We start from the raw sequence: 56,233 nt of genomic DNA, 5'->3' as shown, positions 1-56,233 counted from the left end.
CCACGGCAAGATGCACGCCTGCGGCCACGACGGCCACACGGCGATGCTGCTCGCAGCGGCCCAGCACCTGGCCAAGCACCGCAACTTCGACGGCACCGTCTACCTGATCTTCCAGCCGGCCGAAGAGGGCGGCGGCGGCGCGCGCGAGATGATCAAGGAGGGCCTGTTCGAGCAGTTCCCCATGGACGCCGTCTTCGGCATGCACAACTGGCCCGGCATGAAGGCCGGCCAGTTCGCCGTGAGCCCCGGCCCGGTGATGGCCTCGGGCAACAAGTTCCATGTCAACGTGGTCGGCAAGGGCGGCCACGCCGCGCTGCCGCAGACCGGCATCGACCCGGTGCCGATCGCCTGCGAGATCGTGCAGGCCTTCCAGACCATCCTCACGCGCAAGATGAAGCCGACCGATTCGGCGGTGATCTCGGTCACCACCATCCACGCCGGCGAAACCAACAACGTGATCCCCGACAACTGCGAGCTGTCGGGCACCGTGCGCACCTTCTCGCTCGAGGTGCTCGACATGATCGAGGCCAAGATGAAGCAGATCAGCGAGCACATCTGCGCCGCGCACGACGCCACCTGCGAGTTCCGCTTCGAGCGCTACTACCCGCCGACCATCAACACCGAGGCCGAGGCCGACTTCGCACGCCGCGTGATGGGCGGGATCGTCGGCCCCGAGAACGTGCTCAAGCAGGAGGCCGCCATGACCTCGGAAGACTTCGCCTTCATGCTGCAGGCCAAGCCCGGCGCCTACGCCTTCATCGGCAACGGCGACGGCTCGCACCGCGACGTGCACCACGGCGAAGGCCCGTGCACGCTGCACAACGCCAGCTACGACTTCAACGACGACCTCATTCCGCTGGGCGCCACCTGCTGGGTGCAGATCGCCGAGCAGTTCCTGAAGCCCGGCACCGGCGGCGCAGCGGCATGATCGGCATCGGCGAGGCCTTTTCGCCGCGCTACGCCCAGGCGCGCCAGAAGTTCCTGCAGGGCTGCGTCAGCGCCGGCCTCACGGTCGAGCCGCATGCGCACCCGCTCAAGGGCCGCGACGGCGAAGAGCTGTCGATGGACGTGGCGCTCGACGGCGACGCCAACGCCGAGCGGCTGCTCGTCGTCACCAGCGCCTGCCACGGCGTCGAAGGCCATTGCGGCAGCGGCGTGCAGGTGTTCGCGCTGCACGACGCCGAATGGCGCGAGAAGGCCAAGGCACAGGGCGTGGCGGTGCTGTACGTGCATGCGCTGAACCCGCACGGCTTTTCGTACGGCCGCCGCGTGACGCACGAGAACGTCGACCTGAACCGCAACTTCCTCGATTTCTCGAAGCCCGTGCCGGTGAACGAGCCCTACGCGAAGCTGCATCCGCTGCTGCTGCCCGACACCTGGCCGCCGACGCCGGACAACCAGGCCGCGATCGAGAAGTGGATCGAGAAGCACGGCGCCACCGCCTACCAGGCGGCCGTCACCAGCGGCCAGTACCAGTTCGACGACGGCCTGTTCTTCGGCGGCAAGGCGCCGACCTGGAGCAACAAGACGATCCGCAGCGTGTTGCGCCGCCATGCAGGCCACGCGAAGCGCCTGGCCTGGATCGACCTGCACACGGGGCTCGGCCCCAACGGCCTGGGCGAGCGCATCTTTGCCTGCCGCGACGACAAGGTGGCCTACGCCCGCGCCAACGCGTGGTGGGGCACGCCGGCGGCGCCCGTCACCTCGATCTACGACGGTTCCTCGACCTCGGCGCTGCTGCGCGGCCTGATGTGGGACGCCGTGTACGAAGAGTGCCCGCAGGCCGAGTACACCGGCATCGCGCTCGAATACGGCACGCTGCCGATGCTCGAAGTGACCGGCGCCCTGCGCGCCGACCACTGGCTGCACAAACACCCGGACGCACCGGCCGACCTGGCCGACGGCATCCGCGCGCGCATGGTGGAGGCGTTCTATACGGACTCCGACGCCTGGCGCGGCCAGATCGTGAGCCAGGCGCGGCAGGCGATGTTCCAGGCGGTGGACGGGCTCTCCGCCTGACCGCTTCCCAGCGCTGCATCCCGTGCCCAGGACACTGGGTGCTTCCCGCAGCGAAATTAAGGGGGAGGCCGCAGGCCGGAGGACATTCGCGGAGGGAAGTACCCGGTGGCCTGGGCACGCGCCCTGAACAAGAGCGCGAAAACAGGGCCTACGTCCGCACCCGCCCATCCGCCGTCAGCATCGACAGCTCGACAAACTTCGAAGCCACATGGCTCTTCGAAGAGAACGACACCTCGAAGCCGCCGAACTGCTGCCGCTCGATGCTTTCCAGCCCCGCGATCAGCCCGTCGCGCGTGCCCTTGCCGCCCGGTGCGCGGCGCAGCCCCTCGGTCAGCACCTTGGCGGCCAGGTAGCCTTCCATGCTCGAGAAATTGGCGCTCGCGCCGCCGCCCGCCTTGCGCACCGCTTCGGTGAACTCGCGGGCCAGCGCGTTGGCCTGGTTGTAGGGCGAGGGCACCACCTGCGTGACCATCACGCCCGCGGCCTCCTTGCCCAGTTCGTCCGCCAGCGCCTGCGTGCCCACGAACGAGAGGTTGAAGAACACACCGCCATAGCCCGCCTTGCGCATCTCGCGGATGAACGCCGCGCAGGCCTTGTAGGCGCCGACCTGGACCACCGCCGCCGGCTGGCTCGCCATGATCGTCTTCACGGCCGCGGCCACGTCGGCCGAGTTGCGCTCCACCGTGGCCAGCGCCACCGGCTTGAGTTCCTGCTGGGCCAGCGCCAGCGTCACGCCGTCCAGGCCGGCCTTGCCGTAGGCGTCGTTCTGGTAGAAGACCGCGATCTTCTTCATGCCCAGGTGGGTGAGCTGTTTCACCATCAATGCCGTCTCGTCGTTGTACGAAGCGCGCAGATGGAACACGTTGCGGTGAAAAGGCTCGCGCAGCGACATCGCGCCCGTGAACGGCGCGATGAACGGCACCTTGTCCTTCACCGCCAGCGGCAGCGCGGCCAGGCTGGTCGGCGTGCCGATGTAGCCGAACAGCGCGAACACGTCCTCGCCGATCAACTTCTGCGTGTTGGCCGCGCAGCGGTCGGGCTCGTAGCCGTCGTCCAGGTTCTTGATGACCACGTCGCGCTGGCCCGGCTGGGCGTTGTACTGGTCCAGGAACAGCTTGGCGCCCTGGTGGAACTGGATGCCCAGCTGCGCGGCCGGCCCGGTGAACGGCGCCGACTGGCCCAGCACCAGCGGCGTGTCGCCCTGCGCCCGGGCGATGCCGAAGCCGCCCAGCGTGGCGGCGGCCGCCGTGGCGATCGAAAAATGCCTGCGATTCAATTGCATCGTCATGGTGAAATCCTCCCTCTGCCCTGTGTGTTGATACTCAAATTAGACTTGTCCGATGGCCCACGCAACGGATTCCCTCCTCGACACGCCCGACGCCACCGCACCCTCCACGGTGCTGGGCGCCTGCCCGCACGATTGCCCCGACACCTGCGCGCTCGTCACCACCGTCAAGGACGGCGTGGCGGTGAAGCTGCAAGGCAACCCCGCCCACTCGCACACCGGCGGCGTGCTGTGCACCAAGGTGTCCCGGTACATCGAACGCAATGACCATGCCGAGCGGCTCGTGCACCCCCTGAAACGCGTCGGTCCCAAGGGCAGCGGCCGCTTCGAGCCCGTCTCGTGGGAGGCTGCATTGGACGATATCGCCGCGCATCTTCGGGGATTGCAGTCGGAACCGGAAGCAATTCTCCCCTACAGCTATGCGGGCACCATGGGCCTGGTGCAGGGCGAATCGATGGACCGGCGCTTCTTCCACAAGCTGGGCGCCTCGCTGCTGGACCGCACCATCTGCTCGATGGCGGGCGGCGAAGCCATGGTTTACACGCTGGGCGCCAAGGTCGGCATGCGCATCGAGTTCTTCGCCGAGGCCAAGCTCATCCTGATCTGGGGCAGCAACTCCATCGCCAGCAACCTGCATTTCTGGCGCCACGCCCAGGCCGCCAAGCGCGCCGGCGCGCGGCTGGTGTGCATCGACCCGCGCAAGACCGAAACCGCCGACAAGTGCGACGAGCACATCGCGCTCTTGCCCGGCACCGACGCCGCGCTGGCGCTGGCGCTCATGCACGAACTCATCGTGCACGACTGGCTCGACCACGACTACATCGCCAACCACACGCTGGGCTGGGAGCAGTTGCGCGAGCGCGCGCTGCAGTGGCCGCCGTCGCGCGCGGCCGAGGTCTGCGGCATTCCCGAGGCGCAGATCGTGGCGCTGGCCCAGGCCTACGGCACGACCAAGCCGGCCGCGATCCGCTTGAACTACGGCATGCAGCGCGTGCGCGGCGGCGGCAACGCGGCGCGCGCCATCGCCTGCCTGCCGGCGCTGGTCGGCGCCTGGCGCGACCGCGCGGGCGGCCTGCTGCTCAGCAGCTCGGGCCACTACCCGGTCGACCGCGCCGCACTGCAGCGCCCCGACCTGCTGGCCGGGCGCAAGCCGCGCACGATCAACATGAGCACCATCGGCGATGCGCTGCTCGACACCGCGAAGCCCGTGAAGGCCCTCGTGGTCTACAACAGCAACCCGGTCGCGGTCGCGCCCGAGTCGGCCAAAGTGGTGGCGGGCTTTGCGCGCGAAGACCTGTTCACCGTGGTGCTCGAGCAGTTCCGCACCGACACCGCCGACTACGCCGACTACCTGCTGCCCGCCACCACGCAGCTCGAGCACTGGGACATCCACTGCAGCTACGGCCACACCGACGTGCTGCTGAACCAGCCGGCCGTTGCGCCGCGCGGCGAGGCCCGCAGCAACGCGTGGGTGTTCCGCGAGCTGGCGCGCCGCATGGGCTTCGACGAGCCCTGCTTCTCGGAGACCGACGAGTCGCTGTGCCGCACCGCCTTTGCCGAGAAGGCGATCGACTTCGAGCAGCTGCGCGCCCAAGGCTTCACCAGCCTGAAGCTGGCCGAGGCGCCGTTCGCCGAAGGCACGTTCCCCACGCCTTCGGGCCGCTGCGAGTTCTTCAGCGAGCGCCTGCAGGCCATGGGCATGGACGGCCTGCCCGACCACGTGCCCAACTGGGAGCCGGCCGGCAGCTCGACCGAATTCCCGCTGGCCATGATCTCGCCGCCGGCGCGCAACTTCCTCAATTCGACTTTCGTCAACGTGACCAGCCTGCGCGCCATCGAGGTCGAGCCGCTGCTCGAGATCCACGCCGACGACGCCGCCGCGCGCGGCATCGAGGACGGCGCCACGGTGCGCGTGTTCAACCAGCGCGGCGAGCACCGCTGCCGCGCCGAGGTGTCGCGCCGCGCGCGCCAGGGCGTGGTGCACGGCATGGGCATCTGGTGGCGCAAGCTCGGCATGGACGGCACCAACGTCAACGAGCTGACCAGCCAGCGCCTCACCGACATCGGCCGCGGCCCGACCTTCTACGACTGCCTGGTGCAGGTCGAAAAGGCGTGATGCGGCAGTTGCGTGCGCCCGCGCTGGCACTGGCCGGCGCGCTTTTCTTGAGTGGCTGCGCCGACCTCGGCTACTACTGGCAATCGGCCAACGGCCACCTCGACATCCTGCGCGCGGCCAAGCCCGTGCCCGAATGGCTGGCCGATCCGGCCGTGGGCGCGCCGCTCAAGGCCAAGCTCGAGCTTGCCCAGCGCATCCGCCGTTTCGCGTCGAGCGAACTCGGCCTGCCCGACAACGCGAGCTACACCTCGTATGCCGACCTGCACCGCCCCGCCGCCGTGTGGAACGTGGTGGCCGCGCCGCCGTACTCGCTCACGCTCGAGAGCTGGTGCTTCCCGGTCGCGGGCTGCGTGGGCTACCGCGGCTACTACGACGAGGCCGCCGCGAAAACCGAGGCCGAGGCGCAGAAGACCAATGGACTCGAAGTGGCCGTGTACCCCGTGCCGGCCTACTCCACACTGGGCTGGATGAACTGGGCCGGCGGCGATCCGCTGCTGTCCACCTTCATCGGCTACCCCGAGGGCGAGCTGGCGCGCCTCGTGTTCCACGAGCTGGCGCACCAGGTGCTCTATGTGCCGGGCGATACGGTGTTCAACGAGTCGTACGCCACGGCCGTGGAGCGCATCGGCGGCGCGATGTGGCTGCAGCGCGAGGCCGGCGAGGCGGCGCGCGCCGAGTACGCGCAGTTCAATGCACAGCGGCAGGACTTCCGTGCGCTGGCGCTCAACACGCGCCGCGCGCTCACGCAGGTGTACGAGTCGCCCGAAGCCAAGGCGAAGGACTGGACGAAGGTCGAGGCGCAGAAGCAGGCCGCCATGGCCGACTTCCGCGAGCGCTATGCCGCGCTGAAGGCGGCGTGGACCGGCCCGCGCCAGAACGCCTACGACGGCTGGGTGGCGCGCGCCAACAACGCGGCCTTCGGTGCGCAGGGCGCCTACGACGACCTGGTGCCGGGCTTCGAAGCCCTGTTCGAACGCGAGGGCCGCGACTGGCCGCGCTTTTACACTGCGGTGCGGCGCATTGCCGCGCTGCCCACGACGGAAGAGCGCCGCAGCGCCCTGCAGGCCGCCACGGGTATCCTGCACACCCACGCGCGCCAAGGCCGCACACACGACGACAACGGAGACCACGGTGCCTGACATCCAAATCGAACGCAACCACACGCTGGGCATTGCCGGCGCCCGCGAAGTCGCGCGCCAATGGGTGCATCAGGTCGAGCAGGATTACGGTCTCGAATGCACCTACACCGAGGGCACCGACTGCGACCGGGCCCAGTTCAGCCGCGCGGGCATCGACGGCACGGTGGAGGTCACGGCCGACACCTTCCGGCTCGAAGCGACGCTGGGTTTCCTGTTCAGCAGCTTCAGCGACCAGATCGAGCAGAAGATCTCGCGCAACCTCGACGCGCTGCTCGACGCGCCGCAGGGCGGCACCCGCTTCGCCTGAGGCGGAGACTCTTCTTCAGGCGATGGTGTAGCCGCCATCGACCGGCAGCGCCACGCCGCTGACCATCGCCGCACCGTCGGACAGCAGGAACAGGATCGGCGCGACCACTTCGTCGACCTGTGCGAAACGTCCCAATGGAATGTTCTTGAGCGCCGCCGCGCTCTTGGCCGGGTCGGCCCATGCCTGCTCGGCCATGGGCGTGAGCGTGACGGTCGGATTCACGCTGTTCACGCGGATGCCGTGCGGCCCGAACTCGAGACACAGGGCGCGCGTGACGGCGTCCATCGCCGCCTTCGAGGCGCTGTAGCAAAGGTGCGCATCGAGCGCGACCAGCGAAGCCTGGCTCGACACGTTGACGATGCTGCCGCGCACGCCGGCCGCGATCATGGCTCGGCCGCAGCGCGCGGCCACGAGTGCGGCGGCGCGTGCGTTGACGGCCATCACGGCGTCGAAGCTCCCGGCCTGCAGGTCGATGGCGCGCTCGATGCGGGTGGTGCCAGCGCAGTTCACCACGAGGTCGAAGGCGGGCAAGGGGGTGAGCGCCTTTTCCAGTGCGGTGACGTCGGCCACGTCGAGTGCCAAGGGCAGGCAGCCGGACTCGGCCTGTAATGCTTCCAGCGCGTCGGCGTTGCGACCTACGGCTGTGACTTGTGCGCCTGAGTGGGCGAGCTGCGCTGCTACTGCGCGGCCGATGCCGCTGCTGGCGCCTGTCACGAGGGCGCGCTTGCCTGAGAAGTCGTAGATGGGTGTCATGGTGTTCTGCTCATCAAAGGTTGTGGTTCAGGGCGTGTGCACAGGCCACCGGGTACTTCCCTCCGCGAATGTCCCCCGGCCTGCGGCCTCCTCCTTGATTTCGCTGCGGGAAGCACCCAGTGTCCTGTGCACGGGACGTGCTGCTGGTGCTCGCCGATCAACAACCGCTGCTGACAACGATCACGCTGATGGGGTGCCTTGCGCAGCGAAATTAAGGAGGAGGGCGAAGCCCGGGGGACATTCACGGAGCAAGGTGCCCCGTCGGCGGGATCGTGCCCCGGACAGGTGCGTCATCCCAACCGATGCATCGCATCACGCAACGCCGGGTACAGCGAGGTGTAGATCTCGAAGCGCTCCCGGTAGACCGCCTGCGCCGCAGGCTCGGGCCGCGCGCGTTCCACCAGCGTGACCCAGCCGCGTTCGGCGGTGGCTGCATCGACCAGCCCGGCACCGAGCGCCGCGAGCATCGCCGCGCCGAGGGCGGCCTCGACCTCTTCCTCGATCGTGAACACGCGGTAGCCCGTGACGTCCGCCACGATCTGCATCCACAGGTCGGAATGCGTGGCGCCGCCGACCACGATCAGGCGGTCGTCCAGCGGCTGCCCGCTGCGCCGGCCGGCTTCGATGTTGTGCTGCAGCGCGAAGCTCACGCCTTCGAGCACGGCGCGGTACAGGTGGGCGCGGCTGTGCGCGAGCGAGAGGCCGAGGAAGGCGCCCTTGGCCTGCGCGTCCCAGATCGGGCTGCGCTCGCCCATCAGGTAGGGCAAGAAGACCAGGCCGTCGGCGCCGGGCGGCACGTCGACCGCGCGGCGTTCGATGAGGGCGTGCGCGTCTTCGCCGGTGCGCGCGGCCTCGGCCACTTCGGCCTGGCAGAAGGCTTCGCGGAACCAGGTGACGGCCGCGCCGGCCGTGATCGCGCCGCCGAATACGTAGCTGCGGTCCGCGCCGCGGTAGACGTGCGGCATCGTGATGAGCTGGTGGCGCGCGTCCACCGTCGGGCTCACGAAGCCCCAGCACATGCTGGTGCCGATCATCGCGACATGGTCGCCGCTGCCGGTGACGCCCGCACAGAAGGTGGCCACCGCCGCATCGACGCCGCCGGCCATCAGCGGCATGCCTTCGCGCAGGCCCAGCTGCGTGGCCCACTCGGCGCTCAGGTGGCCCACCACCTCGCTCGATTCGACGAGCCGCGGCGGCATCATGCGCGCCGGAATGCCGAGCATGTCGAGCGCCTGCGCCGACCAGCGCCGCCGCGCCGCGTCGTACACGCCGCCGATGTTGCCGGCCGAGCTGTGGTCGACCGCGAGCTGGCCCGTCAGCCGCCAGTTGATGTAGCTGTTGGGCGGCAGGAAGTGGTGCGTCTTCGCCCACACCTCGGGACGGTGCTCGCGCAGCCACAGCATCTTGGTGAAGCCGTAGTAGCTGTCGACGCCGTTGCCGGTGATGGCCTGCAGCCGCGCCACGTCGACTGTCGCGTTCACCGCATCGACCTCGGCGGTGGCGCGGCGGTCCATCCAGATGAGGCAGGGGTGCAGCGGGCGCATGGCCTCGTCGACCGGGATGCCCGCGCCGCCGTAGAGGCTGCTCACACACATCGCAGCGATGTCGGTGGCCGCGATGCCGCCTTGCGCCACGCAGGCGCGCACGCTCTCGCACACGGCGTCGAACCAGACCTCGCAGTCCTGCTGCGCCCACAGCGGCTTCGGCGTCTCGGGCTGGTAGGCCACGCTCGCCTGCGCGAGCACCTTGCCGTCGATGCCGACCAGCAGGCACTTGGTGCTCTGCGTGCCGATGTCGACGCCGACGACGTACTTCATGACACTGCGCGGGGCTGCGGCTTGAGCAGCACCTTGATCGAGTCGAGCGAGTTGGCCAGCGCGAAGGCGCGCTCCCATTCGGTCAGCGGAAAGTCGTGCGTCACGATGCCCTTCGAGGTGACGAGCCCGCGCGCCAGCAGGTCGATGGCGACCGGGTAGCAATACGGGCCCAGGTGCGCGCCGCGCACGTCGAGCTCCTTGCGGTCGCCGATGATCGACCAGTCGGCGCTCGTCTCCGAACCGAACACGCTGAACTCGACGAAGCGGCCGAGCTTGCGGATCATGTCCAGGCCCTGCGTCACGCCGATGGGCGCGCCGGTGGTCTCGATGTACACGTCGCAGCCGTAGCCTTCGGTGAGGCCCTTGACGATGGCATCGGCGTTCTCGGTCTTCGGGTTGATGACGACGTCGGCGCCGTACTGCTTCGCGAGTGCCAGGCGCTCGGGCACGAGGTCGATCACGATGAGCTTCTTCGGTGTCTTGAGTGCTGCCACCTGCGTCATCATCAGGCCGAGCGGGCCGGCGCCGGCGATCACCACCACGTCGTCGAGCTGGAGCTCACCGCGGTTCACCGTGTGGATCGCGCAGGCCAGCGGCTCGATGATGGCCGCGTCTTCCAGCGAGATGCCGTCGGGGATCTTGTGCACGCGCGAGGTCGGCGGCAGGCGCATGTAGTCGGCCATGCCGCCGTCGGCCACGATGCGCTGGAAGCCGAAGATGTGGTGCACCTCGCACATCCAGTACTTGCCCGAGGTGCAGAAGCGGCACTTGCCGCAGGGCACGATCTGCTCGGCGATCACGCGGTCGCCTTTCTCCACGCCGAAGTGTTCCGCCGCGCCTTCGCCCAGCGCCTCGACGTAGCCGAAGAACTCATGGCCGGGAATGACCGGCGCCTTGACCCACGAAGGCTGGCCGTCGCCGCCCCAGAACATCTTCGCGCCCGAGTGGCACTTGCAGTCGGAGGCGCAGATGCCGCAGGCCGCGATGGAAATGAGCAGTTCGTTCGGGCCGATGGTCGGCATCGCGACGGTTTCGAGGCGGTAGTCCTTGGGGCCGTGGCACACGACGGCTTGCATGGCGGCGAGTTCGCCGATGGCGCCCGTGGCGCCGGGCTGGAGCTTTTGATACGACATGGATTCCTTGAGTCGGGAGAGGTACGAAGAAGTGGGGAAGAGATCAGCGGCGGGCTTCACGGCTGATGAAGATGGCGAGCAGCACGATGCCGCCCTTGATGATCAGTTGCAGGTACGGCGACACGCCGATCATGTTGAGACCGTTGTTGAGCACCGCCAGCAGCAGCGCGCCGACCAGCGTGCCCACGATGGCGCCGCGGCCGCCCGCGATGGACGTGCCGCCCATCACCACCGCCGCGATGGCGTCGAGCTCGAAGCCCACGCCCACGCCGGGCTGGCCGCTGGTGACGCGCGCGGCTTGCACGATGCCCGCGATGGCGGCCGTGAGACCGCTGAGCACATACACCAGCAGCTTGTAGCGCGACACGCGCACGCCCGACAGCCGCGTGGCTTCCTCGTTGCCGCCGATGGCGTACACGTAGCGGCCGAAGGGCGCCATGTTGAGCAGCACGTAGGCCACGAGGTAGGTGGCCAGCATGATGAGGATCGGGACCTTCAGGCCCGCGAGCGTGCCGCTGCCCAGGAAGGCGAACGATTCGGGCAGCCCGTCGATCGGGTAGCCGCCGGTGTAGATCAGGGCGATGCCGCGCGCGATGCCCATGGTGGCCAGCGTCACGATGATCGGCGGCATTCGCAGGTAGGCCACGCAGTAGCCGTTGAACAGGCCGATCACCGCACCCACGCCGAGCCCGAGCGGCACGGCGAGCACGGGCGGCAGGCCGAAGTGCACCATCAGCCCCGAGGCCAGCGTGCCCGACAGCGCCACCACCGCGCCCACCGAGAGGTCGATGCCGCCCGTGAGGATCGCGGCCGTCATGCCCACCGCGATGATCGCGTTGATGGACGACTGCAGCGCGATGTTCTGCAGGTTGCTCGCCGAGAGAAAGTTGTCGGTCGCCACGATCATGAAGACCGAGATCGCGACCAGGCCGACCAGCGGCAGGAAGGCCGTCGAGCGGCGCAGCTGCGTGAAGAACCCGCCCGCGGGCACGGGCGGCGTGGGATGGGTGGCGGTGGCAGTCATGAGGGGCTCCCGGAGGAAGAGGGAAGGGAGGGAGAGGACGAGGTCGCGTGGCGCATGATTTCGCCCGCGTTGATGGCGTCGCCCGTGAGCGTGGCCACGATGGCTCCGCCCGAGAACACCGCGACGCGGTCGCACAGGCCGACGATCTCGGGCAGCTCGCTGGAGATCATCAGGATCGACTTGCCCTGGCGCGTGAGTTCGCGCATCAGCTGGTAGATCTCGGCCTTGGCGCCCACGTCGATGCCGCGCGTGGGCTCGTCGAAGATCAGCACATCGCAATCGTGGCCGAGCCAGCGCGCGATCACCACCTTCTGCTGGTTGCCGCCCGACAGCGTGGCCACGCGGGTGTCGATGCCCGGCGCCTTCACGCCCACGCGGCGCGAGAGTTCATCGGCAGAGCGTTTCTCCGATGCCGTGTCGACCACGCCCGCGCGGCGGTGCCGCCCGAGGTTGTTCAGCGAGATGTTGAAGCGGATCGTGAAGTCGGTGATCAGCCCTTCGACCTTGCGACTTTCGGGCAGCAGGCCGATGCCGTGCGCGAGCGCCTGCGTCGGGTCGTCCAGGCGCACGGGCTGGCCGTTGCGCAGCACCGTCTTGCGGTGCGTGCGGTCGGCGCCCATCATGCCCAGCGCCAGCTCGGTGCGGCCCGAGCCCACCAGCCCCGCGAAGCCGAGGATCTCGCCCGCGTGCAGGTCGAAGCGGTTGACCGGGCCGTCCTTCACGAGCTGGATCTCGGGCACCTCGAGCACCTTGCGGCCGTTCGGCGCGGGCTGCGGCTTGGGCGGGAAGCTCTGTTCGATGCGCCGGCCCACCATCATCTCGACCAGCGCGTCCACGGTCGTGGCGGCCACGTCGGCGTGTCCGGCGTTGGCACCGTCGCGCAGCACGCTGATGCGGTCGCACACCTCGAAGATTTCATCGAGGTGGTGCGAGATGAAGATCATCGCCACGCCCCTGGCACGCAGCGCGCGCATCACCTTGAACAGGTGCTCGGCCTCGTTGGGCGTGAGCGTGGCGGTGGGTTCGTCGAGCACCAGCAGCCGCGCCTTCAGCGACAGCGCCTTGCCGATCTCGACGAACTGCTGCTGGGCCACCGAGAGCTGGCAGATCGGCACGCCGAGGTCGATCTGCACGCCCAGCTCGTCGAACACCGCGCGGGCTTCGCGCTGCATCGCCGCCTGGTCCATGAGGCCGAACCGGTTCGTGAGGTAGCGGCCCAGGAAGATGTTCTCCACCGCGTTCAGGTACGGCACCAGGCTGAACTCCTGGAAGATGATGCCGATGCCGGCCGCGATGGCGTCGCCGTAGCCGGCGAAGTGGCACTCGGTGCCGTCGATGACGATGCGGCCCTCGTCGGCCCGGTGGATGCCGCCGAGGATCTTCATCAGCGTCGACTTGCCCGCGCCGTTCTCGCCGAGCAGCGCGTGCACCTCGCCCTGGCGCACCGAGAGGTCGATGTTCGACAGGGCCTTCACGCCCGGGAAGCGCTTGGACACGCCCTCGAGCCGCAGCATCTCCCGGGGTGGTTCGTACGTGAGCGTCACGGGCGGTGCCTGCGGTGGCTTACCAGCTGAAGGTCTTGGCGCCTTCGGCGTCGATGAGCTTCACGTCGACCGGCACGGCCGCGGGGACGTTGGCGCCCCACTTCTTGGCCAGCGCGATGCCGATGGCCAGGCGGATCTGGTCGCGCGGGTACTGCGCGGTGGTGGCGATGAACTTCGAGCCCGCCTTCTGCATCGCCTTGATGGCTTCGGGTGCGCCATCGACGCTGGTGAGCTTCACGTCCTTGCCGCTGGCCTCGATGGCCGCGAGCGCGCCCATCGAGCCGCCGTCGTTCACGCTGAACACGCCCTTGAGGTTCTTGTTGGCCTGCAGGATGTTCTCGGTCACGGTGAGCGCGGTGGCGCGCTCCTGCTTGCCGTTCTGCGTGCTCACGACCTTGATGCCGGGGTACTTGGCCAGCGCTTCGCGGCAGCCCTTCACGCGCTCCAGGATCGGCACGACCGGGATGCCGTCGAGGATGGCCACGTCGCCCTTCTCGCCGATGTTCTTCGCCAGGTACTCGCAGGCCAAGCGGCCGGCGTCGAGGTTCTTGGAACCCACGAACGAATCGACCGGGCCTTGCGCGTTGGCATCGACCGCCACCACGATCACGCCGGCCTTCTTGGCCGAGCGCACCGCCGACTGCACGCCGGCCGAGTCGGTCGGGTTCAGCAGCAGGATGTCGATCTTCTTCTGGATCATGTCTTCCACGTCGCCGATCTGCTTGGCCACGTCGTGGCGCGCGTCGGTGGTGACCACGGTGGCGCCGATGCTGGCGGCGGCTTCTTCCAGTGCCTGCTTCATCGTCACGAAGTAGGGGTTGTTCAGTTCCTGGAAAGTCATGCCGATACGCAGCGGCTGCTTGGGCGCCTGTGCCAGTGCGGCGGTGGTGCCGCAGGCCAGGGCGGCGACGAGGGCGGTGGCTTTGAGAAGGCTCTTCATTGGGTTGTCTCCTTGAGGTTGGTTGTGTGACGGTCTGCAAAAAACGCGGGCAAAGGGGCGCCCTGCGCGGCGCGAAGTGCGCCGCGCCAGGAACGACGCGGGGAACACGGGGCGGCGCGCTACGGCGGGCTGTTGGCGGCGCGCGATGCAGCGAGCTGCATGCGATGGAAATGGCGGAACTTGGTCGGCGGCATGCGCTTGTGCAGCAGGAACTGCCGGTTGAAGTTCGACACGTTGTTGAAGCCCACGTCCATGCAGACGTCGAGCACGGGCTTGTCGCTGTTGGCGAGCAGTTCGCAGGCGCGGCCGATGCGCAGCCGGTTCACGTAGCGCACGAACGACTGCCCCGTGTGCTTGCGGAACGAGCGCGAGAACGCGCTCGGGCTCTGGCCCACCAGCTCGGCCAGCATCGGCTCGCGCAGCTCGTCGCCCAGGTTGGCGGCGATGTGGGCCAGCACGTTGTTGATCGCGTGCGACATGAAGGCCTTGGGGTCGGGCGTGAACGCGGGGCTGGCCAGCCGCTGGCGGTCGTCGCTGGCCACCAGCAGCTCGAACAGCGACAGCAGCAGCACCACGCGGCGCAGCCCGCGTGCCTCGAGCAGCGCTTCCATGATCGGCTTGGCCGCGGCGGCGGTGGCGGCCGAGAAGAGCAGGCCGGAGGCCGACTCGGCCAGCAGCGGCTCGATGCGGCGGAACTCGGGGAAGGTGGCCGCCATGTTGCGCACCAGCGCGGCCGGAAACTGGATCACGATGCCGCGGCGCTCGACGCTCTGGCCGGCGGGCACGTCGCTGATCCAGTTGTGCGGCAGGTCGGGGCCCATGAACACGAGGTTGCCCGGCTCGAAGTGGCCGACGTGGTCGCCCACGAAGTACACGCCCTGGGTCTCGACGATCAGCTGGATCTCGTACTCGGGGTGGAAGTGCCAGCGCACCGTGCGATACGGATAGCCGTGTGCCCAAGCGGTGAACGATTCGTCACCTTGGACTTCGACGATTTCCAGATCGGGTTGCATGGCCGGCGGTCTTTCCTCTGTGATGTGGCCCCGGGTTGGGGGTGAGGCGGACTGTACGAATCGCTCCGGACGCCAACAACCAGCGTTGGTGTTCGTAACTGATACTTTTTTGAGTCTCGGCCCTGCCCGGTAGCGAGGGGTGAGGCGACTCGCTGCACTGCAGCAAACCCCTTTCTCCTCGGGGCGTGGCGCGTGCGGGAGTGCAATTGCTGCAGTGCAAAAGAGGCGCGTCGTGCCGTGTCAAGATTTCATAGGTGTTTTCCCGGCCCGACCCGGCATCCGGGGCGGCACGGCACACTTCCAAGCCATGACGAAAAGCTCTCTTTCCCCTCCGGCCGCGGGCCCGCTGGCCGGCCTCAAGGTCGTCGAACTCGGGCAACTGATCGCCGGCCCCTTCGCGGCGCGCACGCTGGCCGACTTCGGCGCCGACGTGGTCAAGATCGAGCCGCCCGGCGCAGGCGATCCGCTGCGCACCTGGCGGCTGCTGAAGGACGGCACCTCCGTCTGGTGGCAGGTGCAGTCGCGCAACAAGCGCTCGCTGGCGCTGGACCTGCGCCAGCCCGAGGCGCAGGCCATCGTGCGCCAGCTCGCGGCCGAGGCCGACGTGCTGGTCGAGAACTTCCGCCCTGGCGCGATGGAAGGCTGGGGCCTGGGGCCCGACGAGTTGCTGGCCGCCAACCCCGCGCTCGTGATGCTGCGCATCAGCGGCTACGGCCAGACCGGCCCCTACCGCGACCGGCCCGGCTTCGGCGTGGTGGCCGAGGCCATGGGCGGGCTGCGCCACCTCACGGGCGAGCCGGGCCGCGTGCCGGTGCGCGTGGGCGTGTCGATCGGCGACACGCTGGCCTCGCTGCACGGCGTGATCGGCGTGCTGATGGCCATGCAGCACCGCCACGCCACCGTGAGCGCCGAATTCCCGAAGGGCCGGGGCCAGGTGGTCGACGTCGCGCTGTACGAAGCGGTCTTCAACTGCATGGAAAGCCTGCTGCCCGAGTACGCCGAATTCGGCGCGGTGCGCGAGGCCGCCGGCAGCGCGCTGCCGGGCATTGCGCCCACCAACGCCTACCGCTGCGCGGACGGCGGCTACGCCATCGTCGCGGGCAACGGCGACAGCATCTTCAAGCGGCTCATGGCCTGCATCGGCCGGCCGGACCTCGCGGCCGACCCGGCGCTGGCCGGCAACACGGGGCGCGTGGCGCAGGTCGGGATGCTCGACGCCGCCATCGGCGACTGGGCCGCGCAGCGCACGGTGACCGAGGTGCTGGCCGCGCTCGATGCGGCGCACGTGCCGGCCGGGCGCATCTACACCATCGCCGACATCGCGGCCGACCCGCACTACGCCGCGCGCGACATGCTGCAGGAGGTGAAGATGCCCGACGGCAGCGCGCTCGCGGTGCCCGGCTTCGTGCCCAAGCTGTCGCTCACGCCGGCCGGCCACCGGCGCAATGCACCGGCGCTGGGGGCGGACACGCAGGCGGTGCTGGAGGAGATCGGGTTGAGCGCCGAGCAGATCGCCGCGTTGCAGGAGCGCGGGATCGTCGGCTGATCGGTCAGCCTCGGAGGGATTCGATCAGGTCGATGTACTTCTGCTTCGCCTCGTCGGCCGTGGCGCCCTTCTGGGCGGTCCACGCGTCCCACTTGGCGCGCGCGACGATGTCGCTGAAGCTGGGCTTCTTGGCGGTGTTGTCGCCTTCGGTCGCCTGCTTGAACAGGGCGTAGATCTTCAGCAGCGTCGGGTTGTCGGGGCGCTCGGCCAGCAGCTTGGAATTGGCCTGGGCGGCTTCGAATTGGGCGTTGAGGTCGGACATGGCAGTCGGGAGTAAGGTCGGAAACCGCGCATCTTAAATGGATTGGTACCAAGTGGTACCAATCGTGAGCATCCAGGCCCTTCAGTCCGTCAGGCCGGCGCGCGCCAGCTCCACGTCCAGCCGCTCCCGCGCATCCGCCGGCGTCAGCGCCGCCGCCTTCTCATACAGCCCGTTCGCCTCGCCGAGACGCGACTCGCCGTGCAGCATCAGCAGCGCACGCGCGTACTCCATCATCCCGGCCGCCGACTGCGGGTGCAGCGCCAGCCCGCGCTCGAACAGTTCGATCGAGGTCTCGGCGCGCACGCCGTACGTCATGCGCCCGACCAGCGCGCCGACCTTGTCGATCACCTCGGCGTGGAAGGCGGCCAGTGCGAGGTGCGCGTCGCCGTGCTCCGGCTGCAGTTCGATCACGTGCTCCAGCGCGCCCTTGAGCTTGGTGCCCAGGCCCTGCGCCAAGGCGCGCGCCACGCTGATGCCCTGGCTGTAGCGGCCAAGGGCGTAGGCCTGCCAGTAGAGCGCCTGGCAGTTGTCGGGCTCGGCGGCGACCTGCGCGCCGGCGCGCTCGATCACCTGGCGGAACATGGCGAGCCGCACGGCCTCGCGCGGCTCCAGGTAGTTGGCGTAGATCGCGGTCGCCTGGTTGGCGAGCGCCAGGCCGTCGGGGCCGTGGCGCAAGCCGAGGGCGGCGGCGCGTTCGAACTCGCCGCTGTGGTACAGCGCCCAGCCTTCGGCCAGCGGCGCGTCGGGCGCGGGCGGTGGCAGTGCGTGGCCGGCGTGCAGGCGCGGCCAGTGCGCGAGCAGGCTGCGCGCGTCGTAGCGGGGCACGTCGGGGTAGGGAAGGGGCGTCCAGGGTTCGGTGCCGGCGGTGGCCGTGGCCGCGGCAGGGCCGGCGGACAGCAGCGAGAGCGGTTTGAAATCGGAGTGGGGCATGGATGTTCTAGGCCGCCATATCGACCGTCGGTGGCACGGGGCTGGGGTTGCTGGCGGCGCTTTCGCCGTTGTAGGCATTGCTCAGCGCGAGCAGGTGGCGGCGCTGGTCGCGTGCGAGGTAGGGCGCGAGCAGATGCAGCGTGTGGTGGCCGCCGCGCATCAGCGCGCCCTGCGCGTGCGCGGGCTCCAGCGCCTGGCGCGGGTTGCGCACGTATTCGTAGCTGAGCCAGTAGGTCAGCACGACGACCATGCTCTGGGCCAGCGTGTCGACCTCGTGCGCGTCGATGTCCAGGTGGCCGGCGCGGCTCAGGCCGGCGATCAGCTGGCGGATGGCGCGCGCCTTGTTCTTGAGCACGAGCTGGAACTGGGTCTCCAGGTGCCGGTTCTTGCTCAGCAGGTCGTTGAGGTCGCGGTACAGGAAGCGGTAGCGCCAGATCAGCTCGAACAGGCTGTGCATGAAGAACCAGGCGTCCTCCACGTCGTGCACGCCCTCGCTGGCGTGCAGCAGCTCGTTGAGCTCGGCTTCGTAGCCTTCGTAGAGCTTGTTGATCAGCTCTTCCTTGGCGGGGTAGTGGTAGTAGAGATTGCCGGGGCTGATGTTCAGTTCGCCGGCCACCAGCGTGGTCGACACGTTCGGTTCCCCGAAGCGGTTGAACAAATCCAATGCAGCTTCGAGGATGCGTTGCGCAGTGCGGCGTGGCGCCTTCTTTGCCATGTCGGTGCCCCCGTGGTTTCTCTTGGTCTTGGGGGCACTCTAGCGCATGTGCGCTGCACCATGAACGGTGCGGGACATGTTTTGCGGCGCTGAATTTTTGTGCAGTGCCGCAATTACAGAACGATGTCAGCCGGCCTTGGTGCGGCGCAGGGTCTTCTTGGCAGCGGGGGCCGGCGCGGCCTTGCGCGAGGCACGCACGGGCGAGGTCGTGGCATCGCGCTGCTTGAGCTGGGCTTCGAGCGCCTCGACGCGCGCCTGCAATGCAGCCACGTCGGCGGCCGAGGGCACGCCGAGCTTTTCGAGCGCGCGCGCCACGCGGTCTTCGAAGATGTTCTCGAGCTTGCCCCACTGGCCGGCGGCCTTGGTGCCGAACTCGCTGGCGAAGCCGGCCATGCGCTGCTGGGCCTGGGCCAGCGTTTCTTCAGCGGCCTGCTGGGTCTTCTTCTGCATGCCGGCGCCGTCCTTGACCAGCGCCTCGAAGGCCTTGCTGCCTTCCTGCTGCATCTTGGCGAAGGCGCCGAGGCCGGCCAGCCAAATCTGCTGGGCCGAGTCCTTGATGCGGTCGGTCTTGTCGTTGCTGTCGTCGTCTCGGGAGGTGGCCATGCGGTGTGTTCCTTGGGATGCAATCGCACGACTCTAGCCGCCCGGGCGCCCCGTGGTTAGGGCGCGCCGCCTATCCTCGCGCCCCGGATCAGGGCGTGCCGCCCGCGGCGCGGCTGGCGTCCAGGTGCGCCTTGGCGCGCTCGGCCAGTGCCATTTCGCCAGGCGTGCCGGGCACGAAGGCCTCCACCGGCAGCGGCCGGCCGTGCGAGTCGACCGAGACGAACACGATCAGGCATTCGGTGGTCTTTTCCATCACGCCGCCCTTCATGTCGCCGCTGCGCACCTCGACCGAGATGTTCATGCTGGTCTTGCCGGTGTAGGCCAGGCGGGCCTCGACCTCGACCAGGTCGCCGATCATGATCGGCCGGTGAAAGCGGATGCTGCCGATGAAGGCGGTGACGCAGTAGCGCTTGGCCCAGCTGGTGGCGCAGGCGTAGCCGGCCTCGTCGATCCACTTCATGACCGTGCCGCCGTGGACCTTGCCGCCGAAGTTGACGGTGCTGGGTTCGGCCAGGAATCGGAGGGTGATGGAAGACATGGGGCGCCTTTTTTTCTGTGGGCTGTGGGTGGGGAGCCGCGATTATGCGAGCGCCCGGGCGTCCTTTGGCGCCCGCCCGCCGCCGTTCAGCTGCCGCTGAACAGCTGGGCCAGTGTGCGGCGCAGCCAGGCGTTGCCCGGGTCGGCATGAAAGCGCTCGTGCCAGTGCTGCTTGACCGCATAGGCCGGCAGCGTGAAGGGCGGCGCCAGCACCTTCACCGGCTCCTGCGTGGCCAGCACGTTGCCCAGGATGCGCGGCACCACCACGATCAGCTCGGTGTGGGCCACGATGCGCGCCACGCTCAAGAAGCTCGACAGCCGCACCACCACGTTGCGCTTGAGGCCCAGGCGCGCGATGGTGGTGTCGACGATGGCGTGCCCCGTGCCCGAGCTGGACACCACCGCGTGCGCCTCTTCCTCGAAGCGCTTGCGCGTGAGCTTGGCGCCGATGCGCGGGTGGTTCTGCGCCGCCAGGCAGACGAAGTTCTGCATGAACAGCACCTGCTGGTAGAAGCCCGCGTCCAGCTGCGGCATGAAGCCCACGGCCAGGTCGACGTCGCCGTCCTGCAACCGGCGGCCGCTGTGGGTGGAGATGATCTCGGTCTCGATGTGCACGCCCGGCGCCGCGTGGCGCAGGTGGTCGAGCAGGCCGGGCAGCAGCACCACCTCGCTGATGTCGGTCATGCAGATGCGAAAGCGCCGCTGCGCGCGCGCCGGCTCGAAGCTGCTGCGGTTGCCCTGCGCCTGGGCCAGCTGCGCCAGCGCCTCGCGCAGGTTCGGGTAGATGCGCTCGGCGTGCGGCGTGGGCTGCATGCCCTGCGCGGTGCGGGTGAACAGGCGGTCGTCGAAGTGCGCGCGCAGCTTGTTCAGCGCCGTGCTGGCCGCCGCCTGCGCCATGCCCAGGCGCTCGGCGGCCTTGGTGACGTTCCCGGTCTTGTAGACCTCGTCGAACACGGCGAGCCATTCGAGATCGAGCTTGGACATGGGGTGAGACGGGACGGAGCCCTGAAGGCGAAAGGCACCATTATCGAAATTTCGAATTCCGTGTATTGGCACGCGGTCTTGAGGAAATAGTGGTGCGGGTCAACAATGCCGCCAACGGAGACACCGACCCCATGAACCCCGCTTCTTCCCATGCCGCCGGCGCACCGGCCAACGCCGCCGAGCGCCGCGACTACTACGCCCGCATCCGCCCGCTGAACCTCTCGCCGCTGTGGGAGTCGCTGCACGTGCTGGTGCCGCGCGAGCCCGCGAGCCCGTGCGTGCCCGCGCTGTGGCGCTACGACGAGATCCGCCCGCTGCTCATGGAATCGGCCGACCTCATCACCGCCGAAGAGGCCGTGCGCCGCGTGCTGGTGCTCGAGAACCCGGCGCTGCCCGGCAACGCGTCGATCACGCAGTCGATCTACGCCGGCCTGCAGCTCATCATGCCGGGCGAGGTGGCACCGTCGCACCGCCACGTGCAGTCGGCGCTGCGCTTCATCGTGGACGGCAAGGGCGCCTACACCACCGTGGGCGGCGAGCGCACGACCATGCACCCCGGCGACTTCATCATCACGCCCTCGTGGGCCTGGCACGACCACGGCAACGAAGGCATCGGCGGCGTGACCGAGCCGGTGGTCTGGCTCGACGGCCTCGACATCCCCATGCTGCGCTTCTTCGACGCCGGCTTCGCCGAGAACGACGACGCCAAGGTGCAGCACGTGGCGCGCCCCGAAGGCCACAGCCTGGCGCGCTTCGGTCACAACATGGTGCCGGTGCGGCACGACCACACCTCGGCCACCTCGCCGATCTTCAACTACCCCTACCTGCGCAGCCGCGAGGCGCTGGCCCAGTTGCAGAAGCAGGAGGCGCCCGACGCCTGGCTCGGCCACAAGCTGCGCTACATCAACCCGCTGACGGGCGGCTCGCCGATGCCGACCATCTCGACCCAGCTGCAGCTGCTGCCCAAGGGCTTCGCAGGCCAGGCGCACCGCGCCACCGACGGCACCGTCTACAGCGTGGTCGAAGGCCACGGCACGGCCGAAATCGCCGGCCAGCGCTTCGACTTCGGCCCGCGCGACACCTTCGTCGTGCCCTCGTGGGCGCCGCTGCGCCTGTCGTCGCCGAACGAAGACACCGTGCTCTTCAGTTTTTCCGACCGCCCCGTGCAGCAGGCCATGGGCATCCTGCGCGAAGCCTTTCTCGAAGACGCCTGAAAGCGCGGCGACCTTCTTTCCTTCTCTTCTTGTTTGTCTGATGTGCCGTCCCACGCGGCAGGAGCTTCCATGTCCTTCGTCTTCACGCCCCCTTCCATCGTCGGCCTGCCCATCGTCGGCTCTGACCGGCAGTTCCCCGTGCGCCGCGTCTACTGCGTGGGCCGCAACTACGCGGCGCATGCGCGCGAGATGGGCTTCGACCCCGACCGCGAACCGCCGTTCTTCTTCTGCAAGCCCAACGACGACGCCTCGGTCGTGCCCGTGGCCGAAGGCGCCACCGGCGCCGTGCCGTACCCGCCGCTCACGAGCAACTACCACTACGAAGCCGAGCTGGTGGTCGCCATCGGCAAGGGCGGCAAGGACATCCCGGTCGACCAGGCCGCCAGCCACATCCACAGCTACGCCGTGGGCCTGGACATGACGCGCCGCGACCTGCAGATGAAGATGCGCGAAGCCGGCCGCCCCTGGGAGATCGGCAAGGCCTTCGACTTCTCGGCCCCCATCGCGCCGCTGCGCACGCTGGCCGACGTGGGCGAGATCAACGCCGGCGCCATCACGCTCGAAGTGGACGGCCAGGTGCGCCAGAACAGCGACATCACGCACCTGATCTGGTCGGTGAACGAGGTCATCGCCAACCTCTCGACGCTGTTCGCGCTGCAGCCCGGCGACCTGATCTTCACCGGCACGCCCGAGGGCGTGGGTGCGGTGAAGCCGGGCCAGACGATCAAGGTCAGCATCGAGCGCCTGCCGTCCCTGACTGTTCGCATCGACTGAGCGCCCCGGCCCGCGCATGACCCTCTCGAAGCAACCTCCTTCCGTGCTGCTCGTCGGCGGCGGCATCGGCGGCATGGCCGCCGCGCTCGCGCTCGCACGCCTGGGCGTGGCCATCGACCTGCTCGAACAGAGCGCCGTCATCGGCGAGATCGGCGCCGGCCTGCAGCTCGGCCCCAACGCCTTCGCGGCGCTCGACGCGCTGGGCGTGGGTGAGGCCGTGCGCCGCAGCTCGGTGTTCACCGACCGGCTCGTGATGATGGACGCGGTCGATTGCAGCGAAGTCGCCTCGGTGCCCGTCGGCGAGGCCTTCCGCGCGCGCTTCGGCAACCCGTACGCGGTGAGCCACCGCGCCGACCTGCACGGCGCGATCCACGAGGCCGTGAAGCAGCATCCGCTGATCCGCTTCCATACCTCGGCGCAGGTCGGGGCCATCGACATCGGCGCGCACGGCGTCACGGCCGTCACGCGCGACGGCCGCCGTTTCCAGGCCGACGCCATCGTCGGCTGCGACGGCGTGAAGTCGGTGGTGCGCGCCCAACTCATCGGCGACGCGCCGCGCGTGTCGGGTCATGTGGTCTACCGCGCTGTCGTGCCCGCGGCCGACATGCCCGCCGACCTGCAATGGAACGCGCCCGTGGTCTGGGCCGGCCCGAACTGCCACCTCGTGCATTACCCGCTGCGCCACGGCGAGCAGTACAACCTGGTCGTCACCTTCCACAGCCGTGAAGAAGAAGAGTGGGGCGTCACCGACGGCAGCAAGGACGAAGTGCTGTCGTACTTCGAAGGCGTGCATGCGCGCCCGCGCCAGCTGCTCGACCGCCCGACTTCGTGGCGCCGCTGGAGCACCGCCGACCGCGACCCCGTCGAGCGCTGGAGCGACGGCCCGGCCACGCTGCTCGGCGACGCGGCGCATCCCATGATGCAGTACCTTGCGCAGGGCGCCTGCATGGCGCTCGAAGACGCGGTGACGCTCGGCGAGACCGTGAAGGCCTGCGACTTCGACATGACCGCCGCCTTCCAGCGCTACGAACAGGCCCGCATCGCACGCTGCGCGCGCGTCGTGCTGTCGGTGCGCGAGATGGGGCGCCTGTACCACGCCCAGGGCGTGGAGCGCCTGGTGCGCAACAGCCTGTGGACCGGGCGCACGCCCGAACGCTTCTACGATGCGGTCGAATGGCTGTACGCCTGGCGGCCCGAGCGCTGCCTGGGCGAGACGCCCGCGCCGCGCTGACACGGTTTTTTCACCCGATCCCTACCAACGAGGCCGAAGGCCCAGGAGACACCCAATGAACTTTCCGCGCGCATTGCTGACGACCGCCGTCCTGGCCCTGACCGCCGCCTCCGGCGCCTGGGCGCAGGGCAGCGATTACCCGAGCAAGCCGGTGACGCTGATCACCCCGTTCGCGGCCGGCAGCGGCCCCGACGCGGTGCTGCGGCTCGTGTCCGACAAGCTCTCTCGCCTGTGGAACCAGCGCGTGGTGGTCGACAACCGGCCTGGTGGCGGCGGCTTCATCGCCATCGACCAGGCGCGCCGCGCCGCGCCCGACGGCTACACGCTGCTGCAGCTGGACAGCGAGCACATCGCCGCGCTGCCGCACCTGTACAAGTCGCGCAACTTCGTGACCTTGCAGCACTTCGACCCGGTCGCCTCGCTGTTCCGCACGCCCTTCTTCGTGGCCGTGGGCACCGAGTCGAAGTGGAAGACCATGGGCGACCTGATCGCCGCCGCCAAGGCCAACCCCGAAGGCATCGTCTACGGCTCGTGGGGCGTCGGCAGCCCGGGCCACCTGGGCGCGCAGCAGCTCGAGGCGCTCACGGGCATCCGCATGCGGCACGCGCCGTACCGCGAGGTGTCTCAGCTGTATTCCAACGTGGGCACCGGCGAGGTGCCGTGGGCCTTTGCGAGCATCCCGTCGAGCCAGGGCATCTACAAGGCCGGCAAGCTGCGCTACATCGCCGTGGCCGCGCCCAAGCGCATCCCGCAGATGCCCGACGTGCCCACCATGGCCGAGGCCGGCGGCCCGGCTTCGCTGGAGGTCAACTCCTTCGTGTCGCTGCTGGCACCCAAGGGCGTGTCGGCGGCCGTCAAGGCCAGGATCAACGCCGACGTGGCCAAGGTGATTGCGGACCCCGACATCCGCGCCCGCTTCGACACCTTCGCCTTCGAGCCGCTGGCCTGGTCGCCCGAAGAAATCGAGCGCAACGCCGAGGCCAAGTCGAAGGTGTACGGGGAGCTGGTGCGCCGGGGCAACATCAGCCTCGACTGACGAGGGTGCGCCTTGCCCAGGGCTCGGCGCGCCAGTTAAGCTGGCTCTCTTTGCATTTTTGTTTACCTTTTAACTGTCTTTTTCCATGCAAGCCACCAAGAGAGCCCTCCTGATCGCCTGCGGCCTGGCCGCCACCGCGGCGCTGCCGCTGTCCGCCAGCGCCGACACCCCCGCGTGGCCGACCAAGCCGATCCGCCTGCTGGTGGGTTTCCCGGGCGGCTCCACGCCCGACATCGCGGCGCGCACCATCGCCGAGCCGCTGTCCCGCGCGCTGGGCCAGCCGGTCGTGGTGGACAACAAGGCCGGCGCCTCGGGCAACATCGCGGCCGACCAGGTGGCCAAGGCCACCGACGACCACACGCTGGGCATCGTCATCAACGGCAACCTCACGTCGTCGAAGATGCTGTACCCCAAGCTGCCGTACGACCCCGCGAAAGACTTCACGTACCTGTCGCTCATCGCCACCGCGCCGCTGGTGCTCGTGGCGCAGAACAGCCTGCCCTCGGGCACCGCCTTCTTCGATGCCGCGCGCCAGGCCGGCGACAAGTGGAACTACGGCTCGGTGGGCGTGGGCTCGGTCGGCCACCTGGGCATGGAGCTGCTCAAGAGCCGCGTGAACGGCTTCAAGCCCGAGCACGTGCCCTACCAGGGCAACCCGCAGGTCGTCACCGGCATGCTGGGCGACCAGGTGCAGATGGGCCTGATCCCGCCGGGCGTGGCCATGCCGCAGATCCGCGCCGGCAAGCTCAAGGCCGTGGGCCTCACGGGCGGGCGCAGCGCGCTGGTGCCCGAGATCGCCCCGCTGGCCGACGCCGGCGTGAAAGACTTCAACCTCGAGGTGTGGGTGGCGCTGCTCGGCCCGGCCAGCCTGTCGAAGACCGCGCAGGCACGCATCAGCCGCGAGATCGAGATCGTCATGAAAGACCCCGACGTGCGCCGCAAGCTCTTCGAGCAAGGCTGGCAGGCCGTGGGCACCTCGCCCGACGGCATGCGCACGCGCGTGAAGGAAGAGGCGGCGATCATGAGCAAGATCATTTCGACCCGCGGCATCAAGCTCCAGTGATGGCGACGACGCAGCAACCACACACCCTGACCGAACCGGCGCGCGCGCTGCCGGTGTTCGGCGACTTCGACGTGGCCGTGGTCGGCGGCGGCCCCGCCGGCATTGCCGCCGCCGTGAGCGCCGCGCGCCACGGCGCGCGCACGCTGCTGGTGGAGCGCTACGGTTTTCTCGGCGGCATGGGCACCGCGGGCGGCGTGACCAACTTCGCGGGCCTGTACGGCAAGCGCCGCGGCGAGATGACGCAGCTGGTGCGCGGCGTGGTCGACGACCTCATCGACCGCATCGCCGGCTTCAACGGCATGAACGCGCCGCAGAACGGCATGGGCGGGCGCATCTGCGTGCGCTCGTACGACACCTCGGCCTACAAGCTGGCCGCCGACCAGCTGCTCGAAGCGGCCGGCGTGCAGATGCTGTTCCACGCGTATGCCGCGGCGGTGCTGCACGACGGCGCGCGCATTGCTGCGCTGGTGGTCGAAACCAAGTCGGGCCGCCAGGCGATCCGCGCCAATGCCTTCATCGACGCCAGCGGCGACGCCGACGTGGCGGCCTTCGCGGGCGTGCCCTTCGAAGTGGGCGACGGCCACGGCAGCGGGCTGTTCCCGACCACCATGTTCCGCATCGGCCAGGTCGACGCGCCGGCCGCGCTGGAAGCGGTGGGCGAGTTCTCAGCCATCAACGGCTTCATGGCGCGTGCCGAGCAGCAGCATCCGGGCAAGTACAGCTTTCCGCGCGAGGGCGCGATCCTGCGGCCCAACAAGGACCCGCGCGAGTGGCGCGCCAACGTCACGCAGATCCGCAACGCCGAAGGCCGCGCGATGAACGGCGTCGATGCGCGCGAGCTCAGCGACGGCGAGCTCGAAGGCCGGCGCCAGATCGCCGCGTACTTCAAGTTCCTGCAGGCCGAGGTGCCGGGCTTCGCGCCGTCGGCCATCGTGGAGATCGCGCCCCAGGTCGGCATCCGCGAGACGCGCCGCATCCAGGGCCTGTACGCGCTCGGGCGCGAGGACATCCTCGGCTCGGCCACCTTCGACGACACCATCGGCCTGAACGCCTGGCCGATGGAAATGCACGCCGACGGCCGCATCGAGTGGGCCTTCCCGCGCGACGAAGCCAACGCCTACAACCACCTGCCGTGGCGCATGCTGGTGCCGCAGACGCTCGACAATCTGCTCGTGGCCGGGCGCTGCGCCTCGATGACGCACGAAGGCCAGTCGGCCGCGCGCGCCAGCGGCGGCTGCTTCGTCATGGGGCAGGCGGCGGGCACCGCGGCGGCTTCGCTGGGCAGCGGGCGCTTCGGGGCGATCGACGTGGCGGCGCTGCAGAAAAAGCTGGCGGCCGACGGCGTCGACCTGGACCGTTGAGCGCGGCGCGGCGCTAGAGTCCGGGGCTGGATGAACTCGAACCCCGGACACACCGTGCCTCTTTCTTCTTCGTTGTCGACCCCCGCGCGTCGGCTCTTCCTGGCGCTGGCCTGCGCCGCCTTCGGCCTGCTGCAGGTGGGCTGCGCCAGCACCCCCGAGGGCGACCCCGTGCACGGCAAGGACCGCGTGCTGAGCTTCGTGGCGGCCAAGGACGGCCGCAAGGTCGCCATCGCCGGCGAGAACTACCACTACGTGTTCGACGGCGACCCGTCCGTGGCCGCGCTGCTGCGCTGGGACGGCCGCACCAAGGTCACGCCCGCGCTCATCGGCGAACTGAAGGTGGCGCGCAACCAGAGCTTCGAAGGCCAGTACGTGCTGATGGCCTTCGACGCCGACCTGACCCCCGAAGACCGCAACTTCCTCGTCCAGACCGGTTTCGCGAAGGCCGAGGTGAAGTACGGCGACCGCACCGGGCCGGTGCTGCGCTACTTCGGCACGGTCTACGGCAAGCGCTACGCGGCGGTGGCGCTGAAGTCGGCCGACACGGTCGATTTCTCGCGCCGCCAGTACCTGAAGTACGTCGAGCAGGAAACGCTCAGCGGCCCCTTCACCCAGGCCGCGCGTTCGCCGCTGGCGTACGGCGCCGACGGCGCGATGCTGCTGGGCGGCGTGCCGGTGCGCATGGTGGACGGTGGCACCGACCACGGCTGCAGCCTGCGCCTGATGCTGGACATCTGCTTCTTCAAGTAGGCCCGCCGGGCGCCGCTGACCGGGCCGCGACAGCGCGCGGGCCCGGCCTTTGCTATCGTCGTGGATTGCTTTTCTGCGCCGAATCCCTTCCCCCGATGACCCCCGAACCCGTCCTTGCCGCCCGCCTCGTTGCCGACCTCGTCGCCCTCATGCAGCTCGAACCGCTGGGCGGCGACCGCTTCCTGGCCCAGAGCGAGGACATCGGCACGCCCGCCGTCTTCGGCGGCCAGGTGCTCGGCCAGTCGCTCATGGCCGCCAGCCTCACGGTGGGCGCCGAACGCCCGGTGCATTCGATGCACGCCTACTTCCTGCTGCCCGGCGAGCACGCGCCCATCGAGTACAGCGTCGACCGCGTGCGCGACGGCCGCAGCTTCACCACGCGCCATGTGGTGGCGCGCCAGCAGGACCGCATCATTTTCGAGATGTCGGCCTCGTTCCAGACCGTGGACGAGGGCGTCGAGCACCAGTTCCCCATGCCCGCCGTCGAAGGCCCCGAGGGCCTGACCAGCGAACTCGACCAGCGCATCGCGCTCGGCGACCGCTTGCCCGAACCCTGGCGCTCCAAGGCCATCCAGCCGCACGGCATCGAGTACCGGCGCGTCGATCCCGAAGACCTGCTGCGGCCCGAGGTGCGTCCCACCGAGAACCAGAGCGCCATCTGGATGCGCGCCATCGCGCCGCTGCCCGACGACCTGACGGTGCACCGCGCGCTGCTGGCCTACGCCTCCGACCACGGCCTGCTGCGCGCCGCCATGCTGCCGCACGGCCTGAGCTTCATGAGCGGCCAGGTGCGCCCCGCCAGCCTGGACCACGCGATGTGGTTCCACCGCGATTTCCGTTTCGACGACTGGCTGCTCTACGTGGTCGACTCGCCCAGCGCGGGCGGTGCGCGCGGCCTGTGCCGCGGCAGCCTCTACACGCGCGACGGCCGCCTCGTGGCTTCGGCGGCGCAAGAGGGCATGCTGCGCATCCGCAAGCCGGGATCGCCGCGCACGCCGATCACGGGCTGAACGGCCTGCCTCCTTTTTCAACACCTACTCGATCACTCCGGCCATGAAGATCTTCTTCTCTCCCGCGTCTCCCTTCGTGCGCAAGTGCATGGTCGTGGCCCACGAACTGGGCGTGGCCGACCGCATCGAGAAGCTGCCCAGCGCGGCCGGCCCGGTGAAGCGCGACGCCCGCATCCTGCCGACCAACCCGCTGGGCCAGGTGCCGACCTTTCTCACCGACGACGGCCAGGCGCTGTTCGACAGCCGCGTGATCTGCGAGTACCTCGACACCATGCATGCCGGCGGCCTGTTCCCGGCCAGCGGGCCTGCGCGCTGGGCGCGCCTGACCGAGCTGTCGCTGGCCGACGGCATGACCGGCGCCGCGCTGCTCGCGCGCTACGAGACCATGCTGCGGCCCGAGGCGCTGCGCTGGAGCGACTGGACCGACGGCCAGCTCGACAAGGTGCGTACCGGCCTCGAATGGCTGGAAGCGGCGGCGCCGTCGTTCGGCGATCGCGTCGACATCGGCACCATCGCCTTCGGTTGCGCGCTGGGCTACATGGACTTCCGCTTTCCCTCGGTGGACTGGCGCGCCCAGGCGCCGAACAGCGCGAAGTGGTTCGCTGCGTTCAACCACCGGCCATCGATGCAGGCCACGTTGCCGACGGCCTGAGCGATGACGTTCGACGATCTCTCGCGCCGCACCGGCATCGAAATTCCCCCGCTGCTGCAACAGCTCCTCGCCAGCGGGCCGCCCGATCTGGTCGGCTTCCCCGACTTCGAGTGGCTGGACGCCGAGCAGGCGGCCAACGACCTCGACGAGTGGCTCGACGCCAAGTGGCAGGACGGCCGCCGCTTCCTGCCCTTTGCGCAATCGGGCGCGGGCGACGCCTACTGCCTCGTGCCGCTGGACGGCGGCGCCGTGGGCGTGGCCTTCGTGTGGCACGACAACGAGGAAAGCAGCGTCGGCCACGGCTCGTTCGCCGATTTCGTCTGCGCGAAATTCCTGGAAGCCTTCGTCGACCTGAGCTACCTCAGCGACTGGGACCTGTCCGAGCCCGAGATGGCCGAGCGCATCGCGGCCGACGTGGTCACCGTCACGGCTTTCATGGACAACACGGAAACCGCCGCCTACCTGCAGGCGCTGAGCCGGCAGCCGCTGGTGTCGCGGCCTTTCAAGACGGGCCCGCGCGCCAGGCCCGAGCAGGTGCCCTCGCTGATGCCGCAGGCCGAGTTCGAGGAAGACCTGAAGCGCTTCACCCTGCAGGACAGCGCGCCTTTCCCCGTGAAAGCGCGCTGGGACATCGAGGGGTAGGCTACGGGGTTTCATCCGAAGGAGGAACCCACCATGTCAGATCAGAAAGTAGCCATCGTCACCGCCGGCGGCAGCGGCATGGGCGCTGCGGCGGCGCGCAAGCTCGCGGACGACGGCTTTCGCGTCGCCATCCTGTCCTCGTCGGGCAAGGGCGAGGCGCTGGCGCAGGAACTCGGCGGCCTCGGCGTCACCGGCTCCAACCAGTCGAACGACGACATCCAGCGCCTCGTGGACAAGGTCATCGCCGAATGGGGCCGCATCGACGTGCTCGTGAACAGCGCCGGACACGGCCCGCGCGCGCCGATCCTGGAGATCAGCGACGACGACTGGCACCGCGGCATGGACGTCTACTTCCTGAGCGCCGTGCGCCCCGCGCGCCTCGTGGCGCCGCACATGGTGAAGCAGGGCGGCGGCGCGATCATCAACATCTCGACCTTCGCCGCCTTCGAGCCCGACCCGGTGTTCCCGACCTCGGGCGTGTTCCGTGCCGGCCTCGCGGCCTTCACCAAGCTCTTCGCCGACCAGTACGCCAAGCACAACGTGCGCATGAACAACGTGCTGCCCGGCTTCATCGACAGCCTGCCCGAGAAAGAAGTGTTCCGCGAACGCATCCCGATGGGCCGCTACGGCCGCAGCGCCGAGATCGCCGCCACCATCGGCTTCCTGGCCTCCGAGGGCGCGGGCTACATCACCGGGCAGAACCTGCGCGTGGACGGCGGCATCACGCGCTCGGTCTGAACCCGGCAAAGGCGCCCATGACCGTCCCCACCCCGGTGCACGAGCACATGGACCGCACCCTTGCGTCCTATGAAGCGTCTGCGCGCGACTACAACGCGATCGTGGCGGGCCACCGGCCGCCCGAGATCGAGGAGGCGGTGCGCCGCATGATGCAACGGGTGCCCGCTGGCGGCACCATGCTCGAGATCGGTTCCGGATCGGGGCAGGACGCCGATTTGGTCGAATCCCTGGGCGGGGTCGTGAGGCGCACCGATGCGGTCCAGGCGTTTCTCGACCTGCAGGCCGAGCGCGGCAAGAAGGGCGAGCTGCTCAATGTCGTCACGGATGCGCTGGGCGGGCCCTGCGACGCGATCCTGGCGATGTGCGTGCTGATCCATGTCGATCGCGCGCAGATCGCGCCGGTGCTGCGCAAGGTGTTCGACGCGCTCGCGCCCGGCGGGGTTTTTCTCGCGGCCATGCGCATCGGCGAAGGCGAGACCCTCGGCGACTACCAGACCGTGTACTGGTCGAAAGACGCGTTCGCCGAAGCGCTGGCGGCCGCGGGCCTTGACCTGCAATGGGGCAGCCAGTGGATCGGCCGCGACGACGTGACGTGGGCCAACTTCCTGGCGTGCCGTCCGCGCTAGCAGCGGACGAACGAGCGAAGGCTTACACGCCCAGGTAGCGCGTCCACAGCGACCGGTCGGCATCGAGCGCGGCCGAGTCACCCTGCCACACCACGCGCCCGCGTTCGAGGATCACATGGCGGTCGGCCAACGGCAGCAGGCGCTGCACGTACTTGTCGACCACCAGGATCGCTTCGCCTTCGGACTTCAGCGTGGCGATGCAGTGCCAGATCTCCTCGCGGATCACCGGGGCCAGGCCCTCGGTGGCTTCATCCAGGATCAGCAGGCGCGGGTGCGTCGACAGCGCGCGCGCAATGGCCAGCATCTGCTGCTCGCCGCCCGAGAGCTGGTTGCCCGCGTTGGCCTTGCGCTCCGACAGGCGCGGAAAGAGCTTGTACAGCGCCTCCACGGTCCAGCGCGGCGCGCTGCCGGGGCGGGGCCGCGCGAAGGCGCGCAGGTGCTCGTCCACGCTGAGGTTGGGGAACACATGGCGCCCCTCGGGCACGATGGCCATGCCGCGCCGCGCGATGGCGTCGGGCCGGTGGCCGCCGATGGCCGCGCCGCAGAACTGCACGCCGCCGCGCATCGGCGCGATCGTGCCGGTCAGCACCTTCAGCAGCGTGCTCTTGCCCATGCCGTTGCGGCCCAGCAGCGCCATCACTTCGCCCGCACCGACGCGCACGTCGATGCCGAACAGCACCTGGCTGGCGCCGTAGCCGGCCTCGATGGCGGTGGCCTCGAGCAGGGTGGATGTCGTGGTCGTCGTGCTCATGCGTGTCCTTCCGCTTCGGTGCCGAGGTACACGGCTTGCACATCGGGGTGGCCCCGCACTTCGTCGGCCGTGCCGCTCATCAGCACCTTGCCCTGCACCAGCACCGTGAGCCGGTTGGCGAGGCGGAACACGGCGTCCATGTCGTGCTCGATGAGCAGGATGGCCATCGAGGCGCGCAGCGATTCGATCAGATCGACCATGCGCGCCGATTCGTCGGGGCCCATGCCGGCCATCGGCTCGTCGAGCAGCAGCAGCTTGGGTTCGGCGGCCAGTGCCAGCGCCACGTCGAGCGCGCGCTGCGCGCCATGCGGCAGCGTGCCCGCGATGCGGTGGCGTTCGCTGCCCAGGCCCACGCGTTCGGCCAGCGCGTGGGCGCGGTCGACCAGGTCGCGTTCGTTCGCACGCGGTGCCAGGAAACGCAGGCTGCTCCCTGCATGGGCCTGCGCCGCGAGCATCAGGTTGTCGTGCACCGTTTCCTTGGCGAACACGCGCGTCACCTGGAAGCAGCGCGACATGCCGGCGGCCACGCGCTGGTGGTCCTTGTAGGCCGTGATGTCCTGCCCGTCGAGCATCAGCCGGCCCGCGTCGGCCTCCAGCAGGCCGGTGATGAGGTTCACCAGCGTGGTCTTGCCCGCGCCGTTGGGACCGATGAGCGCATGCACCTCGCCGCGCTCCACCGTGAGGCTCACGTGGTCGGTCGCCAGCAGGCCGCCGAAGCGCTTGACCAACCCTTCGATTCTGAACAGGCTCATGGCTTGGCGCTCCCTGCGGCCGTTGCAGCGGAAGCCGCTGCTGCTGCGACCGTGCGGCGTTTCGTCGACAGTGCGGCCAGGCCGCGCGGAGCCCAGAGGGCGACGGCGATCAGCAGCAGGCCCAGCGGCATGTGCCAGTGCTCGGTGTGCTGCTTGAGCGCTTCCTCGAGCACCAGCCAGACCACGGCGCCCACCGGCCCGCCCCAGCTGCGGCCCAGGCCGCCGATGACGACCATCACCACCAGCGTGGCCGACTGCGTCCAGTGCATGGTCGCGGGGCTCACGAAGCCGTTGCCACCGGCCAGCAGCGCGCCGGCCAGCCCGGCGATCGCGCCGGCGATGGCGAAGGCCACGAGCTGCAGCCGGAACACCGGGTAGCCCAGTGCGCGCATGCGCGTCTCGTTGTCGCGGATGCCCATCAGCGCATGGCCGAAGCGCGCCTGCGTGGCGCGGTGCAGCCACCACAGCGCGAGCGCCACCACCACGAGCACCACCCAATAGAAGGTCGACTCGTTGCCCAGGTCCAGGCCCGGCAGCAGCGTGGGGCGCGACATCAGCGTGTAGCCGTCGTCGCCGCCGTACTTGCGCAGCGACACGACGACGAAGTACAGCATCTGCGCGAAGGCCAGCGTGGTCATGATGAAGTACACGCCGCGCGTGCGCAGCGCCACCGTGCCGATCAGCGCGGCGACGAGGCCGGCCACCAGCGCGGCCATCGGCCACAGGATCCAGGCCGACATCACGCCGGCGTCGCTGAGCGCCACCACCGTGTAGGCGCCCATGCCGATGAAGCCCGCGTGCCCGAGCGCCACCATGCCGCCGAAGCCGAGGATGAAGTTCAGGCTCGCGGCGGCCAGTGCGACGACGAGCACGCGCCGCACGAAGCCGATGTAGAAGTCGAGCCCGAACAGCGGCGCGACCAGCGGAAAGGCCGCGAGCGCCACGAGGAGCAGCCCGAGGCCGAAGGTGCGTGACGAGGGTTTCATGCGCGGGCGGAGAAGAGGCCCGAGGGCCGGAAGATCAGGACGACGACCATGAGCGCGTACATCGCCACCTCGGCGAACAGCGGCCCCAGGTCGGCCGCCGTGGCGGGCGGCAGCGTGGCGCGCAGCAGCATCGGCACGAAGGCGCGGCCGATGGTGTCGACCACGCCGACCAGCAGCGCGGCCACGAAGGCGCCGCGAACCGAGCCGATGCCGCCGATCACCAGAACCACCAGCGCCGGGATCAGGATGGCTTCGCCCATGCCCACCTGCACCGCGACGATCGGGCCCATGAGCGCGCCGGCCAGCGCGGCCAGCGCCGCGCCGAGCAGGAACACGCCGTTGAAGATGCGGCCCACGCGCACGCCCATCAGCTCGGCCATCGGCCGGTCGGACGCGCCCGCGCGCACCCGCATGCCGATGCGCGTGTGGTTCACCAGCACGTACAGCGCCAGCGCCATCAGCAGGCCGCCTGCGAGCACCACGAGGCGGTACGAGGGGTAGGGCAGGCCGTCCATCAGCTCGACCGGGCCCGAGAGCGCGGCCGGCGTGGGTGCCATCACGGGCGAGGGGCCCCAGATCATCTTGACGATGTCGTCGGCCACCAGGATCACGCCGAAGGTGGCGAGCACCTGCGCCAGGTGGTCGCGCTTGTAGAGGCGGCGCATCAGCAGCACCTCGATGAGCAGCGCCACCACCACGGTGACGAGCACCGCCACCACGATGGCGGCGGCGAACGAGCCGGTGCGCGTGTGCGCCTCGGCCGCCACGTAGGCGCCGGCCATGAACAGCGAGCCGTGCGCCAGGTTCAGCACGTCCATGATGCCGAACACCAGCGTGAGGCCCGCCGCCAGAAGAAAGAGCATCAGGCCGTAGCCGATGCCGTTGAGCAATTGCTCGAGGACGAGGATGCCGCTCATGGAAAGACGAGCCGCATCACTTCATGTTGCACTTGCTGGCGTAGCTGTCGCCGTAGCTTGTCAGCACGGTGTTGATCAGCTTGTTCGTCACCTTGCCTTGCGCGTCCTTGCCGATCACGCGCAGGTAGAAGTTCTCGATGGGGAAGTGGTTGTTGGCGTACTTGAAGGTGCCGCGCGTCGAGGCGTAGTTGGCCTTCTTCAGGGCGGCGACCACGGCGTCGCGGTTCTGCGCGTTGCCACCCGATTGCTTCACGGCGGCGTCCATCGCGAGGATCGCGTCATAGGCCTGCGCGGCGTACACCGACGGGTAGCGGCCGTTGTATTCCTTGCGGAAGGCGGCCACGAAGGCCTTGTTGGCGGCGTTGTCCAGGTCGTGCGCCCAGTGCGAGGTGTTGAACAGGCCGAGCATCGGTTCGCCCACGGCGCCGATCACGTCCTCGTCGGCCGAGAAGCCGCTGGTGACCAGCGTGATGTCCTTGGACAGGCCCGCGCCCACGAACTGCTTGATGAAGTTGATGCCCATCGCGCCGGGCAGGAAGAAGTAGATCGAGTCGGGCTTGGCCGCGCGCAGCTGCGCGAGTTCGGCGGCGTAGTCGATCTGGCCCAGCTTGGTGTACAGCTCGTCGGCCACCTGGCCCTTGAACTGGCGCTTGAAGCCGCCGAGCGCATCCTTGCCGGCCGGGTAGTTGGGGGCGATGAGCACGATCTTCTTGAACGCGCGGTCCTGTGCGAACTTGCCGGCGGCCTCGTGGAACTGGTCGTTCTGGTAGGCGGTGCCGAAGAAGTAGGGGCTGCACTGCGCACCGGCGAACTGGCTCGGGCCGGCGTTGGCCGAGAGGTAGGGCACCTTGGCGTTGAACAGCGTCGGGCCCACGGCCAGCGCCACGTTGGAGCCGATGGGGCCGCTGAAGATGTCGATCTTGTCGCGCTGGATCATGCGGTCGACCAGCTGCTTGGCCTGGTCGGGGCTGCCGGCCATGTCGGCCTGCACGAACTCCACGTCCTGCCCGCCGAGCTTGCCGTTCAGCTGCTTGATGCCGAGCGCGAAGCCGTCGCGCGCCTCGGCGCCCAGGGCCGCGAAAGGCCCCGAGATGTCAAGGGCCAAACCCACCTTGACCGGCGCGGCCACGGCCGACACCGAAGCCCCGAGGGCGGCGCCGCACAGCAGCAGCGAGATCAGGGTGCGCGGCAGCGCGGGCGATTTCAGGAACGTGGGGCGCATCGGGTTCTCCGGCTAGGGAAGGGTTGAGACAACTGAACTGTTGATAGTTAAATACTTTAGCCGTAAACAATTCGGTGTCAACGGTACTAGCACGAATGGTGCCAGTGAACCGTGTCGCCTTCGCCGCGCCGGACCCTCGCCAAAGGTTACGCAAACGTCAACCGAAGGGGCTGGCCGTCGCGAACCAGAGGCCGATGCCCGTTGCGATGATGAAGGCGCCGTCGGTCACGCCCGCGACCAGGAAGAACTTGGTCTGCAGCGTGTCGACCAGCTCGGGCTGGCGCGTCGTCCCTTCGAGAAACTTCTGGCCCACCAGCGCGATGCCGATGCACGAACCCAGTGCGGCAATGCCGATCAGCAGGGCGACGGCGAGCGGAAGGATGTTGAAGCCGGTCATGGTTTTTTCTCCTGGTTGGTGAATCGATGGACCCACTGTTCCAGAACGGGTGCATCGAATCCATGACGCGGGAGGTCATGCGCCAGACGAAAAAAAGGCCGGCCGTCGAAACGGCCGGCCTGGGGTCAGGCGCGAAGCGCAGGGCTTAGGGCAGCTGCGTCCAGTTCTGGTTGTTGCCGCCGTTGCAAGTCCAGGTGATCAGCGCCGTGTCCTGCGTGGTCGAGCCGTTCGGCACGTCCAGGCACGAACCCGAGGCGCGGTTGCGCACCGTGCCGCCCACCAGGCTCCACTGCGCCGTGTTGCCCGACGAGCAGGCCACCTGCACCACGGCCGCGTTTGTGGTCGCCGTGCCGTTCTGTGCCAGGCACAGGCCGCTGTGCTCGGCGATGAACTGCACGTAGCCGCCGGTGACGGGCGTCATCGTGAACTTCTCGTTGCCCGCGTTGCCGCACGGCCATTGCACCGCCGTCGCGCCGCTGGTGGTCGAGGCGCCCTTGATGTTCACGCACATCGTCGGGTTGAGGTCGGAGCGCAGCCGCGTGACCACCGCCGGGGCGGTGTCCTGCGAGCGCACGTACTCGCGCAGCGCCACCACGTCGTTCGCCGGCAGGCTGGAGGCGTTGCCGTGGCCGCCCGCGAGCAGGTCCTGGAGCGTGGCCGCCTGGCCGTTGTGGAAGAACGCGGTGGTGTTCCAGGTGCCCGACAGGGTCGGCGTGTCGAAGCCCACGCCCGCCAGCGGCTGGTTGCTGCCCTTGCCCGACGAGGCCTGGATGGTGCCCACGTCGTGCCGCAACCCGTCGCGGAAGGTGGCGCCCGTGTGGCAGGTGGCGCACTGGGCCGTGTTGAACACGGTCTGTCCGCGCACCGCGTCCACGCTCAGGCTGCCGTCCGCGGCGCGTGCCGGGCTGCGCATGTACTTGTTGAGCGAACCCAGGTACACGGCCAGGTCGTCCAACTGCGCGCTCTTGCCGGCCTTCGGGGCGCCCAGCGGGGCCTGCGTGGCGGCCCAGTCGGCGTTGCTCAGGAAGCCGGTGCCGCCGAACTCGTTGCGGATGTCGTTCTCGAAGTCCTGCACTTCGTCGAAGTTGGCCGTCCAGTGCAGCTTGCCGTGGCTGGTGCCGCGCCGCCCCTGCAGGCTGATGGTGCGGCGCAGGCCTTCGCCGCGCTGGGTGAAGTCCCACACCATGCCGTCGTCGCCGCCGTCCGCGTGGCAGCTGGCGCAGGAGATGTAGTTGTCCTTGCTCATGCGCCGGTCGGCCGCGTTGTAGAACACCTGCTTGCCGCGCAGCGCCGCGGCCGCCATCGGCTCCTGCGCCACGGTGGCCACGTTCTGCAGGAAGATCGCCGCGTTGGTCTCGGCCGACAGCACCTTCGCCACGTCGTGCACCGACACCGAGCGCGCCAGGAAGTTGTTCACGAACAACCGCTTGCGCGCCGCATCGAGGTACAGGCCGTGCGGGGCGCTGCTGGCGTTGATCTCGCCGCGAATCGCGCGGGTGTAGCTGTCGACGATGGCGACGCGGTTGCCTTCCATCTGCGCCACGAACAGGTAGTCGCCGGCCGGCGAATACAGCGCGGCGCGCGCGGGGGCGCGGTCGTCGAAGTCGATCTGCTCGGAGAACACCTCGGCGGCGCTTTGCAGGTTCACCTGCGACAGGATGGAGCGCACCGTCTGGTCGTGTGGCAGGTCTTTGCCGTCGCGGAAGCGGCCGCGCACGATGTTGTCCTTCTTCGACGGCAGCACGGCGCGCGATCCGTCGGGCGAGATCACCACCTGGCTCAGGTAGTTGGCCACGCCGCGCGCGCGGCTCTCGGTGTCGACGGTCGTGGTGTCCACCGGCAGCGGGATGGTCTGCAGCGCGGTCAGCGACTGCAGGTTCACCTTGTGCAACTGGCCGCCCGTCATCTTCGACTTGAAGCGCGTGACGTAGGCCACCTGCGAGTCGGCGCTCACGGCGATGCCGCGCACGCCGCCCTCGAGCGCCAGCGCACCGGTGGTGGCGCCGTTGCTGGGGTCGAAGCTCATGAGCACCGACTTGCTTTCCAGCGTGAGCAGGCCCTTGGCGCCGTTGGGCGTGAAGGCCACGCCGTACGGGCCGCTGCCGTAGGCCAGCGGCACCGACACCGACTGCGAGCCGTCGGCGGCGTTGAGCGCCACCAGCTTGTCCTCGCCCTGCACCGCGACCCAGATGCGGCCGTCGGGGCCGACGGCCAGCGTCTTGGCCTCGTCGCCCACGCGCACTTCCCACAGCTTGGCGAGGGTCTGCGCGTCGATGGCGGCCACCGTGCCGCTGTCGGGGTTCACCGAGTACACCCGGCTCGCATCGCCCACGATGTTGGTCGTGTGCGTGGGCGCGGTCGCGGTGACCGGCGCGATGACGGTCACGTTGTAGGTGTAGTAGGTCTCGCGGCCGCTGCTGTCCTTCACCGTCAGGGTCACCGTGTAGTGGCCCGGGGTGGTGTAGGTGTAGCTGGCGTTGGGCTGGTTCGAGAACGCCGTCTGCGTGCCGTTGCCGAAGTTCCAGCGGAACTGCACGCCGCTGGCGCCGAGCGTCGCGGGGTTGAAGCTCAGCTGGCCGTTGACCAGCTTGGGCCCGCCGCCCAGGCCCGGGTCGCCGATGATGGCCTGGCCGCGCAGCGTGTCCACCTCGGCCTGGCCGAGCACGCGGCCGTACACGCGCACCTCGGCCAGCGTGCCCTTGAAGAGCGCGGTGTTGCCCTGGATCTGGCCCATGACCTGGAACTTGGTCGACAGGCCCTTGGTGCCGGTCGGCCCGGTCGATGTGGTCTTCACTCCGTCGACGTACACCGCCTGCGCGCCCGAAGCCGCGTCGCGCGTGAGCACGACGTGGTGCCAGTTGCCGTCGTTCACGGCCGCGGTGGAGGTGGTGCCGCCGTCATTGCCCACCGAGAGCTTGATGCGCCCGCCGGTGTCCAGCCAGCCCCAGAACACGTCGTCGGTGCCGCCCGACTGGTCGCGACCGAAGATGCCGGGCGCGGTCCACGAGTTGGCAGCGCCGGCCTGCGTGGTCTTCATGTAGAAGCTCAGCGAGGCGGTTCCACCCAGCGCGCTGGCCACGGTGTCGTTCTTCAGCGGCACGCCCGCGGTGCGGTTCGCGAAGTTCAGACCGATGCTCTCGAACGCGTCGCCGGTGGCGGGCGTGCCGTTGTTGGCGCCGATCTGGTCGCCCAGGTTGCCCGTCAGCGGCCAGTGGTGCATCAGGTTGATGTCGCTGGCGTTGCCGGTGTTGAAGGTGGAGCGGTAGTCGGCGCCGATGGCGTTGCCCGCATAGTCCTTCACGCCGTTGGCCGGCAGGAACACCTCATAGCTGGTGCCCGGCAGCAGCGGCTGCGCGGGATGGAAGTTGACGATGCCCAGCTGCACGCTGTAGGTGCCCGCCAGCGTGTTGCCGCCCACCGGGCGCACGATGAAGGTGTTGCTGTTCACGCTCTCCGGCAGGATGTTGTCGGTCATGCCCAGGCCGATGCGCGAGCTGAGGGCCTGCTGCTTCGCACCGTTGGCGGGCGAGACCTGCTTCACTTCGGGCTTGGTGGTGTCGGGGTCCACCGCGTGCACGACGAAGCCGCTGCCCGAGCCGTGGTCGTTGCCCACGAAGACGAGGTTGCCGAACATCGCGACCTGGCCGTTGTCCGAATGCGAGAAGTTCGGGTCGTCCTCGCGCAGGATGCTGCCGCGGCCCACCTCCACGTGGTTGAGCGGGTTGCTCACGTCCACCTTGTGGATGCGGGTCTGCGCCCCCTGGATGACGTAGTTGTCCTGCGTGGCGCAGTACAGCTGCTCGTCGATGACGAGCCGGTTGTCCTCGGCCACGAAGCGCGAGCGGTCGCTCAGGTCGTAGCTGTACATCTTGGCGCCGCTGCCGCGCGCGGAGGCGTGCACGCTCTTGCCGTCGAAGCAGGTCGCGTAATAGAACGGCGTGGCGCCGGCGATGGAATCGAGCACCTTGGGGTTGAGCGGGTCGGAGATGTCCAGGCTCGCGAAACCGCCGTTGCTTTCCATTGCGGTCAGCACCATGTGGTTGCCCATCGTGAAGATCGGGCCGAGCCGGAAGCCGCCGAGCTCGCCGGTGGGCACCGGGTTGGGCTTGCCGGCGCCGCGGTTGGCGACCACCGCGTTCGCGGGGTCCGTCGCGTCGACGATGAACATGCCCCGGCCGGCCGAGGCCACGTACAGGTAGGGCGCCTGCCACCACAGCTGCCAGGACACGTTCTCGTAGTCGCCCGAGTTGACGCCGGGCAGCACCAGCTTCTTCACCTGCTTGATGTCGTTGATGTCGGTGAAGTCCCAGAACTCGACGCCGTTGATGCTGGGCAGCACGACGTAGGTCTTGCCGCCGATCTTCGCGGTGCCGAAGGAATGCGTCTCGCGGAATTCCTTGGTGCGGCCGCCTGTCGCGTCATCGGGCTCGTAGATCTTCTTGACGAGCCTGATCTGGCGCGGGTTCGACACGTCGTACAGCAGGAAGCCGCCCGGGCCGAGGCCGCTGTCCGGCGCGAAGGAGGTGAGGAAGTAGCCGTTGACCATGATGCCGGCGTTCATGCCGTAGTCCTTGCGGCCCGGGTACGTGGCGGGCACGTCGCGCGCCTCGTAGGCATCGCTGTGCGCCGGGTCGAGCGGGTGCGCGGCGCTGGTGATCATCGACACCGGCTTGAACAGTTCCGCCGAGGTGTAGGTGAGGTTGCCCAGGCCCGGTCCCTGCAGCGGGAGCGGGTCGGCCACGACAGCGGCAGCCGCCGTGGCCATCTTGTTGAGGGTCGTCATCGGACTGACCCCGGTGATTGCCGCATGCGTCAGCAATGTGACGCACGGCACCAGGAACGCCATCAGGAAATACCGGATCTTCATCGTCGCCTCCAGGTTGTTTGAAGTTCGCAGGGAACCCTCTTGTCCTTGGTTCTCTCGAGTCACTCGGTCGCTTGCAGGGAAAGCGCACGCGCAGGCGCGCCCCCGGCGGGCAACGCATGCGTTGTCCGCCGTCCACTTCTTCTTCTGTCTTGCTCTCCCGCTGGTTGGCGCCGGCGCCTTCCGGGTGGAAGGCGTCAGCGCCTGGGCGCTGTTACTTCACGCCGCCCGATTCGTAGAGATTCCAGGCCGCTTCGGCGCTGGCACCGTCGTGGATCATGGCCATCAGTGCGCTCACCACCGCCGAGGGGTTGGCGTGCTGGTAGACGTTGCGGCCGTACACCATGCCGACGGCGCCCTGGTCCAGGAGCACGCGCGAGCGCGCGAACACCTGCTGCAGGTCTTCGCGCCCGCCGCCGCGCACGAGCACGGGGCAACGCGCGGCCTGCACCACGCGGTGGAAGTCGGTGGCGTCGGTGGTGGGGTCGGCCTTGACGATGTCGGCGCCCATCTCGCGCGCCAGGCGCGTGAGCGTGACGATCTTCTCGGCGTCGCCGTCCACCATGTAGCGGCTGGTGGCGGTGGGCGCCTGCATCACGAGCGGCTCGATCATGAGCGGCATGCCGTAGCGGTCGCAGTCGGCGCGCACGCGGGCGATGTTCTGCACGCACTGGCGGAACAGGTCGGGCTCGTCGGGCAGCATGAACAGGTTGACGACCACGCAGGCCGCGTCCCGCTGCACGGCGGGCAGCACCGGGTCGTCCTGGTTCTGCAGCACGGCCCACATCACGCGGTGGTGCACGGCGTTGTAGGGGTTGCCCATGTCCAGGCGCATCACCAGCGCGGGGCGATCGCGCCCGGGCCGGTCCTGCAGCAGGTCGGACTGCCCGTAGTTGAGCTGGATCGCGTCGGGCTTTGCGGCCACGAGCTTGTCGATCACGCCGGGCATGTCCTCCAGGCCGTCCAGGAAGGTGGGTTCGTTGCACACGCCGTGGTCCAGGGCGATGTCCAGGCAGCGGCCGTTGTGCAGCAGGCGGTTGAGCCGCGCGGTCTTGTCTTTCGACATGAAGGAAGAACTCCGTGTTGAGGAAAAAGGAAGGGAAGAAATGCGCGCGCTCAGGCGAGCGCGTCCAGGTGGCGCTTGGCTGCAGCGTCGATGAGCTGCAGGGCTTCGCCGTCGAGCACGACCGCACCGGCGCCGGCGTTTTCAATGGCCTGCTGGCGCACGCGCGCGCCGCACAGCGCCACCGAGACGGTGCCGCGGGCCACGGTCCAGGCGATCATCATCTGGCCGAAGGAGCAGCCCAGGTGCGTGCGCAGCGGCTCCAGCGTGTCGAAGAAGGCCTTGAGCTTCGCGCGGTTGGCTTCGCTGAAGCGTGGGTTGGTGGCGCGCTGGTCGTCGCCCTTGAACTCGCGCGCGGGGTCGATGGGGCCGGCCAGCAGGCCCAGCGCCAGCGACGAGTAGCCCAGCACCGCCACGTTGTGCTCGGCGCACAGCGGCGCCAGCGTGGTCTCGATGCCGCGGTCGATGAGGCTGTAGAGCTCCTGCGCCGCATCGACCGGGCCGTGCTTGAGGTACTCCGACAGGATCTCGGGCGTTGCGTTGCTCACGCCGATGGCGCGGATCTTTCCCTGCTTCTTGAGGGCCAGCAGCGCGTCCATGGTCTCGGCCACGGGCGTCGTGTGGTCCTGCCAGTGCGTGATGTACAGGTCGATGTAGTCGGTCTGCAAGCGCTTCAGGCTCTCTTCGCATTCATGGAAGATCGAATCGCGTCCGAGGTAGCGGTACACCGGGTGCCCGTCTTCCTCGAAGAAGTGCGTGCCCTGCTGCGTGTGCCACACCAGGCCGCACTTGGTGGCGATCACGGCCTCGTGGCGGCGGCCCTTGAGCGCGGTGCCGACGATGCTCTCGGAGCGGCCCAGGCCGTAGGCCGGTGCGGTGTCGATCAGGTTCACACCCGCATCGAGCGAGGCCTGGATGGCGATCACGGCAGCGGCGTTGTCACCGCCGCCCCACATCCATCCGCCCATGGCCCAGGTGCCCAGGCCGATGGCCGAGCTTTCGATGCCCGAGGGGCCCAGGGTGGTTTTCTTCATTTGCGTTGCGCTGCTCATCGCTTGGTCTTTCTCGTGTTCAGGATGTGGTCGATGGTCACGGCCGCGAGCAGGATCAAGCCCTTGATCACGTCCTGCCAGTAAGGCGACACGTCGAGCAGGATCAGCGAGCTGGTCACCACCGACAGCAGGGCCAGGCCGAGCACGGCGCCGAGCACGGTGCCCGAGCCGCCCTTGAGGCTGGCGCCGCCGATCACGGCCGCGGCAATCACGTTGAGTTCCATGCCCATGCCGAAGGTCGGCGTGGCGGCGCCGAAGCGCGCCGTGTAGATCACGCCGGCCAGGCCCGCCGAGGCGGAGCACAGCACCGTGACCCAGAACTTCACGCGGCCCACGCGGATGCCGGCGTACAGCGCGGCCTTCTCGTTGCTGCCGGTGTAGAACACGCGGCGCAGCAGGGTGGAGCGGCGCAGCACGAAGTCGCTCACGATCACGATGGCCAGGAAGATCAGGATCACGGCCGGCACGCCGAACAGCGTGCCCTGGCCGATGAACTTGAACTCGGCCGGCAGCGAGAACAGCGACTGCGGCGTGCCCTGCGTGAGCGCCAGGCACAGGCCGCGCACGATGACCATGAAGGCCAGCGAGGCGATGAAGTGGTTCAGCCCGATGCGCGTGACGCAGCCGCCGATCATGGCGCCGATGAGGCCGCTCGCGCCAATGGCCACCAGGCTCGCAAGCCACGGGTCCATGCCCATGAGAAAGAGCTTGCCGGTCACCACCATCGCGAAGCACACCACCGAGCCCACCGACAGGTCGATGCCGCCGACGATGAGCAGGATGGTCATGCCCACCACCACGATGCCTTCGATGGAGAAGGACAGCAGCATCGCGCGCACGTTGTCCCAGGTGAGGAAGTAGGGCGATGCGAAGCTCATCGCGACGCACAGCGCCACGATGATCAGCACCAGCCCGGCCTCGCGCATGCTCGTGAGCTTGTTGGCCTGCTTCACGGGGTCTCCTGTTCGGCGGGGTTGCAGGGAGCCGGCCGTGGCCGTGGCCGCGGCGCCTGCGTCGATTCTGGTCGGAAAGTTCATGCCATTGCCTCTTCGGGTTCGCAAAGTCCGGAGGCCAGCCGCAGCAGGGCTTCCTCCGTCATCTCGTCATGGGCCAGTTCGCCCGCCAATCGCCCTTCGCGGATCACCAGTGCGCGGTCGCACAGGCCGATGATCTCGGGCAGTTCGGAAGAGATCACCACCACGCCCACGCCCTGGTCGGCCAGGTCGCGCAGGATGTGATGAATCTCGGATTTCGCGCCCACGTCCACGCCGCGCGTGGGCTCGTCCATCAGCAGCACCGCGGGCTGCGTGGCCAGCAGCTTGGCGATCGCCACCTTCTGCTGGTTGCCGCCCGACAGGCTGGACACCTCGATCGCCACGCCGTCCGACTTCAGGTTGAGCTTGGCGCCCAGCTGCACCGCGAGCCGGTGCTCGGTGGCGCGCTGCAGCAGGCCCAGGGCCGAGCTCACGCGGCGCAGCGCCATCGACGAGATGTTCTGCGCAATTGGCAGGTCGAGGAAAACGCCGGCCGCCTTGCGGTCTTCGCTGAGGTAGGCGATGCCTTCGCGCAGCGCGTCGCTGTACTTGCGGATCGACAGCGTCTTGCCGTTCAGGCGCACGGCGCCGCGCCGCGCGGGGCGCAGGCCGCACACGGTCTCGGCCAGCTCGCTGCGCCCGGCGCCCATGAGCCCGGCAATGCCGAGGATCTCGCCACGCTGCAGCGTGAAGGAGATGCCGTGCACGCGCTCGTCGTCGGCGATGCCGTCGACTTCCAGCACGGGGCCGGTGTTCGCATCGGCAGCGCCGGCTTGCTTGGGCGGGTAGTAGTTGCCCAGGTCGCGCCCGACCATGCGGCGCACCAGTTCGTCGGGCGTCATGCCTTCGAGCGGGCCGCTGTGCACGTTGCGCCCGTCGCGCAGCACGGTGGCGCGGTCGCAGTGCGTGAAGATCTCGGCCATGCGATGGCTGATGTAGATGATGCCGATGCCCTGCGCCTTGAGGTCGTGCAGCACCCGGAAGAGCGCGGCCGATTCGTTGTCGGTGAGGGCGGCGGTGGGCTCGTCGAGGATGAGCACCTTGCAGTCCAGCGTGAGCGCCTTGGCGATCTCCACCAGCTGCTGGCTCGAAATGCTCAGGTCGCGCACCAGCGCGGCCGGGTCGATGTCCTGGCCCAGGCGCGCCAGCACCTTGGCGGCGCGCGTGTTCAAGGCGGAGAAGTTCATCCACGCCTGGTGGCCGGCGTTGATTTCCGGCATGAAGATGTTCTCGGCCACGGTGGCGTCGGCGCACAGGGCGATTTCCTGGTGGACCAGGCCGATGCCCAGGCGCATCGCGTGCGCGGGGCCGTCGATGACCACGGTGTCGCCGTGCAGCGCGATGGTGCCTTCGTCGGGCTGGTGGATGCCGTCGATGATGTTCATCAGCGTCGACTTCCCCGCGCCGTTCTCGCCGCACAGGGCGTGGATCTCGCCGGCCTGCAGCGAGAAGTCCACGCCCGAGAGCGCGCGCGAAGCGCCGAAGCGCTTCGCGATGCCGCGCAGTTCAAGCAATGCGGCAGGGGTGCTCACTCGCCGATTCCCTTGGTGCCACGGCGGGCGAGGTACTTGTCCCAGTAGAAGTCGTCGGCGTTGGCCTTGCTCACCACGGCCAGGCCGTTGTCCAGGAAGGGCACCGACATCGGGTTCGTGCCGTTGCGCTTGGCGTCGTTCATCGGGTCGATGAGGCCGGGGTTCTTGGCCAGGAACAGCATCATCATGCCCATGTAGCCCTGCATGCCCTGGTTCGGGTTGATGGCACCGAACACGTCGCCCGACTTGATCATGTCCAGGATCTTGGCGTTGACGTCGCAGCACATCACCTTGATGTTCTTCTTGGTCTCGACCTTGGCCTGCGCCGCGCCGAGCGCGGAGTTGGCCTCGGGCATGAACAGCGCGCCCAGGTTCGGGTTGGCCTGCGCCAGGCTCAGCACGGCCTGGTAGGCCTTGTTCGGGTCCTGGTTGCTGGCGGCGCGGCCGACCAGCTTCATGCCCGGGTGCTTGGCCTTCATGCGGTTCACGAACGCGGCGATGCGGCGGTCGTGGTTGTCCTGGCCCGGGTTCTCGAGCACGGCGTACTCGCCCTTGCCGTTGAGCGATGCGGCGATGGCGTCGGCGGCCTGGTTGCCTTCGCGGTCGTTGTCGGAGGTGATGAACGAGGTGCGCTTGGAGTTGGGCGAGTCGGCCGCGAAGGTCACGACCGGGATGCCCATCGCGGCGGCGCGGTTGATGGGTTCGATGAATGGGTCGGGGTTCATCGGGTGCAGCAGGATGCCGGCGGGCTTGCGCGCCAGTTCCTGCTCGAACGATGCGAGCTGCTTGTTCACGTCGTACTCCGGCGTGCCGGTGTAGCGGGTGCGAACGCCCAGCGTGCGGCCGAGCTGCTTCATCATTTCGTAGACCGGGAACCAGTACTCGACGCCCGAGACCATCACGTTCATCACGTAGACGTCGCTGGCATTGCCGCGCAGGCCGGCACCTGCCGCGGGGGCTGCGGCTTGCTGTTGCGCGAACGCGCTCGCACCGGCCAGGCCGATACCGGCGGCGGCTGCGGACTTCAGGAAATTACGCCTCATTCTTTGTCTCCTCACGTTGACTGGCAGAGCTTTCGGCCCGCCGTTGCGTGGCGGACCTGTGGACCGTGGTGTCACGACAGCTGTTATGACAGGCTAGAATGTAATGGCGGGCCGTTTCTCCCGATAACTAGGGGAAACGCTACTGGTGACAGCCTTTTTTTCCGCCGAAGCTGTTATGACATGAAGACCAAAATACTGATCGGCATCGACATGGGCTCGAGCAGCCTGAAGGCGCTGGCCCTGGACGCGGGGGGCGGGCGCAGCCTGGCCGTGTCGCGCCTGCCCCTGCGGCATGCGCGGCTGCCCGGCGGCGGGTGCGAGGTGGGCGCGGCGGCGATCCGCGCGGGGCTGACCCACGTGCTCGGCGACGTGGCGCGCCAGCTCGGCCCGCGCGCGGCGGACGTGTGCGCCATCGGCTGCACCGGCCACGGCGCGGGCCTGTACGCCCTCGATGCACAGCACGAACTCGTGGGCGGCCGCGCCGTCGCCTCCACCGACCAGCGCGCCGATGCGCGCGCACTCGCCCTCTCGGCACGCCACGGCGACCGACTGTTCGCGGACGTGGGCTGCCGCCCCTGGCCCGGCCAGCCCACGGTGATCGCGGCCGAGCTGCTGGGCGCCGACGCCGTGCAGCGCGGCGACCTGCACCGCCTGCTGTTCGCCAAGGACTACCTCGGCTTCCTGCTGACCGGCGAGATCGCCACCGACGCGAGCGATGCCAGCACCGCCGGCCTGCTCTCGCTGGCCACCGGCGACTGGTCGAACCTCGCCTTCGAGGTCGCGGGCATCGACGGCCTCGGGCCGCGCGCCTTCGGCCCGCTGGTGCCCAGCGGCCAGACGATGGGCCGGCTGCGCGCGGCCGAGGCGGCGCTGTGCGGCCTGCCGGCGGGCATTCCGGTGGCGATGGGCGCCATCGACCTGCTCGCCTCGATGACCGCCATCGGCGCCGAAGACCGCGGCCGTGCCGTGTCGGTGCTGGGCACCTGGTGCGTCAACGCCGTCATCGGCCCGGTGATCGACCCCCAGCCCGAGGTTGCCGCGCTCGTCAACTTCGGCCGCACGCGCGAACGCCTGTACATGGAGAACAGCCCCTCGTCGATGGCCAACATCGCGTGGCTGGCCGGCGCGCTCGGGCTGCCTGATGCGCGCGCCGTGGTCGACCTGGCCATGGGCGTGCCGCTCGGTGCGAACGGGCTGCGCTTTCTGCCTTTCATCAACGGCGGGGGTGGCATCACGGCCGGCTTCGTCGGGCTCAAGAGCCACCACACGCCCGCCGACATGGCGCGCGCCGTGGTCGATGCCGTGGCCGCGCTGCATGCGCGCCACACCGCGCGCCTGGCGTCGCAGGGCCTGCCGGTGTCGGCCTCCAGCGTGCTGGGCGGCGGCGCCAGCGATGCGCGCCTGGTGCGCCTGCTCGCGGCGCTGCTGGGCCATCCGGTCGAGCGCTGCGCCGACGACGAAACCGGCGCGCGCGGCGCCGCCCTCTATGCCGCGATGTCGCAGGACCTCGACGACGCGGGACCTGCCAGCCCGCTGCGCGCGCCCTGCGAACTCATCGAACCCGACGCGCGCGACGCGCGGGCCCATGCCGATTTCAACGCCGAATTCAACGAACTGATCGATCGCATGTCTCCTGTCTTCAACCATCTTTCGGGCGGTGCGTCATGAGCGCGTGGCAACTGCCTTTTGTCCGCCCAGCCTCTCTTGAGGGTCGCCACTTTTCGACGGTGATCGTCGGCGCCGGCATCAACGGCGTGGGCGTGTTCCGCGACCTGTCGCTGCAGCGCGTCGATTGCCTCATCGTCGACAAGGGCGACTTCGGCGCCGGCGCCAGCAGCGCGCCCTCGCGCATGATCCACGGCGGCCTGCGCTACCTGGAAAACGGCAGCTTCTCGCTGGTGGCCGAGGCCACACGCGAGCGCAACCTGCTGCTGCGCAATGCGCCGCACCTGGTGCAGCCGCTGAAGACCGTGGTGCCGCTGTCGAGCTTCTTCGGCGGGCTGCTGAGCAGCGCGCTCAAGTTCTTCGGGCGCACGCCGCCGCAGCGCACGCGCGGCCTGCTGGCCGTGGCCGCGGGCCTGCGCCTGTACGACCTGCTGGGCCGCCGCCAGCGCGTGATGCCGGGCCACCGCATCAGCCGCGTGCCCACCAACGACCGCCGCCTGTTCCGCGCCGCCATCCGTTGGACCGCCACCTTCTTCGACGCCTGGATCAGCCATCCCGAATGGCTGATCCTCGAGCTCATCGGCGACGCCTGCCGCGACCAGCCGCGCTCGGCCGCCGCCAACTACTGCCGCGTGACGGGCTGCGCGGGCAACATCCTCACGCTGCGCGACGAGATCACCGGCGCGCTGGTGCGTGTCACGGCCGACACCGTGGTGAACGCCACCGGCGCCTGGCTCGACCGCAGCGCGGCCGTGCTCGGCGGCGCCGGCCCGCGCGTGATGGGCACCAAGGGCTCGCACCTCGTGCTCGACCACCCGGCGCTGCGCGACGCGCTCGAAGGCCGCATGGCCTACTTCGAGGCGGTGGACGGGCGCGTGTGCATCGTCTATCCCTTCCTCGACCGCGTGCTGGTGGGTTCCACCGACATCCCGGTGGAAGACCCCGACCAGATCGTCACCGAGCCGGCCGAGATCGACTACCTGATCGACGTGCTGCGCGAGGTGTTCCCGAACATGGCCTTCGACCGCCAGCATGTGATCTACACCTATGTCGGCGTGCGCCCGCTGGCGCGCTCCGACGCCGACAAGCCGGGCCAGATCTCGCGCGATCACTCGGTGGTGGTCGACCCGCCGAGCGCCACGCGCGACGTGCCCATCGTCGGCCTCGTGGGCGGCAAGTGGACCACCTTCCGCGCCCTGGCCGAAGAGGCCACCGACCACGTGCTGCGCCACCTGGGCCGCTCGCGCACCGCCTCGACCGAGTCGCTGCCCATCGGCGGCGGCGCCGAGCTGCCGGCCGACGCGGCCGCCACCGAGCGCTTCATCGACAAGATGACGGCCGGCTCCGGCCTGGGCCGCGCGCGCGCGCTGGGTCTGCTGCGCCGCTACGGCTCGAAGGCGCTGCCGCTGGCGCAGCGCCTCGCGGCCTCGGGCGACACGCCGCTGCGCCATGCGCCCGAGTACTCGGCGGCCGAGCTCTCGTACCTGTGCATGGAGACCGGCGTCGTGCACCTGGACGACCTCGTGATCCGCCGCACCCTGCTGGCCATCCGCGGGCTGGTCACCGACGAGGCGCTCGCCGAGATCGCCGGCGTGGCCGCCGAAGCCCTCGGCTGGGATGCGGCCCGCGCGCACCAGGAACTCAGCGCCTGCGCCGCCGCCCTGCGCGAGCGGCATGGCGTGCGCCTGCAGCCGGTGGCGGCCAATGAGCCGGCGCCTTCCGCTTTCGATGCATCATTGATGGCCAGCCCCGTCCTCGGCCCGACCTAACGTGACCCTTTCCACCGCCCCCGACACCGTGTCGACGACCTCGCTCGACCGCAACTCCGAATCGCCGCTGTGGGCGCAGTTCCGCGACGCCATCCGGCTGCAGATCCTGCAGGGCGTGCTGCCCATCGGCGCCAAGCTGCCGTCCGAGGCCGAGCTGGGCGAGCAGTTCGGCATCTCGCGCATCGTGGTGCGCGAGGCGCTGGCCGACCTGGTGCGCAACAACCTCATCTACAAGATCAAGGGCCGCGGCGCCTTCGTGTCGGCGCGCGAACGCGACGAAGACTTCGTCTCCACCGTGCTGGGCTTTTCCGACGAGATGGAACGCAAGGGCCGCTCGGTGCGCACGCAGATCCTCGTGCAGGAGCTGCGCGCCGCCACCGCGCAGGAAGCCGCCGCGCTCGGCCTCACCGAAGACGCGCAGGTGGTCGGCCTCAAGCGCCTGCGCAGTGTCGACGGCGAGCTGCGCCTCCTGGTCGAAACGGCCGTGCCGGCCGACCTGGCGCCGGGCCTGCACCGCACGCGGCTGGACGACCGCTCGCTGTACGACGTGCTGCGCCGCCAGTACGGCGTGCGGCTGGTGCGCGCCGAACGCTGGATCGACGCCGTGCTGCCCGACGCGGAAACCTGCCGCCTGCTCGACCTGCCGCAGCCCGAGCCGCTGCTGCGCATCGAGTCGATCGCCTACGGCGCCAACGGCCGGCCGCTGGAGCACTACCGCGCGCTGCACCGCTGCAAGACCAGCCGCCTGCACGTGCAGACGACGACCTGAGCTCAGGCCTTCGCGCTGCTGCTGCTGCTGCGTGAAGGCAAGAGCACCGAGGCGATGGCGACCATCATCAGCGCCACCGCCACCCAGTCCTGCCAGTGCACGACCTCGCCGAGCCACACGGCGCCGCTGAACACGCCGAGCACGGGGATGAACATCACGCTCAGGGTCGAGGCCACCGGCGGCAGGCCGCGCGCCAGGTAGAACCAGGCTGCGTGCGCGAAGCCGAAGATCAGCACCGCGTTGTAGGCGATCGATCCCCAGGTCACGGCGCCCGGCGAGCGCCATTGGTCGCGCTCGAACAGCAATGAGAGCACCGTCATCACCACGGCCGTCATGGCCGTCATCCAGAACGAGAGCGTGAGCGTGGGCAGGCCGATGCGCGTGTGGCGCAGCAGCTGCGTGCCCAGCGCCCAGGTGGCGGCGGCCACCAGCGCCAGCGCCACGTAGCCGGGGCGGCCCGCGAAGTCGGTGAGCTCGTGCCACAGCAGCAGCCCGACGCCGATGGCGCAGGCGCCCACGCCGGTCCAGGCGCGGCGCGTGAGCACGGCCGAGAACAGCAGCGCGCCGATGACGGCGGAGAACACCGGCATCGTGTAGCCCAGGATCGCGGCGCGCCCGCCCGAGAGCGCCTTCACCGCGAGGATGATGCAGGCGTGCCAGACGAACATGTTGGTCGCGCCCAGCCACACCAGCTCGGGCCACGCACTGCGCGGCACGCGGAACGGAACCTTCATCACCACCAGCGCGATCGCCAGCACGGGCACGCCCAGCCAGATCGAAATCGCGCGGAAAGCCAGCGGCGGGTAGTCGGCCACGCCGAGTTTCATCACCGGCCAGTTGAAGCCCCACGCGAGGGTGAGGAGCACGAGAAGAACGAACTGGCGCGGCGTGAAGGAAGGCATGGGCCGCGATTGTGGCGCGGCCCGCGCATTCGTGCTGGCGGGGCGGCTACAGCAGGCGCTTGAGGTAGCGCCCCGTGTGGCTCGCCTCGTTCGCCGCGATGTCTTCCGGCGTGCCTTCGCCCACCACCGTGCCGCCGCCGGCACCGCCCTCGGGGCCCATGTCGATGAGCCAATCCGCCGTCTTGATGACGTCCAGGTTGTGCTCGATGACGACGATGGTGTTGCCCGCGTCGCGCAACTGGTGCAGCACCTTGAGCAGCAGCTCGATGTCTGCGAAGTGCAGGCCGGTGGTCGGCTCGTCGAGGATGTAGAGCGTGCGGCCCGTATCGCGCTTGCTCAATTCGAGCGCGAGCTTCACGCGCTGCGCCTCGCCGCCCGACAGCGTGGTGGCCGACTGGCCGAGCTTGATGTAGCTCAGGCCCACGTCGAGCAGCGTGCGCAGCTTGCGTTCGATGGTCGGCACGGCCTTGAGGAACTCGTGCGCCACCTCGACCGTCATCTCGAGGATCTGCGCGATGTTCCGGCCCTTGTACTGGACCTCGAGCGTCTCGCGGTTGTAGCGCTGGCCGTGGCAGACCTCGCAGGGCACGTAGACGTCGGGCAGGAAGTGCATCTCGACCTTCACCACGCCGTCGCCCTGGCAGGCCTCGCAGCGGCCACCGGCCACGTTGAAGCTGAAGCGGCCCGGGCCGTAGCCGCGCTCGCGCGCGGTGTTGGTCTCGGCCATCAGCTCGCGGATCGGCGTGAACAGGCCCGTGTAGGTGGCCGGGTTGCTGCGCGGCGTGCGGCCGATGGGCGACTGGTCGACGTTGATGACCTTGTCGAAGTACTCGATGCCTTCCACCGATTCGTGCGCGGCCGGCTCTTCGTGCGCGCGGTACAGCGTGCGCGCCACGGCGGTGTAGAGCGTGTCGTTCACCAGCGTCGACTTGCCCGAGCCCGAGACGCCGGTCACGCAGGTCAAGAGGCCCACGGGGAAGGCGACGCTCACGTTCTTCAGGTTGTTGCCGGTGGCGCCGACCACGCGAATTTCCTGCAGGTCGGTCTGCGAAGCCAGGTGCGCCGCTTCGCGCGCCGCGCGGCGTTCGGCCGCGGGGCTCTGCGGAAAGCGCGAGGGTTTCTTGCCTTCGTTGAAGGCCGGCTTCTTCACGGCCGGCAGCCAGGCGGTGCGGTGCTTGGGCACCTCGATCTTCTTCACGCCCGAGAGGTACTGGCCGGTGAGCGACTCGGGGTTGGCCGACACCTGGGCATACGTGCCCTGGGCCATCACGCGCCCGCCGTGCACGCCGGCACCGGGGCCCATGTCGATCACGTGGTCGGCGGCGTGGATCATGTCCTCGTCGTGCTCGACCACGATCACGCTGTTGCCGATGTCGCGCAGGTGTTTGAGCGTGCCGATGAGGCGGTCGTTGTCGCGCTGGTGCAGGCCGATGCTGGGCTCGTCGAGCACGTACATCACGCCCGTGAGGCCCGAGCCGATCTGCGACGCGAGGCGGATGCGCTGCGCCTCGCCGCCCGAGAGCGTCTCGGCGCTGCGGTCCAGGCTCAGGTAATTGAGGCCCACGTCGTTCAGGAATTTCAGGCGCAGGCCGATCTCGCGCACCACCTTGTCGGCGATGTCGGCCTTGGCGCCGCGCAGCTTCAGCGTGCTGAACCAGGCGTAGGCGTCGCGTAGCGTGAGGTGGCTCAGTTCGAAGATGGCCATGCGCGGCGGCTCGCCGCCGTTCGCGCCCACGTGCCCGGCGTCGTCCACCAGGAACACGTTGCGCGCTTCGCGCCGCAGCCGCGAGCCGCCGCAGTCGGGGCAGGGCTGCTGGTTGCGAAAGCGCGCGAGGTCTTCGCGCACCATCACCGAGTCGGTCTCGCGGTAGCGCCGCGTCATGTTCGGGATGATCCCCTCGAAGGGATGCTTCTTCGTGAGCTTCTTGCCCGCGAAGTTGCCCGACTCCATGGTGTAGTTGAACTTGATCTCTTCACCGCCCGAGCCGTGCAGCAGCGTCTGCTGCACCGAGGCCGGCAGCGACTCGAAGGGCGCGTCGACATCGAACTTGTAGTGCTTGGCCACGCTCTCGACCATGCTGAAGTAGTAGCCGTTGCGGCGGTCCCAGCCCTTGATGGCGCCGCTGGCGATCGACAGCGACGGAAACGCCACCACGCGCACCGGGTCGAACACCTCGCGGTGGCCCAGGCCGTCGCAGCTCGGGCAGGCGCCCACGGGCGAATTGAACGAGAACAGGCGCGGTTCGAGCTCCGACAGCGAGTAGTGGCAGATCGGGCAGGCGAACTTGGCGTTGAACAGGTGCTCCTTGTCGGGCGCTCCCGCAGCGCCATCGGCGCTGCTTTCCGGCTTTGCACCCAGCTCCAGCGCAATGGCGCGGCCCTCCGCCAGGCGCAGCGCGGCCTCGAAGCTCTCGGCCAGGCGCTGCTGCATGTCGGGGCGCGCGCGCAGGCGGTCGATGACCACGTCGATGTCGTGCTTCTCGGTCTTCTTGAGCTTGGGCAGGTCGTTGTATTCGTAGGTCTGCCCGTCGACGCGGAAGCGCACGTAGCCGGCGGCCTGCATCTCGGTGAAGAGCTCGAGGAACTCGCCTTTTTTCTCGCGCGCCACGGGTGCCAGGATCATCAGCCGGGGCTCGTCGGGCAGGGCCAGCACCGCGTCGACCATCTGCGACACCGTCTGCGCCTGCAGCGGCAGGTGGTGGTCGGGGCAGAAGGGCGTGCCGGCGCGGGCGTACAAGAGGCGCAGGTAGTCGTGGATCTCGGTCACCGTGCCCACGGTCGAGCGCGGGTTGTGGCTGGTGGCCTTCTGCTCGATGCTGATGGCGGGCGACAGGCCCTCGATCACGTCGACGTCGGGCTTGTCCATGAGCTGCAGGAACTGCCGCGCATAGGCCGAGAGGCTTTCCACGTAGCGCCGCTGCCCCTCGGCATACAGCGTGTCGAACGCCAGGCTCGACTTGCCCGAGCCCGACAGGCCGGTGATCACCACCAGCTTGTTGCGCGGAATGTCGAGATCGACGTTCTTCAGGTTGTGGGTGCGCGCGCCGCGGATGCTGATGCGCTGCTGGGCGAGCAGGGCGCCAAGGTAGGCGTCACGCTCCGGGGTGTCTTCAGTGGTGGGTGAATTCAAGGGGTGCGGTCGTCCGAGGGCAACCGGACATGATAGAGGCGCCGGCCCCGCCTGTCATGACCAGGGGATGGACGGCGGCGGACGCCCCCGCCCAGGCTGGCCGGCGCCGGGCGAGGCCGGGCCGGTCGCGGCTCAGGCAGAATGGAGGGTTCCTCTCAACCTCCTCCTTCATCTACTTATCAGGGGCAGTGCATATGGCATCGGTCAATAAAGTCATCGTCGTCGGCAACCTGGGGCGCGACCCCGAAATGCGGACCTTCCCGAGCGGCGATCAGGTCGCAAACGTCACCGTGGCCACCACCGATCGCTGGAAAGACAAGCAAAGCGGTGAGATGCGCGAAGCCACCGAATGGCACCGCATCGTGTTCAACGGCCGCCTGGCCGAAATCGCCGGCCAGTACCTGCGCAAGGGCTCGCAGGTGTACGTTGAAGGTTCGCTGCGCACGCGCAAGTGGACCGACAAGGACGGCATCGAAAAGTACACCACCGAAATCCGCGCCGACCAGATGCAAATGCTGGGCAGCCGCCAGGGCCAGGGCGGCCCGTCGGGCGGTCCGGAAGACGACGGCGGCTACTCGCAAGGCGGGGGCGGCGGCGGTGGTTACTCGCAAGGTGGTGGTG

50 protein-coding genes (1 of these 50 cut by a window edge) are annotated in these 56,233 nt (G+C 69.1%); 22 read left to right on the top strand and 28 right to left on the bottom strand.

Going from position 1 to position 56,233, the window contains the following annotated elements:
- Both AC07YS_RS21145 and AC07YS_RS21140 read left to right on the top strand, forming a co-directional pair.
- Positions 1-928 carry the 3' portion of a M20 aminoacylase family protein gene (locus tag AC07YS_RS21145; protein ID WP_369645023.1) on the top strand. The gene continues 281 nt to the left of window position 1, outside the view, so only the last 928 of its 1,209 coding nucleotides appear in the window; the start codon falls outside the window, past its left edge; its stop codon occupies positions 926-928.
- Positions 925-2,019: a M14 family metallopeptidase gene (locus tag AC07YS_RS21140; RefSeq protein ID WP_354345370.1), complete on the top strand. Its 1,095-nt coding sequence runs from the start codon at positions 925-927 to the stop codon at positions 2,017-2,019. Before AC07YS_RS21145 ends, AC07YS_RS21140 begins: the two co-directional genes overlap by 4 nt.
- Before the next feature lie 148 nt (positions 2,020-2,167).
- On the opposite strand, the gene AC07YS_RS21135 is transcribed toward AC07YS_RS21140, so the two are convergent.
- On the bottom strand, positions 2,168-3,301 hold the full coding sequence (locus AC07YS_RS21135; RefSeq protein WP_082818036.1) for an ABC transporter substrate-binding protein: 1,134 nt from the start codon (positions 3,299-3,301) through the stop codon (positions 2,168-2,170).
- A 58-nt stretch (positions 3,302-3,359) separates the two neighbouring features.
- On the opposite strand from AC07YS_RS21135, the gene AC07YS_RS21130 reads away from it, so the two are divergent.
- The 3 genes from AC07YS_RS21130 to AC07YS_RS21120 are packed head-to-tail and all read left to right on the top strand — an operon-like array spanning position 3,360 to position 6,866.
- Positions 3,360-5,420, top strand: coding sequence for a molybdopterin-containing oxidoreductase family protein (locus AC07YS_RS21130; RefSeq protein ID WP_495268975.1), 2,061 nt, complete (start codon positions 3,360-3,362; stop codon positions 5,418-5,420).
- Complete coding sequence (locus AC07YS_RS21125; RefSeq protein ID WP_495268976.1) at positions 5,420-6,559, top strand: aminopeptidase; 1,140 nt, start codon at positions 5,420-5,422, stop codon at positions 6,557-6,559. Before AC07YS_RS21130 ends, AC07YS_RS21125 begins: the two co-directional genes overlap by 1 nt.
- Positions 6,552-6,866, top strand: a complete 315-nt coding sequence (locus AC07YS_RS21120; RefSeq protein ID WP_062476134.1) for a polyhydroxyalkanoic acid system family protein — start codon at positions 6,552-6,554, stop codon at positions 6,864-6,866. Before AC07YS_RS21125 ends, AC07YS_RS21120 begins: the two co-directional genes overlap by 8 nt.
- A 15-nt stretch (positions 6,867-6,881) precedes the next feature.
- On the opposite strand, the gene AC07YS_RS21115 is transcribed toward AC07YS_RS21120, so the two are convergent.
- The 7 genes from AC07YS_RS21115 to AC07YS_RS21085 all read right to left on the bottom strand — a co-directional run bounded on the left by AC07YS_RS21115 (position 6,882) and on the right by AC07YS_RS21085 (position 15,090).
- A complete protein-coding gene (locus tag AC07YS_RS21115; RefSeq protein WP_495268977.1) occupies positions 6,882-7,619 on the bottom strand; it encodes an SDR family oxidoreductase in 738 nt (245 codons plus the stop codon).
- Between the two features lie 290 nt (positions 7,620-7,909).
- Positions 7,910-9,436, bottom strand: a complete 1,527-nt coding sequence (locus tag AC07YS_RS21110) for an FGGY-family carbohydrate kinase (protein ID WP_495268978.1) — start codon at positions 9,434-9,436, stop codon at positions 7,910-7,912.
- Complete coding sequence (locus tag AC07YS_RS21105) at positions 9,433-10,569, bottom strand: alcohol dehydrogenase catalytic domain-containing protein (protein ID WP_495268979.1); 1,137 nt, start codon at positions 10,567-10,569, stop codon at positions 9,433-9,435. Before AC07YS_RS21105 ends, AC07YS_RS21110 begins: the two co-directional genes overlap by 4 nt.
- A gap of 43 nt (positions 10,570-10,612) precedes the next feature.
- A complete protein-coding gene (locus AC07YS_RS21100; RefSeq protein ID WP_070063446.1) occupies positions 10,613-11,593 on the bottom strand; it encodes an ABC transporter permease in 981 nt (326 codons plus the stop codon).
- A complete protein-coding gene (locus AC07YS_RS21095; RefSeq protein WP_495268995.1) occupies positions 11,590-13,107 on the bottom strand; it encodes a sugar ABC transporter ATP-binding protein in 1,518 nt (505 codons plus the stop codon). The genes AC07YS_RS21100 and AC07YS_RS21095 overlap by 4 nt, the downstream gene beginning before the upstream one ends.
- 49 nt (positions 13,108-13,156) lie before the next feature.
- Complete coding sequence (locus tag AC07YS_RS21090) at positions 13,157-14,077, bottom strand: ABC transporter substrate-binding protein (RefSeq protein WP_062476114.1); 921 nt, start codon at positions 14,075-14,077, stop codon at positions 13,157-13,159.
- A 119-nt stretch (positions 14,078-14,196) separates the two neighbouring features.
- Positions 14,197-15,090, bottom strand: a complete 894-nt coding sequence (locus AC07YS_RS21085; protein ID WP_062476111.1) for a helix-turn-helix domain-containing protein — start codon at positions 15,088-15,090, stop codon at positions 14,197-14,199.
- A gap of 307 nt (positions 15,091-15,397) precedes the next feature.
- On the opposite strand from AC07YS_RS21085, the gene AC07YS_RS21080 reads away from it, so the two are divergent.
- Positions 15,398-16,636, top strand: coding sequence for a CaiB/BaiF CoA transferase family protein (locus tag AC07YS_RS21080; protein ID WP_495268980.1), 1,239 nt, complete (start codon positions 15,398-15,400; stop codon positions 16,634-16,636).
- 4 nt (positions 16,637-16,640) lie between these two features.
- Here the strand turns inward: AC07YS_RS21080 and AC07YS_RS21075 are convergent, their stop codons facing one another.
- The 6 genes from AC07YS_RS21075 to AC07YS_RS21050 all read right to left on the bottom strand — a co-directional run bounded on the left by AC07YS_RS21075 (position 16,641) and on the right by AC07YS_RS21050 (position 20,667).
- Positions 16,641-16,898, bottom strand: coding sequence for an acyl-CoA-binding protein (locus AC07YS_RS21075; protein ID WP_062476104.1), 258 nt, complete (start codon positions 16,896-16,898; stop codon positions 16,641-16,643).
- An 81-nt stretch (positions 16,899-16,979) separates the two neighbouring features.
- On the bottom strand, positions 16,980-17,828 hold the full coding sequence (locus AC07YS_RS21070) for a hypothetical protein (protein WP_495268981.1): 849 nt from the start codon (positions 17,826-17,828) through the stop codon (positions 16,980-16,982).
- Between the two features lie 7 nt (positions 17,829-17,835).
- Positions 17,836-18,543, bottom strand: coding sequence for a TetR/AcrR family transcriptional regulator (locus AC07YS_RS21065; RefSeq protein WP_070063441.1), 708 nt, complete (start codon positions 18,541-18,543; stop codon positions 17,836-17,838).
- Positions 18,544-18,669: 126 nt separating this feature from the next.
- Positions 18,670-19,146 (bottom strand): phasin family protein, encoded by a 477-nt coding sequence (locus AC07YS_RS21060; protein ID WP_495268982.1) that lies wholly within the window; start codon positions 19,144-19,146, stop codon positions 18,670-18,672.
- 88 nt (positions 19,147-19,234) lie between these two features.
- The gene (locus AC07YS_RS21055) at positions 19,235-19,684 is read right to left on the bottom strand and encodes an acyl-CoA thioesterase (RefSeq protein ID WP_062476095.1); all 450 of its coding nucleotides are present in this window, start codon (positions 19,682-19,684) and stop codon (positions 19,235-19,237) included.
- Positions 19,685-19,770: 86 nt separating this feature from the next.
- A complete protein-coding gene (locus tag AC07YS_RS21050; RefSeq protein WP_062476092.1) occupies positions 19,771-20,667 on the bottom strand; it encodes a LysR family transcriptional regulator in 897 nt (298 codons plus the stop codon).
- Between the two features lie 131 nt (positions 20,668-20,798).
- Between AC07YS_RS21050 and gtdA the strand changes: the two genes are divergently transcribed.
- From gtdA to AC07YS_RS20990, 12 genes are all read left to right on the top strand, one after another.
- Positions 20,799-21,881 carry a gentisate 1,2-dioxygenase gene (gtdA, locus tag AC07YS_RS21045; RefSeq protein WP_495268983.1) on the top strand — a complete coding sequence of 361 codons (1,083 nt, stop codon included), beginning with the start codon at positions 20,799-20,801 and terminating at the stop codon, positions 21,879-21,881.
- Between the two features lie 69 nt (positions 21,882-21,950).
- The gene (locus tag AC07YS_RS21040; protein WP_159278820.1) at positions 21,951-22,655 is read left to right on the top strand and encodes a fumarylacetoacetate hydrolase family protein; all 705 of its coding nucleotides are present in this window, start codon (positions 21,951-21,953) and stop codon (positions 22,653-22,655) included.
- A 16-nt stretch (positions 22,656-22,671) separates the two neighbouring features.
- Positions 22,672-23,886, top strand: coding sequence for a 3-hydroxybenzoate 6-monooxygenase (locus tag AC07YS_RS21035; protein WP_495268984.1), 1,215 nt, complete (start codon positions 22,672-22,674; stop codon positions 23,884-23,886).
- Between the two features lie 55 nt (positions 23,887-23,941).
- Positions 23,942-24,922 carry a Bug family tripartite tricarboxylate transporter substrate binding protein gene (locus tag AC07YS_RS21030; RefSeq protein ID WP_159273553.1) on the top strand — a complete coding sequence of 327 codons (981 nt, stop codon included), beginning with the start codon at positions 23,942-23,944 and terminating at the stop codon, positions 24,920-24,922.
- Between the two features lie 85 nt (positions 24,923-25,007).
- A complete protein-coding gene (locus tag AC07YS_RS21025) occupies positions 25,008-25,985 on the top strand; it encodes a Bug family tripartite tricarboxylate transporter substrate binding protein (RefSeq protein WP_489060137.1) in 978 nt (325 codons plus the stop codon).
- Positions 25,985-27,346 (top strand): FAD-dependent oxidoreductase, encoded by a 1,362-nt coding sequence (locus AC07YS_RS21020; RefSeq protein ID WP_495268985.1) that lies wholly within the window; start codon positions 25,985-25,987, stop codon positions 27,344-27,346. Before AC07YS_RS21025 ends, AC07YS_RS21020 begins: the two co-directional genes overlap by 1 nt.
- 54 nt (positions 27,347-27,400) lie before the next feature.
- The gene (locus tag AC07YS_RS21015; protein ID WP_235926906.1) at positions 27,401-28,096 is read left to right on the top strand and encodes a hypothetical protein; all 696 of its coding nucleotides are present in this window, start codon (positions 27,401-27,403) and stop codon (positions 28,094-28,096) included.
- Between the two features lie 95 nt (positions 28,097-28,191).
- Positions 28,192-29,106 carry an acyl-CoA thioesterase gene (locus AC07YS_RS21010; RefSeq protein ID WP_062476073.1) on the top strand — a complete coding sequence of 305 codons (915 nt, stop codon included), beginning with the start codon at positions 28,192-28,194 and terminating at the stop codon, positions 29,104-29,106.
- A 43-nt stretch (positions 29,107-29,149) separates the two neighbouring features.
- Entirely contained in the window at positions 29,150-29,758 is a 609-nt protein-coding gene (locus AC07YS_RS21005; protein ID WP_489060129.1) for a glutathione S-transferase, read from the top strand.
- Positions 29,759-29,761: 3 nt separating this feature from the next.
- Positions 29,762-30,400, top strand: a complete 639-nt coding sequence (locus AC07YS_RS21000) for an SMI1/KNR4 family protein (protein WP_495268986.1) — start codon at positions 29,762-29,764, stop codon at positions 30,398-30,400.
- A gap of 33 nt (positions 30,401-30,433) precedes the next feature.
- A complete protein-coding gene (locus AC07YS_RS20995) occupies positions 30,434-31,138 on the top strand; it encodes an SDR family oxidoreductase (RefSeq protein WP_070063433.1) in 705 nt (234 codons plus the stop codon).
- Between the two features lie 17 nt (positions 31,139-31,155).
- Entirely contained in the window at positions 31,156-31,764 is a 609-nt protein-coding gene (locus tag AC07YS_RS20990) for a methyltransferase domain-containing protein (RefSeq protein ID WP_495268987.1), read from the top strand.
- A gap of 22 nt (positions 31,765-31,786) precedes the next feature.
- Here AC07YS_RS20990 and AC07YS_RS20985 read toward each other — a convergent pair whose 3' ends face one another.
- The 12 genes from AC07YS_RS20985 to AC07YS_RS20930 all read right to left on the bottom strand — a co-directional run bounded on the left by AC07YS_RS20985 (position 31,787) and on the right by AC07YS_RS20930 (position 47,377).
- Positions 31,787-32,515 carry an ABC transporter ATP-binding protein gene (locus tag AC07YS_RS20985; RefSeq protein WP_062476058.1) on the bottom strand — a complete coding sequence of 243 codons (729 nt, stop codon included), beginning with the start codon at positions 32,513-32,515 and terminating at the stop codon, positions 31,787-31,789.
- Positions 32,512-33,267, bottom strand: coding sequence for an ABC transporter ATP-binding protein (locus AC07YS_RS20980; RefSeq protein WP_495268988.1), 756 nt, complete (start codon positions 33,265-33,267; stop codon positions 32,512-32,514). Before AC07YS_RS20980 ends, AC07YS_RS20985 begins: the two co-directional genes overlap by 4 nt.
- Complete coding sequence (locus AC07YS_RS20975) at positions 33,264-34,253, bottom strand: branched-chain amino acid ABC transporter permease (protein WP_492733465.1); 990 nt, start codon at positions 34,251-34,253, stop codon at positions 33,264-33,266. The genes AC07YS_RS20980 and AC07YS_RS20975 overlap by 4 nt, the downstream gene beginning before the upstream one ends.
- The gene (locus AC07YS_RS20970) at positions 34,250-35,170 is read right to left on the bottom strand and encodes a branched-chain amino acid ABC transporter permease (protein WP_062476050.1); all 921 of its coding nucleotides are present in this window, start codon (positions 35,168-35,170) and stop codon (positions 34,250-34,252) included. Before AC07YS_RS20970 ends, AC07YS_RS20975 begins: the two co-directional genes overlap by 4 nt.
- A 16-nt stretch (positions 35,171-35,186) precedes the next feature.
- Positions 35,187-36,392: an ABC transporter substrate-binding protein gene (locus tag AC07YS_RS20965; RefSeq protein ID WP_447740380.1), complete on the bottom strand. Its 1,206-nt coding sequence runs from the start codon at positions 36,390-36,392 to the stop codon at positions 35,187-35,189.
- A 157-nt stretch (positions 36,393-36,549) separates the two neighbouring features.
- A complete protein-coding gene (gene atpE, locus AC07YS_RS20960) occupies positions 36,550-36,789 on the bottom strand; it encodes a F0F1 ATP synthase subunit C (RefSeq protein WP_062476044.1) in 240 nt (79 codons plus the stop codon).
- 145 nt (positions 36,790-36,934) lie between these two features.
- Positions 36,935-41,656, bottom strand: coding sequence for an Ig-like domain-containing protein (locus AC07YS_RS20955; RefSeq protein ID WP_495268989.1), 4,722 nt, complete (start codon positions 41,654-41,656; stop codon positions 36,935-36,937).
- A gap of 211 nt (positions 41,657-41,867) precedes the next feature.
- Positions 41,868-42,719 carry a class I fructose-bisphosphate aldolase gene (locus AC07YS_RS20950; protein WP_070063426.1) on the bottom strand — a complete coding sequence of 284 codons (852 nt, stop codon included), beginning with the start codon at positions 42,717-42,719 and terminating at the stop codon, positions 41,868-41,870.
- 50 nt (positions 42,720-42,769) lie between these two features.
- Positions 42,770-43,750 (bottom strand): aldo/keto reductase, encoded by a 981-nt coding sequence (locus AC07YS_RS20945; protein WP_495268990.1) that lies wholly within the window; start codon positions 43,748-43,750, stop codon positions 42,770-42,772.
- A gap of 14 nt (positions 43,751-43,764) precedes the next feature.
- Entirely contained in the window at positions 43,765-44,805 is a 1,041-nt protein-coding gene (locus tag AC07YS_RS20940) for an ABC transporter permease (protein ID WP_070063424.1), read from the bottom strand.
- A complete protein-coding gene (locus tag AC07YS_RS20935) occupies positions 44,802-46,334 on the bottom strand; it encodes a sugar ABC transporter ATP-binding protein (RefSeq protein ID WP_495268991.1) in 1,533 nt (510 codons plus the stop codon). The genes AC07YS_RS20940 and AC07YS_RS20935 overlap by 4 nt, the downstream gene beginning before the upstream one ends.
- The gene (locus AC07YS_RS20930; RefSeq protein ID WP_056584185.1) at positions 46,331-47,377 is read right to left on the bottom strand and encodes a substrate-binding domain-containing protein; all 1,047 of its coding nucleotides are present in this window, start codon (positions 47,375-47,377) and stop codon (positions 46,331-46,333) included. Before AC07YS_RS20930 ends, AC07YS_RS20935 begins: the two co-directional genes overlap by 4 nt.
- Positions 47,378-47,557: 180 nt before the next feature.
- On the opposite strand from AC07YS_RS20930, the gene AC07YS_RS20925 reads away from it, so the two are divergent.
- From AC07YS_RS20925 to AC07YS_RS20915, 3 genes are read left to right on the top strand one after another with little or no spacing between them, the layout of a single operon-like run.
- A complete protein-coding gene (locus AC07YS_RS20925; protein ID WP_495268992.1) occupies positions 47,558-49,045 on the top strand; it encodes a xylulokinase in 1,488 nt (495 codons plus the stop codon).
- Entirely contained in the window at positions 49,042-50,811 is a 1,770-nt protein-coding gene (locus tag AC07YS_RS20920; protein WP_390347173.1) for a glycerol-3-phosphate dehydrogenase/oxidase, read from the top strand. The genes AC07YS_RS20925 and AC07YS_RS20920 overlap by 4 nt, the downstream gene beginning before the upstream one ends.
- A 1-nt stretch (position 50,812) precedes the next feature.
- Complete coding sequence (locus AC07YS_RS20915) at positions 50,813-51,580, top strand: GntR family transcriptional regulator (protein ID WP_172438465.1); 768 nt, start codon at positions 50,813-50,815, stop codon at positions 51,578-51,580.
- Positions 51,581-51,582: 2 nt separating this feature from the next.
- Here the strand turns inward: AC07YS_RS20915 and AC07YS_RS20910 are convergent, their stop codons facing one another.
- Both AC07YS_RS20910 and uvrA read right to left on the bottom strand, forming a co-directional pair.
- Positions 51,583-52,482 carry a DMT family transporter gene (locus AC07YS_RS20910; RefSeq protein WP_493195466.1) on the bottom strand — a complete coding sequence of 300 codons (900 nt, stop codon included), beginning with the start codon at positions 52,480-52,482 and terminating at the stop codon, positions 51,583-51,585.
- Positions 52,483-52,528: 46 nt separating this feature from the next.
- Positions 52,529-55,612, bottom strand: a complete 3,084-nt coding sequence (uvrA, locus tag AC07YS_RS20905) for an excinuclease ABC subunit UvrA (protein WP_495268993.1) — start codon at positions 55,610-55,612, stop codon at positions 52,529-52,531.
- Between the two features lie 194 nt (positions 55,613-55,806).
- On the opposite strand from uvrA, the gene ssb reads away from it, so the two are divergent.
- Positions 55,807-56,233: single-stranded DNA-binding protein (gene ssb / locus AC07YS_RS20900; RefSeq protein WP_495275728.1), on the top strand; the 427-nt coding region annotated here is incomplete at its 3' end.

The sequence above is a fragment of the Variovorax sp. GW458-11-26-14-LB1 genome (assembly GCF_059423965.1).
This window is presented reverse-complemented; position numbering and strand designations above follow the sequence as displayed.

Excerpts from the sequence above, each read along its gene's own strand:
- AC07YS_RS21140 (WP_354345370.1), top strand. The coding sequence starts at position 925 with ATGATCGGCATCGGCGAGGCCTTTTCGCCGCGCTACGCCCAGGCGCGC.
- AC07YS_RS21135 (WP_082818036.1), bottom strand. The coding sequence starts at position 3,301 with ATGCAATTGAATCGCAGGCATTTTTCGATCGCCACGGCGGCCGCCGCC.
- AC07YS_RS21130 (WP_495268975.1), top strand. The coding sequence starts at position 3,360 with ATGGCCCACGCAACGGATTCCCTCCTCGACACGCCCGACGCCACCGCA.
- AC07YS_RS21125 (WP_495268976.1), top strand. The coding sequence starts at position 5,420 with ATGCGGCAGTTGCGTGCGCCCGCGCTGGCACTGGCCGGCGCGCTTTTC.
- AC07YS_RS21115 (WP_495268977.1), bottom strand. The coding sequence starts at position 7,619 with ATGACACCCATCTACGACTTCTCAGGCAAGCGCGCCCTCGTGACAGGC.
- AC07YS_RS21110 (WP_495268978.1), bottom strand. The coding sequence starts at position 9,436 with ATGAAGTACGTCGTCGGCGTCGACATCGGCACGCAGAGCACCAAGTGC.
- AC07YS_RS21105 (WP_495268979.1), bottom strand. The coding sequence starts at position 10,569 with ATGTCGTATCAAAAGCTCCAGCCCGGCGCCACGGGCGCCATCGGCGAA.
- AC07YS_RS21100 (WP_070063446.1), bottom strand. The coding sequence starts at position 11,593 with ATGACTGCCACCGCCACCCATCCCACGCCGCCCGTGCCCGCGGGCGGG.
- AC07YS_RS21095 (WP_495268995.1), bottom strand. The coding sequence starts at position 13,107 with ATGCTGCGGCTCGAGGGCGTGTCCAAGCGCTTCCCGGGCGTGAAGGCC.
- AC07YS_RS21090 (WP_062476114.1), bottom strand. The coding sequence starts at position 14,077 with ATGAAGAGCCTTCTCAAAGCCACCGCCCTCGTCGCCGCCCTGGCCTGC.
- AC07YS_RS21085 (WP_062476111.1), bottom strand. The coding sequence starts at position 15,090 with ATGCAACCCGATCTGGAAATCGTCGAAGTCCAAGGTGACGAATCGTTC.
- AC07YS_RS21080 (WP_495268980.1), top strand. The coding sequence starts at position 15,398 with ATGACGAAAAGCTCTCTTTCCCCTCCGGCCGCGGGCCCGCTGGCCGGC.
- AC07YS_RS21075 (WP_062476104.1), bottom strand. The coding sequence starts at position 16,898 with ATGTCCGACCTCAACGCCCAATTCGAAGCCGCCCAGGCCAATTCCAAG.
- AC07YS_RS21070 (WP_495268981.1), bottom strand. The coding sequence starts at position 17,828 with ATGCCCCACTCCGATTTCAAACCGCTCTCGCTGCTGTCCGCCGGCCCT.
- AC07YS_RS21065 (WP_070063441.1), bottom strand. The coding sequence starts at position 18,543 with ATGGCAAAGAAGGCGCCACGCCGCACTGCGCAACGCATCCTCGAAGCT.
- AC07YS_RS21060 (WP_495268982.1), bottom strand. The coding sequence starts at position 19,146 with ATGGCCACCTCCCGAGACGACGACAGCAACGACAAGACCGACCGCATC.
- AC07YS_RS21055 (WP_062476095.1), bottom strand. The coding sequence starts at position 19,684 with ATGTCTTCCATCACCCTCCGATTCCTGGCCGAACCCAGCACCGTCAAC.
- AC07YS_RS21050 (WP_062476092.1), bottom strand. The coding sequence starts at position 20,667 with ATGTCCAAGCTCGATCTCGAATGGCTCGCCGTGTTCGACGAGGTCTAC.
- gtdA (WP_495268983.1), top strand. The coding sequence starts at position 20,799 with ATGAACCCCGCTTCTTCCCATGCCGCCGGCGCACCGGCCAACGCCGCC.
- AC07YS_RS21040 (WP_159278820.1), top strand. The coding sequence starts at position 21,951 with ATGTCCTTCGTCTTCACGCCCCCTTCCATCGTCGGCCTGCCCATCGTC.
- AC07YS_RS21035 (WP_495268984.1), top strand. The coding sequence starts at position 22,672 with ATGACCCTCTCGAAGCAACCTCCTTCCGTGCTGCTCGTCGGCGGCGGC.
- AC07YS_RS21030 (WP_159273553.1), top strand. The coding sequence starts at position 23,942 with ATGAACTTTCCGCGCGCATTGCTGACGACCGCCGTCCTGGCCCTGACC.
- AC07YS_RS21025 (WP_489060137.1), top strand. The coding sequence starts at position 25,008 with ATGCAAGCCACCAAGAGAGCCCTCCTGATCGCCTGCGGCCTGGCCGCC.
- AC07YS_RS21020 (WP_495268985.1), top strand. The coding sequence starts at position 25,985 with ATGGCGACGACGCAGCAACCACACACCCTGACCGAACCGGCGCGCGCG.
- AC07YS_RS21010 (WP_062476073.1), top strand. The coding sequence starts at position 28,192 with ATGACCCCCGAACCCGTCCTTGCCGCCCGCCTCGTTGCCGACCTCGTC.
- AC07YS_RS21005 (WP_489060129.1), top strand. The coding sequence starts at position 29,150 with ATGAAGATCTTCTTCTCTCCCGCGTCTCCCTTCGTGCGCAAGTGCATG.
- AC07YS_RS21000 (WP_495268986.1), top strand. The coding sequence starts at position 29,762 with ATGACGTTCGACGATCTCTCGCGCCGCACCGGCATCGAAATTCCCCCG.
- AC07YS_RS20995 (WP_070063433.1), top strand. The coding sequence starts at position 30,434 with ATGTCAGATCAGAAAGTAGCCATCGTCACCGCCGGCGGCAGCGGCATG.
- AC07YS_RS20990 (WP_495268987.1), top strand. The coding sequence starts at position 31,156 with ATGACCGTCCCCACCCCGGTGCACGAGCACATGGACCGCACCCTTGCG.
- AC07YS_RS20985 (WP_062476058.1), bottom strand. The coding sequence starts at position 32,515 with ATGAGCACGACGACCACGACATCCACCCTGCTCGAGGCCACCGCCATC.
- AC07YS_RS20980 (WP_495268988.1), bottom strand. The coding sequence starts at position 33,267 with ATGAGCCTGTTCAGAATCGAAGGGTTGGTCAAGCGCTTCGGCGGCCTG.
- AC07YS_RS20975 (WP_492733465.1), bottom strand. The coding sequence starts at position 34,253 with ATGAAACCCTCGTCACGCACCTTCGGCCTCGGGCTGCTCCTCGTGGCG.
- AC07YS_RS20970 (WP_062476050.1), bottom strand. The coding sequence starts at position 35,170 with ATGAGCGGCATCCTCGTCCTCGAGCAATTGCTCAACGGCATCGGCTAC.
- AC07YS_RS20965 (WP_447740380.1), bottom strand. The coding sequence starts at position 36,392 with ATGCGCCCCACGTTCCTGAAATCGCCCGCGCTGCCGCGCACCCTGATC.
- atpE (WP_062476044.1), bottom strand. The coding sequence starts at position 36,789 with ATGACCGGCTTCAACATCCTTCCGCTCGCCGTCGCCCTGCTGATCGGC.
- AC07YS_RS20955 (WP_495268989.1), bottom strand. The coding sequence starts at position 41,656 with ATGAAGATCCGGTATTTCCTGATGGCGTTCCTGGTGCCGTGCGTCACA.
- AC07YS_RS20950 (WP_070063426.1), bottom strand. The coding sequence starts at position 42,719 with ATGTCGAAAGACAAGACCGCGCGGCTCAACCGCCTGCTGCACAACGGC.
- AC07YS_RS20945 (WP_495268990.1), bottom strand. The coding sequence starts at position 43,750 with ATGAAGAAAACCACCCTGGGCCCCTCGGGCATCGAAAGCTCGGCCATC.
- AC07YS_RS20940 (WP_070063424.1), bottom strand. The coding sequence starts at position 44,805 with ATGAACTTTCCGACCAGAATCGACGCAGGCGCCGCGGCCACGGCCACG.
- AC07YS_RS20930 (WP_056584185.1), bottom strand. The coding sequence starts at position 47,377 with ATGAGGCGTAATTTCCTGAAGTCCGCAGCCGCCGCCGGTATCGGCCTG.
- AC07YS_RS20925 (WP_495268992.1), top strand. The coding sequence starts at position 47,558 with ATGAAGACCAAAATACTGATCGGCATCGACATGGGCTCGAGCAGCCTG.
- AC07YS_RS20920 (WP_390347173.1), top strand. The coding sequence starts at position 49,042 with ATGAGCGCGTGGCAACTGCCTTTTGTCCGCCCAGCCTCTCTTGAGGGT.
- AC07YS_RS20910 (WP_493195466.1), bottom strand. The coding sequence starts at position 52,482 with ATGCCTTCCTTCACGCCGCGCCAGTTCGTTCTTCTCGTGCTCCTCACC.